This is a genomic window from Carnobacterium inhibens subsp. inhibens DSM 13024 (assembly GCF_000746825.1).
GTDB classification, from domain to species: domain Bacteria; phylum Bacillota; class Bacilli; order Lactobacillales; family Carnobacteriaceae; genus Carnobacterium_B; species Carnobacterium_B inhibens.
Genome location: NZ_JQIV01000006.1, coordinates 1844168 through 1901838, shown reverse-complemented (window position 1 = coordinate 1901838; position 57671 = coordinate 1844168). Strand labels below are relative to the sequence as shown.

At 36.4% G+C, this 57671-nt stretch carries 46 protein-coding genes and 3 rRNA genes; 3 read left to right on the top strand and 46 right to left on the bottom strand.

What is annotated here, in order from left to right; all coding sequences use genetic code 11:
* Positions 1-123: 123 nt before the first annotated feature.
* The 18 genes from licT to pth all read right to left on the bottom strand — a co-directional run bounded on the left by licT (position 124) and on the right by pth (position 24725).
* A complete protein-coding gene (gene licT, locus BR65_RS10265) occupies positions 124-966 on the bottom strand; it encodes a BglG family transcription antiterminator LicT (RefSeq protein WP_034538783.1) in 843 nt (280 codons plus the stop codon).
* A gap of 255 nt (positions 967-1221) precedes the next feature.
* Positions 1222-1337: ribosomal RNA gene (gene rrf / locus BR65_RS10260) — 5S ribosomal RNA — on the bottom strand.
* Positions 1338-1428: 91 nt separating this feature from the next.
* Positions 1429-4349, bottom strand: a 23S ribosomal RNA gene (locus tag BR65_RS10255).
* A 216-nt stretch (positions 4350-4565) separates the two neighbouring features.
* Positions 4566-6127 (bottom strand): 16S ribosomal RNA (locus BR65_RS10250).
* Together the 16S, 23S and 5S rRNA genes form the textbook arrangement of a ribosomal RNA operon.
* Before the next feature lie 592 nt (positions 6128-6719).
* Positions 6720-7901, bottom strand: coding sequence for an AI-2E family transporter (locus BR65_RS10245; RefSeq protein WP_023176657.1), 1182 nt, complete (start codon positions 7899-7901; stop codon positions 6720-6722).
* A 124-nt stretch (positions 7902-8025) separates the two neighbouring features.
* A complete protein-coding gene (lysS, locus tag BR65_RS10240; RefSeq protein ID WP_023176656.1) occupies positions 8026-9525 on the bottom strand; it encodes a lysine--tRNA ligase in 1500 nt (499 codons plus the stop codon).
* A 406-nt stretch (positions 9526-9931) separates the two neighbouring features.
* Positions 9932-10861 carry a cysteine synthase A gene (cysK, locus tag BR65_RS10235; RefSeq protein WP_023176655.1) on the bottom strand — a complete coding sequence of 310 codons (930 nt, stop codon included), beginning with the start codon at positions 10859-10861 and terminating at the stop codon, positions 9932-9934.
* A 168-nt stretch (positions 10862-11029) separates the two neighbouring features.
* A complete protein-coding gene (hslO, locus tag BR65_RS10230) occupies positions 11030-11911 on the bottom strand; it encodes an Hsp33 family molecular chaperone HslO (protein WP_023176654.1) in 882 nt (293 codons plus the stop codon).
* Positions 11912-12006: 95 nt separating this feature from the next.
* Positions 12007-14169, bottom strand: coding sequence for an ATP-dependent zinc metalloprotease FtsH (ftsH, locus tag BR65_RS10225; RefSeq protein WP_023176653.1), 2163 nt, complete (start codon positions 14167-14169; stop codon positions 12007-12009).
* Positions 14170-14273: 104 nt separating this feature from the next.
* Positions 14274-14819, bottom strand: a complete 546-nt coding sequence (gene hpt / locus BR65_RS10220) for a hypoxanthine phosphoribosyltransferase (protein WP_187948871.1) — start codon at positions 14817-14819, stop codon at positions 14274-14276.
* Between the two features lie 29 nt (positions 14820-14848).
* On the bottom strand, positions 14849-16255 hold the full coding sequence (gene tilS / locus BR65_RS10215; RefSeq protein ID WP_023176651.1) for a tRNA lysidine(34) synthetase TilS: 1407 nt from the start codon (positions 16253-16255) through the stop codon (positions 14849-14851).
* Between the two features lie 115 nt (positions 16256-16370).
* Positions 16371-16865 (bottom strand): S1 domain-containing RNA-binding protein, encoded by a 495-nt coding sequence (locus BR65_RS10210; protein WP_023176650.1) that lies wholly within the window; start codon positions 16863-16865, stop codon positions 16371-16373.
* A gap of 122 nt (positions 16866-16987) precedes the next feature.
* Positions 16988-17404: an FtsB family cell division protein gene (locus BR65_RS10205; protein ID WP_023176648.1), complete on the bottom strand. Its 417-nt coding sequence runs from the start codon at positions 17402-17404 to the stop codon at positions 16988-16990.
* A 117-nt stretch (positions 17405-17521) separates the two neighbouring features.
* Positions 17522-17791: an RNA-binding S4 domain-containing protein gene (locus BR65_RS10200; protein ID WP_034538066.1), complete on the bottom strand. Its 270-nt coding sequence runs from the start codon at positions 17789-17791 to the stop codon at positions 17522-17524.
* The gene (locus tag BR65_RS10195; protein WP_034538065.1) at positions 17788-18843 is read right to left on the bottom strand and encodes a MazG nucleotide pyrophosphohydrolase domain-containing protein; all 1056 of its coding nucleotides are present in this window, start codon (positions 18841-18843) and stop codon (positions 17788-17790) included. Before BR65_RS10195 ends, BR65_RS10200 begins: the two co-directional genes overlap by 4 nt.
* A 10-nt stretch (positions 18844-18853) precedes the next feature.
* Positions 18854-20443 (bottom strand): putative polysaccharide biosynthesis protein, encoded by a 1590-nt coding sequence (locus tag BR65_RS10190; RefSeq protein WP_023176642.1) that lies wholly within the window; start codon positions 20441-20443, stop codon positions 18854-18856.
* A 37-nt stretch (positions 20444-20480) separates the two neighbouring features.
* A complete protein-coding gene (gene mfd / locus BR65_RS10185; RefSeq protein WP_034538064.1) occupies positions 20481-24032 on the bottom strand; it encodes a transcription-repair coupling factor in 3552 nt (1183 codons plus the stop codon).
* 117 nt (positions 24033-24149) lie between these two features.
* Entirely contained in the window at positions 24150-24725 is a 576-nt protein-coding gene (gene pth / locus BR65_RS10180) for an aminoacyl-tRNA hydrolase (RefSeq protein WP_023176639.1), read from the bottom strand.
* A gap of 643 nt (positions 24726-25368) precedes the next feature.
* Between pth and BR65_RS10175 the strand changes: the two genes are divergently transcribed.
* Positions 25369-26343, top strand: coding sequence for an L-lactate dehydrogenase (locus BR65_RS10175; protein ID WP_023176637.1), 975 nt, complete (start codon positions 25369-25371; stop codon positions 26341-26343).
* 59 nt (positions 26344-26402) lie between these two features.
* Here BR65_RS10175 and BR65_RS10170 read toward each other — a convergent pair whose 3' ends face one another.
* The 16 genes from BR65_RS10170 to BR65_RS10095 form a co-directional block, all read right to left on the bottom strand.
* Complete coding sequence (locus BR65_RS10170) at positions 26403-27740, bottom strand: M20 family metallopeptidase (RefSeq protein ID WP_023176636.1); 1338 nt, start codon at positions 27738-27740, stop codon at positions 26403-26405.
* A gap of 189 nt (positions 27741-27929) precedes the next feature.
* Positions 27930-28361: a NusG domain II-containing protein gene (locus BR65_RS10165; protein WP_023176634.1), complete on the bottom strand. Its 432-nt coding sequence runs from the start codon at positions 28359-28361 to the stop codon at positions 27930-27932.
* A 186-nt stretch (positions 28362-28547) separates the two neighbouring features.
* A complete protein-coding gene (locus BR65_RS10160; RefSeq protein ID WP_023176632.1) occupies positions 28548-29537 on the bottom strand; it encodes a ribose-phosphate diphosphokinase in 990 nt (329 codons plus the stop codon).
* 105 nt (positions 29538-29642) lie between these two features.
* A complete protein-coding gene (gene glmU, locus BR65_RS10155; RefSeq protein ID WP_023176631.1) occupies positions 29643-31010 on the bottom strand; it encodes a bifunctional UDP-N-acetylglucosamine diphosphorylase/glucosamine-1-phosphate N-acetyltransferase GlmU in 1368 nt (455 codons plus the stop codon).
* A 403-nt stretch (positions 31011-31413) separates the two neighbouring features.
* Entirely contained in the window at positions 31414-32232 is an 819-nt protein-coding gene (purR, locus tag BR65_RS10150; RefSeq protein ID WP_023176629.1) for a pur operon repressor, read from the bottom strand.
* A 263-nt stretch (positions 32233-32495) separates the two neighbouring features.
* On the bottom strand, positions 32496-33326 hold the full coding sequence (locus BR65_RS10145; RefSeq protein WP_034538062.1) for a metal ABC transporter permease: 831 nt from the start codon (positions 33324-33326) through the stop codon (positions 32496-32498).
* A complete protein-coding gene (locus BR65_RS10140) occupies positions 33272-33979 on the bottom strand; it encodes a metal ABC transporter ATP-binding protein (RefSeq protein ID WP_023176626.1) in 708 nt (235 codons plus the stop codon). Before BR65_RS10140 ends, BR65_RS10145 begins: the two co-directional genes overlap by 55 nt.
* Before the next feature lie 59 nt (positions 33980-34038).
* Positions 34039-34980: a metal ABC transporter substrate-binding protein gene (locus BR65_RS10135; RefSeq protein ID WP_023176624.1), complete on the bottom strand. Its 942-nt coding sequence runs from the start codon at positions 34978-34980 to the stop codon at positions 34039-34041.
* Between the two features lie 390 nt (positions 34981-35370).
* Positions 35371-36222, bottom strand: coding sequence for a 4-(cytidine 5'-diphospho)-2-C-methyl-D-erythritol kinase (ispE, locus tag BR65_RS10130; RefSeq protein ID WP_023176622.1), 852 nt, complete (start codon positions 36220-36222; stop codon positions 35371-35373).
* A 357-nt stretch (positions 36223-36579) separates the two neighbouring features.
* Positions 36580-36975 carry a VOC family protein gene (locus BR65_RS10125; protein ID WP_034538781.1) on the bottom strand — a complete coding sequence of 132 codons (396 nt, stop codon included), beginning with the start codon at positions 36973-36975 and terminating at the stop codon, positions 36580-36582.
* Between the two features lie 104 nt (positions 36976-37079).
* The gene (locus tag BR65_RS10120; protein WP_023176619.1) at positions 37080-37337 is read right to left on the bottom strand and encodes a Veg family protein; all 258 of its coding nucleotides are present in this window, start codon (positions 37335-37337) and stop codon (positions 37080-37082) included.
* A gap of 157 nt (positions 37338-37494) precedes the next feature.
* Complete coding sequence (gene rsmA, locus BR65_RS10115; RefSeq protein ID WP_023176617.1) at positions 37495-38388, bottom strand: 16S rRNA (adenine(1518)-N(6)/adenine(1519)-N(6))-dimethyltransferase RsmA; 894 nt, start codon at positions 38386-38388, stop codon at positions 37495-37497.
* Positions 38375-38944 (bottom strand): ribonuclease M5, encoded by a 570-nt coding sequence (rnmV, locus tag BR65_RS10110; protein WP_023176616.1) that lies wholly within the window; start codon positions 38942-38944, stop codon positions 38375-38377. Before rnmV ends, rsmA begins: the two co-directional genes overlap by 14 nt.
* Positions 38944-39711 (bottom strand): TatD family hydrolase, encoded by a 768-nt coding sequence (locus BR65_RS10105; RefSeq protein WP_023176614.1) that lies wholly within the window; start codon positions 39709-39711, stop codon positions 38944-38946. Before BR65_RS10105 ends, rnmV begins: the two co-directional genes overlap by 1 nt.
* A gap of 80 nt (positions 39712-39791) precedes the next feature.
* Complete coding sequence (gene metG / locus BR65_RS10100) at positions 39792-41819, bottom strand: methionine--tRNA ligase (RefSeq protein WP_034538060.1); 2028 nt, start codon at positions 41817-41819, stop codon at positions 39792-39794.
* Between the two features lie 231 nt (positions 41820-42050).
* Positions 42051-42890, bottom strand: a complete 840-nt coding sequence (locus BR65_RS10095) for a Cof-type HAD-IIB family hydrolase (RefSeq protein WP_023176611.1) — start codon at positions 42888-42890, stop codon at positions 42051-42053.
* A 214-nt stretch (positions 42891-43104) separates the two neighbouring features.
* Here BR65_RS10095 and BR65_RS10090 point away from each other — a divergent pair, with 214 nt between their 5' ends.
* Positions 43105-43959: a DUF72 domain-containing protein gene (locus BR65_RS10090; RefSeq protein ID WP_023176609.1), complete on the top strand. Its 855-nt coding sequence runs from the start codon at positions 43105-43107 to the stop codon at positions 43957-43959.
* A gap of 92 nt (positions 43960-44051) precedes the next feature.
* Here the strand turns inward: BR65_RS10090 and BR65_RS10085 are convergent, their stop codons facing one another.
* From BR65_RS10085 to BR65_RS10050, 8 genes are all read right to left on the bottom strand, one after another.
* Entirely contained in the window at positions 44052-44711 is a 660-nt protein-coding gene (locus tag BR65_RS10085) for an amino acid ABC transporter permease (RefSeq protein ID WP_211251490.1), read from the bottom strand.
* Complete coding sequence (locus BR65_RS10080; protein WP_023176606.1) at positions 44708-45418, bottom strand: amino acid ABC transporter permease; 711 nt, start codon at positions 45416-45418, stop codon at positions 44708-44710. The genes BR65_RS10085 and BR65_RS10080 overlap by 4 nt, the downstream gene beginning before the upstream one ends.
* Positions 45418-46242 carry a transporter substrate-binding domain-containing protein gene (locus BR65_RS10075; RefSeq protein WP_023176604.1) on the bottom strand — a complete coding sequence of 275 codons (825 nt, stop codon included), beginning with the start codon at positions 46240-46242 and terminating at the stop codon, positions 45418-45420. Before BR65_RS10075 ends, BR65_RS10080 begins: the two co-directional genes overlap by 1 nt.
* A gap of 30 nt (positions 46243-46272) precedes the next feature.
* Entirely contained in the window at positions 46273-46995 is a 723-nt protein-coding gene (locus BR65_RS10070) for an amino acid ABC transporter ATP-binding protein (RefSeq protein WP_023176602.1), read from the bottom strand.
* A gap of 308 nt (positions 46996-47303) precedes the next feature.
* Complete coding sequence (locus tag BR65_RS10065; RefSeq protein ID WP_034538057.1) at positions 47304-48299, bottom strand: MsnO8 family LLM class oxidoreductase; 996 nt, start codon at positions 48297-48299, stop codon at positions 47304-47306.
* 238 nt (positions 48300-48537) lie between these two features.
* Positions 48538-49065 carry a GNAT family N-acetyltransferase gene (locus BR65_RS10060; RefSeq protein WP_034538054.1) on the bottom strand — a complete coding sequence of 176 codons (528 nt, stop codon included), beginning with the start codon at positions 49063-49065 and terminating at the stop codon, positions 48538-48540.
* A 63-nt stretch (positions 49066-49128) separates the two neighbouring features.
* Positions 49129-49698 carry a DUF2441 domain-containing protein gene (locus BR65_RS10055; protein ID WP_034538052.1) on the bottom strand — a complete coding sequence of 190 codons (570 nt, stop codon included), beginning with the start codon at positions 49696-49698 and terminating at the stop codon, positions 49129-49131.
* 773 nt (positions 49699-50471) lie between these two features.
* Positions 50472-52655: a heavy metal translocating P-type ATPase gene (locus tag BR65_RS10050; protein ID WP_034538050.1), complete on the bottom strand. Its 2184-nt coding sequence runs from the start codon at positions 52653-52655 to the stop codon at positions 50472-50474.
* 212 nt (positions 52656-52867) lie between these two features.
* Between BR65_RS10050 and BR65_RS10045 the strand changes: the two genes are divergently transcribed.
* The gene (locus tag BR65_RS10045; RefSeq protein ID WP_023176595.1) at positions 52868-53179 is read left to right on the top strand and encodes an ArsR/SmtB family transcription factor; all 312 of its coding nucleotides are present in this window, start codon (positions 52868-52870) and stop codon (positions 53177-53179) included.
* A 104-nt stretch (positions 53180-53283) separates the two neighbouring features.
* Here the strand turns inward: BR65_RS10045 and BR65_RS10040 are convergent, their stop codons facing one another.
* From BR65_RS10040 to BR65_RS10025, 4 genes are all read right to left on the bottom strand, one after another.
* Positions 53284-53886 (bottom strand): NUDIX hydrolase N-terminal domain-containing protein, encoded by a 603-nt coding sequence (locus tag BR65_RS10040; RefSeq protein WP_034538049.1) that lies wholly within the window; start codon positions 53884-53886, stop codon positions 53284-53286.
* 18 nt (positions 53887-53904) lie between these two features.
* The gene (locus tag BR65_RS10035) at positions 53905-54909 is read right to left on the bottom strand and encodes a CdaR family transcriptional regulator (protein WP_023176592.1); all 1005 of its coding nucleotides are present in this window, start codon (positions 54907-54909) and stop codon (positions 53905-53907) included.
* Between the two features lie 144 nt (positions 54910-55053).
* The gene (locus BR65_RS10030; RefSeq protein ID WP_034538048.1) at positions 55054-56202 is read right to left on the bottom strand and encodes a glycerate kinase family protein; all 1149 of its coding nucleotides are present in this window, start codon (positions 56200-56202) and stop codon (positions 55054-55056) included.
* 25 nt (positions 56203-56227) lie between these two features.
* Positions 56228-57520: a GntP family permease gene (locus BR65_RS10025; RefSeq protein ID WP_034538047.1), complete on the bottom strand. Its 1293-nt coding sequence runs from the start codon at positions 57518-57520 to the stop codon at positions 56228-56230.
* Positions 57521-57671: the final 151 nt, after the last annotated feature.

Genomic DNA, 57671 nt, shown 5'->3' with positions numbered 1-57671 from the left:
TTAGTTTTTTAAAAAAGAAAAACCTAAATCAATAGCAAGATGCATCTTTACAGAATACATTTCAGCTATCAATTTAGGTTTTGCCTGCTTACGCAGTAACAATCCATCATTGAAGTGTTTATTTTATTTTATTTTTTCACTCGTTACTCGTTGGATATGAATAGCTAAGTAAACTTGTTCATCTTTCGACAGTGACGTGTGATGTTTACTTTCGAGGTAATTATTAATTCTGTTTGTACACTCAAAAGCTTTAGGATATTTTATTTTTACTTGTTCAAACAAAAAATCATCATTAGAATTTTTGTTATCATGTTCCAACATTCTACGAGCAAAATATTGCAGGTGAGTAACAAAACGGGAATAGTTAAATGAATCTTCATCAAAAGTGATTCCAAATTGTAACCGTACAATTGTTAAAATATCTTGCACAACTTCAGTCATCTTCACTGTAATTCCTATTTCTTGTCCTTCTTGTTTAGCATTCACAATATGCAAAGCAATGGATGCAGCTTCGTCTTCATTCATGATCACACCAAGTTTAGTTTTAATATGTTCTAATGCTTTTAATCCGATTTCATATTCTGCTTTATAAAATTTCTTTATTTCCCAAGTTAACGGATTTTTTATATCTATTCCTTCACTAGTACGCTTTATAGCATAATCTAAATGATCAGTTAATGTTAAATAAATATTATTGCTTAATTTGGTTTTTAAAATAGTTTGAGCGTATTTGATCGTATCGGTGGCTATTTCTATAATTTCTGGGTTGATTTCTTTAAACAAAGTAGAAAAAGTTTCAATACCTTCATTTCCTTCTGGTACAAAAGTTTTTTCTATTTTTTCGACTTCAATTGTATCTCCAACTTTTCGTTGAAAGGCAATCCCTCTTCCCATTACTACCATTTCTTCATTAGTATCAGTTAAGGTAATCACAACATTATTATTCAATACTTTTTCTATTCTCATTTTATCGCTTTGCTCACCAACTTTCGTCTTATAGAAAAATAAAAAACCTAAACTCATTCCAAATGCTCTATCTCAAATGGAATAGAACGATTTCGAATCAATTTAGGTTTTGCCTGCTGATGCAGTAACAATCCTTTATTAAAACTAATATAACACGGCTTTTTTGTTTTTGCAAGCGTTTTTTTAGTCACCTATTTTATTTTTTTGCAAATGCTAAACAAAAAGACACCATCCGAAGATGATGTCTTTTTGTTTGCGTGGCAGCGTCCTACTCTCACAAAGGGAAACCCTTCACTACCATCGGCGCTAAGAAGCTTAACTGCTGTGTTCGGCATGGGAACAGGTGTGACCTTCTTGCCATCGCCACCACACAAATTTCAATCTAGAGAACGTTGTTCTCTCAAAACTGGATAAGTTAAAAGTTTGTTCTTCGTTTAGAAACCGTCGTACACCGTTTATTCTTTGGTTAAGTCCTCGACCGATTAGTATTGGTCCGCTCCATCTATCGCTAGACTTCCACTTCCAACCTATCAACCTGATCATCTCTCAGGGGTCTTACTCACTTACGTGATGGGAAATCTCATCTTGAGGGGGGCTTCACGCTTAGATGCTTTCAGCGTTTATCCCGTCCACACATAGCTACCCAGCAATGCCCTTGGCAGAACAACTGGTACACCAGAGGTGTGTCCATCCCGGTCCTCTCGTACTAAGGACAGCTCCTCTCAAATTTCCTACGCCCGCGACGGATAGGGACCGAACTGTCTCACGACGTTCTGAACCCAGCTCGCGTACCGCTTTAATGGGCGAACAGCCCAACCCTTGGGACCGACTACAGCCCCAGGATGCGATGAGCCGACATCGAGGTGCCAAACCTCCCCGTCGATGTGGACTCTTGGGGGAGATAAGCCTGTTATCCCCAGGGTAGCTTTTATCCGTTGAGCGATGGCCCTTCCATGCGGAACCACCGGATCACTAAGCCCGACTTTCGTCCCTGCTCGACTTGTAGGTCTCGCAGTCAAGCTCCCTTATGCCTTTACACTCTGCGAATGATTTCCAACCATTCTGAGGGAACCTTTGGGCGCCTCCGTTACACTTTAGGAGGCGACCGCCCCAGTCAAACTGCCCGTCAGACACTGTCTCCCAGCCCGATAAGGGCTGTGGGTTAGAGTGGTCATACAGCAAGGGTAGTATCCCACCAACGCCTCCACCAAGACTGGCGTCCTGGCTTCAATGGCTCCTACCTATCCTGTACAAGCTGTACAAACACTCAATATCAAACTGCAGTAAAGCTCCATGGGGTCTTTCCGTCCTGTCGCGGGTAACCTGCATCTTCACAGGTACTATAATTTCACCGAGTCTCTCGTTGAGACAGTGCCCAGATCGTTACGCCTTTCGTGCGGGTCGGAACTTACCCGACAAGGAATTTCGCTACCTTAGGACCGTTATAGTTACGGCCGCCGTTTACTGGGGCTTCAATTCTGAGCTTCGCCCGAGAGCTAACCCATCCTCTTAACCTTCCAGCACCGGGCAGGCGTCAGCCCCTATACGTCATCTTACGATTTTGCAGAGACCTGTGTTTTTGATAAACAGTCGCCTGGGCCTATTCACTGCGGCTGACCAATTGGTCAGCACCCCTTCTCCCGAAGTTACGGGGTCATTTTGCCGAGTTCCTTAACGAGAGTTCTCTCGCACACCTTAGGATTCTCTCCTCGACTACCTGTGTCGGTTTGCGGTACGGGCAGTTTGTTTCTAACTAGAAGCTTTTCTTGACAGTGTGACATCGGGAACTTCGGTACTTAATTTCCCTCCCCATCACAACTTGTTCTTAAAGAAGCAAGCATTTGACTCACTTCAAAACTTGTTGCTTGGACGCGCATATCCAACAGCGCGTATTCCTTAGCCTACTGTGTCCCTCCATTGTTCAAACAAAACAAACTGGTACAGGAATCTCAACCTGTTGTCCATCGTCTACGCCATTCGGCCTCGACTTAGGTCCCGACTAACCCTGGGAGGACGAGCCTTCCCCAGGAAACCTTAGTCATTCGGTGGACGGGATTCTCACCCGTCTTTCGCTACTCATACCGGCATTCTCACTTCTAAGCGCTCCACTAGTCCTCACGATCTAGCTTCAACGCCCTTAGAACGCTCTCCTACCATAGAACCAATGGTTCTATCCACAGCTTCGGTGTTATGTTTAGCCCCGGTAAATTTTCGGCGCAGGGTCACTCGACTAGTGAGCTATTACGCACTCTTTAAATGATGGCTGCTTCTGAGCCAACATCCTAGTTGTCTAAGCAACTCCACATCCTTTTCCACTTAACATAAACTTTGGGACCTTAGCTGGTGGTCTGGGCTGTTTCCCTTTCGACTACGGATCTTATCACTCGCAGTCTGACTCCCGGATATAAATCAATGGCATTCGGAGTTTATCTGAATTCGGTAACCCGAGAAGGGCCCCTAGTCCAAACAGTTGCTCTACCTCCATGATTCTAATTCCGAGGCTAGCCCTAAAGCTATTTCGGAGAGAACCAGCTATCTCCAAGTTCGATTGGAATTTCTCCGCTACCCACACCTCATCCCCGCATTTTTCAACATACGTGGGTTCGGTCCTCCAGTGCGTATTACCGCACCTTCAACCTGGACATGGGTAGATCACTTGGTTTCGGGTCTACGACCACATACTCATTCGCCCTATTCAGACTCGCTTTCGCTACGGCTCCGTCTCATCAACTTAACCTCGCATGGGATCGTAACTCGCCGGTTCATTCTACAAAAGGCACGCTATCACCCATTAACGGGCTTTAACTATTTGTAGGCACACGGTTTCAGGGGCTATTTCACTCCTCTTCCGAGGTTCTTTTCACCTTTCCCTCACGGTACTGGTTCACTATCGGTCACTAGGGAGTATTTAGCCTTGGGAGATGGTCCTCCCGGATTCCGACGGAATTTCTCGTGTTCCGCCGTACTCAGGATACTGATCAGAGTGGATGTGGTTTCGGATACAGGGCTTTTACCTTCTTCGGCAGACCTTTCCAGGTCGCTTCTCCTACCAAATCCATTTATGACTCTATGTGTTCAGTCCTACAACCCCAGAAAGCAAGCTTTCTGGTTTGGGCTATTCCCGTTTCGCTCGCCGCTACTCAGGGAATCGATTTTTCTTTCTCTTCCTGCAGGTACTTAGATGTTTCAGTTCTCTGCGTCTACCTCTACTAACCTATGTATTCAGTTAGCAGTAACATCCTATCAAAGATGCTGGGTTCCCCCATTCGGAAATCTTTGGATCAAAGCTTACTTACAGCTCCCCAAAGCATATCGGCGTTAGTCCCGTCCTTCATCGGCTCCTAGTGCCAAGGCATTCACCGTGCGCCCTTATTAACTTAACCTATGGTTAATCGTTAATGTTCAATACTCATCTTACGATGAGAACCTTAAAAAACTCATTTTTAAAACTTTTCGGTGTGTTTCTGGTTTCTTACTTGAATTACAATTTTTAACTTTATCCAGTTTTCAAAGAACAACATCTATCTATTGAGAAGATTAGACCTCTCAAAACTAAACAAAGTAAGTACGAATGTGTGGGTTTCCGTTAAATTCCTTAGAAAGGAGGTGATCCAGCCGCACCTTCCGATACGGCTACCTTGTTACGACTTCACCCCAATTATCTGTCCCACCTTAGGCGGCTGGCTCCCAAAAGGGTTACCTCACCGACTTCGGGTGTTACAAACTCTCGTGGTGTGACGGGCGGTGTGTACAAGACCCGGGAACGTATTCACCGCGGCGTGCTGATCCGCGATTACTAGCGATTCCGGCTTCATGCAGGCGAGTTGCAGCCTGCAATCCGAACTGAGAATGGCTTTAAGAGATTAGCTTGGCCTCGCGACCTTGCGACTCGTTGTACCATCCATTGTAGCACGTGTGTAGCCCAGGTCATAAGGGGCATGATGATTTGACGTCATCCCCACCTTCCTCCGGTTTATCACCGGCAGTCTCACTAGAGTGCCCAACTGAATGCTGGCAACTAATAATAGGGGTTGCGCTCGTTGCGGGACTTAACCCAACATCTCACGACACGAGCTGACGACAACCATGCACCACCTGTCACTTTGTCCCCGAAGGGAAAGCTCTATCTCTAGAGTGGTCAAAGGATGTCAAGACCTGGTAAGGTTCTTCGCGTTGCTTCGAATTAAACCACATGCTCCACCGCTTGTGCGGGTCCCCGTCAATTCCTTTGAGTTTCAACCTTGCGGTCGTACTCCCCAGGCGGAGTGCTTAATGCGTTAGCTGCAGCACTGAAGGGCGGAAACCCTCCAACACTTAGCACTCATCGTTTACGGCGTGGACTACCAGGGTATCTAATCCTGTTTGCTCCCCACGCTTTCGAGCCTCAGCGTCAGTTACAGACCAGAGAGTCGCCTTCGCCACTGGTGTTCCTCCACATATCTACGCATTTCACCGCTACACGTGGAATTCCACTCTCCTCTTCTGCACTCAAGTTCTCCAGTTTCCAATGACCCTCCCCGGTTGAGCCGGGGGCTTTCACATCAGACTTAAAGAACCGCCTGCGCTCGCTTTACGCCCAATAAATCCGGACAACGCTTGCCACCTACGTATTACCGCGGCTGCTGGCACGTAGTTAGCCGTGGCTTTCTGGTTAGATACCGTCAGGGGATGAGCAGTTACTCTCATCCTTGTTCTTCTCTAACAACAGAGTTTTACGATCCGAAAACCTTCTTCACTCACGCGGCATTGCTCCGTCAGACTTTCGTCCATTGCGGAAGATTCCCTACTGCTGCCTCCCGTAGGAGTCTGGGCCGTGTCTCAGTCCCAGTGTGGCCGATCACCCTCTCAGGTCGGCTACGTATCATCGCCTTGGTGAGCCATTACCTCACCAACTAGCTAATACGCCGCGGGTCCATCCATAAGCGGTAGCCGAAGCCACCTTTTTTCCATCTGTCAGGAGACAATTGGAAATATGCGGTATTAGCATCCGTTTCCGGATGTTATCCCCCTCTTATGGGCAGGTTACCCACGTGTTACTCACCCGTCCGCCACTCTTTTGTCTCGGTGGGTGCAAGCACCCGGTGAAACAAAAGCGTTCGACTTGCATGTATTAGGCATGCCGCCAGCGTTCGTCCTGAGCCAGGATCAAACTCTCATATAAAATGATGCTTGAAGCTCATTATTGATTGCTAGCGAATAATTATTCACTATATTTGTTACTGTTGACTCAGCACTGCTGAGTCACCCTCACATTTGGTTCGTCTTACTTTGTTTAGTTTTCAAAGGTCTAAAGTTGAATGTTTCGTTTGTGACAACTTACTAATAATATCATGTTCGATATCACTTGTCAACAACTTTTTAAATTTTCTTTTTCGCTGTGTCGGTTTATTTCAACCTGTCTCAGCGACATGTATTAATATAACAGGGATTTAACATATCGTCAATGATTTTTGGATAAAAATATAATTTATTTTTTATAAGCGAACTATTAAATTCCATTCTTATAGAGAAAACGTTCTCGTTTAACTAAAAACGAATAACTTAAATCTTATTTCATCAATCGTTCAATATGAATGATTTTTCAATTTACTACATATTTATACTTTTTATTACAAATTATCTCTTTTTACTATTTACAAAGCCTTTGTTTATAGAAAAAAAGCATCCAACCTAAATAAATAATCTAGATTAGATGTTCTTTTAGTTAACCTTATTAAGTTTTCGCGTAAGTTAGAGTTTTTACTTTACCGAATTTATTTTTTATCTTGATATTTTTCTAATGTAAATTCTGTATCTTCATAGTAGCCCGATTCATCACCATAGTATTTATTATATCGTTGTTTAAATTTCCTAAAGACAAATGTTGCTAGTACTCTTGAAATAGCATAAATAGGTACTCCTAAAACTAAACCAACAAAACCAAGCAGATCTCCTAAAACAAGCAAGACAATAATAATAGTTAATGGGTGAACGTTTAAATTTTTGCCCATTATATTTGGTTCAACTAAATTACCATCTACAAATTGAACAACTACCCAGACAATGATCAATTTGAGAACCATAACCCACGAGGTAGTCAAGGCTATTATTATCGCAGGTATCATTGCAAGAGCTGCTCCAACATACGGAATAATACTTGTAAATGTTGCAACTATAGCTAATACACCTGCATAATCTAAACCAATTATAGAAAAGCCTATAAACATCATGATTCCTAAAGAAAGTGAGATCATTAATTGACCCTTGATATAAGATCCTACTTGCTCGTTGATCGTCGCAAAGATATTTTTTGTATCTTTTCTAAATTTTGGCGGAATAATTTTCATTACATAACTGAAAAATTTTTCATCATCTTTCAACAAGAAAAATGCAATGATCGGAAATGTCACTATAACTACCACCACATTTGAAACCGTAGAAAAAATATTTGTTAATCCATTTACTGCTGTATCAAAATAGTCTACAGCGATACTCGGTATATTGCTCACCCAGCTGTTTAACCATTCTACTAAGTCACTTGCAGAATTTTCAAGTGGTGTACCATCTACCCAACTAATGACAGTCGTCCCAATCGTATCAACATAGGTAGGAAAGTTATTCACCAAACTAGTCACTTGTTCTTGTATCGGCGGAAAGGCTAATGCTACTGCACCTATTAAAATGCCAATAATGGCCACAAACAAAATAATGACACTCCAAATCCGTTTTATCTTATGTCTTTCCATCCAATCAACAATTGGATTTAAAAGATAATAAAAAACGAAAGCCAGTATAACAGGTGCTATTAATGTTGAAAAGATAACATTTAATGGCTCAAAAATAAATGCAATAGAATGATAAATGTAAATAACGATTCCTATCATTATGAGAATCAGTAATGTAAAAAGAGTATTATTGCCCCCTAAATAGTTCATGAACCTAGTTTTCTCTTTCATTGTGTCCCTCCTTATTTAAATTTTCGGACATTCATTATTCCGCCCAATCCTTATCTTTTTATTTTAAACTACTTCATATATAAAGTAAAAAAATCAACCCCCTTGAAAGGGATTGATTTTTTTATTATTGATTACGCATTGTCGGGAATAATAGTACATCACGAATAGATTGTGCATCTGTTAAGAGCATAACTAATCGATCAATTCCGATTCCTAATCCACCTGTTGGAGGCATACCATATTCTAATGATTCAAGGAAATCTTCATCAATCATATGAGCTTCATCGTTTCCTAAGGCACGTTCTTTCATTTGCGCTTCAAAACGTTCGCGTTGATCAATTGGATCATTTAATTCACTAAAGGCATTACCATATTCATTACCAACTATAAATGCTTCAAAACGATCTGTAAAGCGAGGATCTTCTACATTTTTCTTAGCTAACGGCGAAATTTCTAAAGGATGTCCATAAATAAAAGTTGGTTGAATCAGTTTATCTTCTACAAATTTTTCAAAGAATTCATTGACAACATGTCCAAATTGGCTGTGTTCTGTTACAGGTACATCATGTTCTTTCGCTAATGCACGCGCTTCTTCATCTGTCATATGTTTCCAAAAGTCTACCCCAGAGTATTCTTTTATCGCATCAACCATGTGTTGTCGTTTCCAAGGAGTTTCTAAATCGATTGCTTGTTCATTATAAGTGATTTTTCCTGTTCCTAAGACGCGTTGAGCTACTGTACGAATCAATCCCTCAACTAAATCCATCACATCTTCAAAATCAGTATAAGCAGTATAAGCTTCTAACATTGTAAATTCAGGATTATGAGTTGTATCTACTCCTTCATTACGGAAAACTCGTCCAATTTCATAGACTTTTTCCATCCCTCCAACGATTAGTCGTTTCAAATGCAACTCAAGAGCTATACGCAAATACAATTCCATGTCTAAAGCGTTGTGGTGTGTAATAAATGGACGTGCAGCAGCCCCACCAGCTAAATTATGCAATGTCGGAGTTTCCACTTCTAAGTAATCTTGTTCGTTTAAATAGTTACGAACTTCGCGAATAATTTGACTACGTTTAGTAAAACGATCAAAACTTTCTCGGTTACTGATTAAATCTAAATAACGTTGACGGTAACGTTGTTCAACATTTGTCAATCCATGGTATTTATCTGGTAATGGACGCAATGCTTTTGACAACTGGGTAATTGAAGTTGGTTTAATCGTTACTTCACCTGTGTCAGTTTTCATGATCGTTCCAGTTACACCAATAAAGTCTCCTAAATCAGCACTTTTAAAGGTAGCATAGTCTTCTTCACCAACAGTATCTTTACGTACGTAAATTTGGATTTGTCCTTCACGGTCTTGTAAGTGAGCAAACCCAACTTTTCCTTTGCCGCGTTTAGTCATGATACGACCAGCAACAGTTGCTGTTTCTTCTTTTTCAGCTATTTCTTCTTTAGTAAACTCATCATAAGCTTTGTGTAATTCATTTGATAGATGGGTTCTTTCAAAACGCCCACCAAATGGATCTACATTACGCTCACGCAAGGTATCAAGCTTTTCACGGCGGACAATCAACTGATCATTTAATTCTTCGTGATTTAATTCTTCGTGGCTCATTATTACCGCTCCATTTCTTTTGTAAATTCGTTCGTACTCAAATCATCACTCTTAATAATGCCAACATAACAAAAAAAAAGCAAGGAAATTACAAATGTTCTCATGCATTTCCTAACTTTTTTGTTTAACTTGTTTATCTTATTAACTTAGATTTCATACATGAATTTTATAATTAATATATTACCATATTTTTAAATCGAGTTAAAGGTACACCTAAAAAGAGGCCGGGACAAAAGTCCTAGCCTCCTCTTTTTATACGAATATTCATTCTAAAACGTGCTCCGAAAAACAGACCCGACGTCCACTTCGCGAATAATGCTCGATGGTCTATGACCATACTGCGCTTATTCGTTCCAGTGATTCGGGTCTAAACGCTTTTTGTCTCACTCTCTTTTTGCATTGTTTATTATTCTACATATGGGAAAACAGCTGTTGACAAGTAACGTTCCCCATTATCTGGGGCTACGGTAATAACTTTTTTACCTTGACCTAATTTTATCGCCACATCAATTGCTCCTTTAATTGCAGCACCTGAAGAGATACCAACTAACAACCCTTCTTCTGCAGCTAAACGACGTGTCATATCAAATGCATCATCACTAGATACTTGTAAGACTTCATCATAAAGTACTGTGTCTAAAACTTTAGGTACAAAACCTGTACCGATTCCTTGGATTTTATGTGGTCCTTTAGCTCCGCCACTTAAAATAGGCGATTCAGTTGGTTCTAAAGCATAAATTTTAATAGCAGGATCCGCTTGTTTCAAGACTTGTCCAACACCTGTCAAGGTTCCCCCAGTACCGACTGCTGAAACAAATGCATCTGGTGAAACTCCGCCAAAAGCTTCTAAAATCTCTGGTCCAGTAGTAGCAGCATGTACAGCAGGGTTAGCCACATTTTCAAATTGCATAGGCATAAAGTACCCTTTTGATTCTGCTAACTCTGTTGCTTTGTTGATTGAAGCTGAAATACCTTCTGCTCCCGGTGTCAAAATCAATTCCGCTCCATAAGCTTTTAATAATTTTCTACGTTCTAAACTCATTGTATCAGGCATAACAAAAATAGCTTTGTAGCCTTTAGCAGCTGCGATCATTGCTAAACCAACCCCAGTATTTCCGCTTGTTGGTTCTATAATAGTATCGCCTGGTTTTAATTTTCCTTCTTGCTCAGCTACTTCGATCATATTTAAAGCAATACGATCCTTTACACTTCCGCCTACATTAAATGATTCAAGTTTTACATAAACTTCTGCTGCATCTGCAGGAACCACTTTTGTTAAACGTATAATAGGCGTTTCTCCAATTAAATCCGTTACTGAATGAACTACTTTTACCATATTATGTTACCTCCTAAATTTAAGTTCTTTGTCTTTTTTAGTTTAAGGTTTATCGCTTACAATATCAAGCACAATGATTCTCATAATAGGTTTACTCATAAAACATCGACCTAAAAAAATAAAAGCTTTGAACAATTGATTTTTCAACCAACTACTCAAAGCCTTTCTTTAAACTTTTGAACTTTCTTTTAGCGCTTCTAATTCTTCTACAGTATAGTTATAGTTATTGCCACAAAAATGACAACTCGCCTCTGCACCTTGATCTTCAGTGATCATATCATCGATTTCTTTTTCTCCTAAAGCAATAATTGCTCTAGAAAAACGATCTTTTGAGCAATCACAGTTAAAAGCTACTGGTGATTTTTCTAAAATTTTAGCATTTCCTTTACCTACTAAACGTTCTAGTATTTCTTCTGGCTTTTCACCATTTTCCATTAATTGAGATACCATCGGAATAGATGCAATACTTTGTTCTAGCTTAGTAATGGTTTCGTCTGTTGCACCGGGCATAACTTGAATCATGAATCCGCCAGCTGTTTTGATAGTATCATCAGTATCTACAAGAACACTTAATCCAAATGCTGAAGGAGTTTGCTCAGAAGTAGCCATATAATAAGTGAAATCTTCTCCCAATTCTCCACTAACCAATGGTACTTGTCCTGAAAAAGTATCTTTCATCCCAAGATCTTTTGTTACAGTCAAGCTGCCTTGTGTTCCCACTGCTCCGCGAACATCAATTTTCCCAAGATCATTCGGTGGCAAACTCACTTTTGGATTGGCAATATATCCTTTTACTTCACCTTTTCCGTTACTGTCTACAATGATGTGTCCAACCGGACCATCGCCTTCAATTTTAACGGTGATTTTTTCATTACCTTTTAAAGTAGCTCCTAACAATAAGGCTCCAATCATCGTGCGCCCTAAAGCTGCTGAGGATGCACTCCATGTATCATGTCTTTGTTGTGCTTCTCTCACTGTTTCTGTTGCATCAATTGTATACACTCGTACTTGTCCATTAAAACAAATACTTTTTAATAAATAATCTGACATTTATTTCGCTCCTTTAATAATTCTTTGATTTAAATTGAGTACAAAAGAGGGACGCAACAGTGTCGCATCCCTCTTTTAATTTTGTGTTTGTTAGATTACGAACGTTTTGAAGAATCATCAGATTTGTCTTCATCATTATGATTAAGATCTTCATCTGTACCTAATTCTTTTTTCACTTCTTCAACGATATCTTTATCATCGTCTTGAACAGAATGTTTAGCTTTCGCTTCTTCTTCTTGCTCTTTTTTTAGACGCGCTGCTTCTTTAGCCTCACGAGCTTTTTTCACTTCTTCAAAAGAAGATCCTTCTGATTCATGTGGAAATTCTTCAGTAGCTGCATCAGGAGCTACAGGCATTTCACCTGTTTCAAATAAGCTCTTGATAGTACGTTCGTCTAATGTTTCGATCTCAAGAAGTTTTTCAGCAATCAATTTATGCTCTGCTTTGTACTCTTCTAAGATTCTACGAGCTTCAGTATGAGCTTCAGTAATGATACGACGAACTTCTTGGTCGATTTCATAAGCAATTTGTTCGGAGTAAGCTTTTGTTTGACCATAATCGCGACCTACAAATACTTGATGGTTTCCTTCGTATTGAACGGGACCTAATTTGTCACTCATACCATATTCAGTAACCATACTACGAGCTAATTGAGTCGCTTGTTGAAAGTCGTTGCTTGCTCCAGATGATTGAGAGTTAAATACCATCTCTTCAGCTACACGTCCACCTAACAAACCAACAATTTGTTCAAACATTTCTTTTTTAGTCATTAAGAAACGATCTTCTTTAGGAAGCATGATTGCGTATCCGCCAGCTTTCCCACGAGGGACGATCGTAACTTTGTGAACGATACGTGCATCATTTAGAACCATTCCAACAATTGTGTGTCCAGATTCATGGTAAGCAACCATTGCACGTTCTGTTTTACTAATAACACGGTCTTTTTTAGCTGGACCAGCAATAACGCGGTCTTGAGCTTCATCAAGATCTAATGCATCAATTTCTTTTTTATTGCGACGAGCTGCTACTAAGGCAGCTTCATTTAATACATTTTCTAAATCTGCTCCGGAGAAACCTGGAGTTTGTCTTGCTACAACTGCTAAGTCAACATCAGGTGCTAAAGGTTTGTTTTTCGCATGAACTTTTAAGATGGCTTCACGACCCTTAACATCAGGACGTCCTACTAAAATTTGACGGTCAAAACGACCTGGACGTAACAATGCTGGATCTAAGACATCGGAACGGTTTGTAGCAGCAATGACGATAACTCCTTCATTTCCGGCAAAACCATCCATTTCTACTAATAATTGATTTAATGTTTGCTCACGTTCATCGTGTCCGCCACCCATTCCGGCTCCACGTTGACGACCAACAGCATCAATTTCATCAATAAAGATAATCGCTGGAGCAGCTTTTTTAGCGTTTTCGAACAAGTCACGAACACGGCTTGCACCGACCCCAACAAACATTTCAACAAATTCTGAACCAGAGATCGAGAAGAAAGGTACTCCTGCTTCACCGGCAACTGCTTTTGCAAGCAATGTTTTACCCGTTCCTGGAGGTCCCTCTAACAAGACACCTGCTGGAATACGTGCTCCAAGTGCTGCAAAACGTCTTGGATCTTTCAAGAACTCAACCACTTCAACTAATTCTTCTTTCTCTTCATCAGCTCCTGCTACATCAGAGAAACGAACTTTGCTAGCTTTGCTGTCTGCTTCTTTAGCTTTTGATTTGCCAAAATTCATGACACCTCGTCCGCCTTGGCCACCACCACCTTGACCACTTTGTCCCATCATCATGTAGATAAAGAAGACAAAAATAACTAACGGCAATACTGAAATCAACAGCGTAACCCATATACCAGTTGTTTCTTCCTGCTGAGGTGTGTATTTAACATTTTTTTCGTTTGCTAATGTTGTAATTTCTTGTACAGAGGAATCATTTTGCAAGACTGCTGTAGTAAATGTTGTACTACTTGTATCTGTTGTGCCAAAAATATCGATACTTTGGCTAGAACTTTCCTCTTCAGCTTTTTCTTGTTCTTCACGGTATTCACCCGTGATTTGGTAAACTCCAGCATTTGGCTGAATTGTAAATGATTTGATTTTATTATCTTCTAATTGCGCTACGAATTCACTAGCTGAAAGGTTTGTATTCTCTTGCCCTGAGTTTCCACCTGTTGCCCAAGTTACAATTCCTATAATGACTAAGAAAACGATCGCATAGAAGAACCCGTTTTTAAAGAGTCCTTTTTTCATTGTGCCCTCCTTCTACAAACAAACTTTTTAAGTTCTATTCTGTATTTTATTATAAATGATGCTTGATTTTATATATTGTACCACATTTGACCAACATTGACCATTTATTTCTCTTCGTAAATTTCAGGTTTTAAAACTCCGATGTAAGGCAAGTTACGATATCTTTCAGCATAATCCAAACCATACCCAACAACAAATTCATTAGGAACTAAAAAGCCAACATAATCAGCTTTAATATCCACAACACGTCCTTCAGGTTTATCCAATAACGTGACAATTTTAACTGAACGAGCTTTACGGTATTTGAACATATCAATCAAGTAATTCAATGTACGTCCACTGTCAATAATATCTTCTACTAACAATAAATCGCGGCCCTCTACATTTGTGTTTAGATCTTTAACAATTTTAACTTCTCCTGAAGAAACTGTTCCGTTTCCATAACTTGAAACGTCCATAAAGTCCATTTCTAGATAAATATCCATTTCTTTTACTAAATCAGATAAAAACGGCATTGCTCCTTTTAAGATTCCAACCACTAAAGGATTTTTGTCTTGATAATCTTCTGTTAACTGTTTGCCTAATTCTACTGTTTTTTCAGCTAATTCTTGTTTTGAAAAAAGCACACGTTCAATATCATTTTTCATTATTTAAGTTCTCCTTTTCATTACCTATACTCTTAATTATTTTCATAAATGAGTATGTAATGTATTTTATCAGTTTCTGGCACAATAGACAATCTTGATTCCTTATATTCTACTAACCAAATGATTTCTCCCCTGCTATCCGCTACTATAATAGCTTCTTCACGTTTATCATACGGGATTTTTTGATCAATAAACAAATCTTTAATTTTTTTGCTCCCAGTTTCTAGTCCTTTTAACGTCATTCGATCTCCCGCTTTTCGATTTCTGACTTGCAGCGGAAGACTGATACTAGAAGGGTTTAACCATATAACTTGGGCATCTTTATTTTTAATAGTCAATGCTTGATCAGCTTCGAATAATCCTATTCGAGCTCCTGTAGGCAATTGTATCCATTTCCCTAAATTCAAGGAAAGTTCTTGCTCTATTTTTTTTGTATTAACTTCCAATTTGGCTGTTCTTTTAAAAAAATAAAGTTTTTGATAAGATTTCTGACCTACCCAATTTCCAGGCAAATCTACCTGACTATTTGGCTTGATACTTTCTATTAAATGGATCATTTGTATTTGGTGCTTTCTTCCAACAGGATGAACTTCTGTCTCGAATACTTGATTAAATAAAAGTTGCATAACTTGACGCCTCATAGCCGGTTCAAAGGTTAAAAACAACGGAATATCCAATTCCCATTTGTTAATACCTTTTTGAATGCAGACATTTGCTGTATTTCTTTTGATCTCTTTTTCAGCTAACTGAATCAAATCTAATAAATCAGATGAGAAATCAGAAAAATGGGTCAGCACTTGAGCGTTTTCTTTCTTTAGCAATGGAACGATTTGGTGCCTGTATCGATTTCTCGTGTAATCTAAACTTTTATTTGTTTCATCTTCAAAAAAGGATAATGCTTGTTCTTGACTATAATAGTAGATACTTTCCTTATCATAATCTAATAACGGACGAATCAATTGTTTCCCGTGAAATACTCGTTGCTTTTTTATTCCTGCAATACTTTCTAATTGACCTCCGCGAACCAATCTCATCAAAATAGTTTCTGCTTGGTCATCCCTATGATGTCCCGTAAGCAGATGAGTCGCTTGTTGTTCTTCTAGCATTTCATGAAAAAAAGTATACCTGAATTCTCTGGCAGCTGCTTCTACTCCTTCAGCAGGATGAGTATCTATATCCCACTTTCTTGAAAAAAAAGGGATATTTTTTTTGATACAATACTCAAAAATAAAGTGTTCTTCTTCTATAGAAGCCTCTCTCAATTCGTGATTTACATGGACAACTCCAAACCAAGGTCGAAGGGAGCTTGGCAACCGTTGAATCAAGTCTAACAGCACCATAGAATCTACCCCACCAGATACAGCCAGCAGCAAACGATCTGTCGTATTCCAATAGAGATTGTTTTGGCATTTCTCTAAAAACTCAGCATACATATCCATTTTAACTGCTCCTTTACATTAATTCTGGTTATTCTACCCTTGCCTGTTGAGGTCTTCACTATTATTTGTTACAACATAAAAAAGGATAAGTTTCCTTATCCTTTCACCTTATTTTTTAGTTACGACGTCCGCCGCGTCCGCCACGTTTGCCTTCTGTATTGCGCTTAAGAGAAGTTAATCGATCGTCACTATCTTTTAAGAATGAGCTCATCAAAGAATCGAAGTCTTCTTTCTTCGGTCCTGCGTTTCTTGCTCCACGATCAGTTTTTTGGTAACCACTGCTGCTACGACCACTACTATTAGTGCTATTGCTATCGCGACGACCTTGATAACTGCTGGTTCTTTCGCGAACAGGTGCAGCTGGTTCAGCTGGTTTATCTACCGCACGTCTAATTGAAAGACCAATCTTACCGTCATCTCCAATGGACATTACTTTAACAGTAACTTGTTCTCCTACTTTTAACACGTCTTTGATATCTTTAATAAAGCTATCTGAAACTTCACTAATATGAACTAAACCTGTTTTTCTATCACCTAAATCGATGAACGCACCAAAATTCGTAATTCCTGAAACTGTACCTGTAACTTTTTCTCCAACTTCAATTGACATATAAAATTGCTTCCTCCTTAAAACTTGTACGGTTATTATACCATGATATCTTGTGACATAAAACGATTATTTAATTTTATAAACTTAAATTTAAAGCAATGATTTAACTTATACCTATTAATCTACTCTTTTTCAGAGTCATTCGGTTTTTCAATACCATTTGCTGCATTATCTTCTGGCAGACTAAAAATAATTTCATTATCTTCAGATAAATAATACTGACTCCGTGCTACTTTAGCAATGTATTCTTCATTTTCTAATTTTCTGATTTGATTATTTAAATCTTCTTGTTCTTTTTCAACTAACTTTAATTCAGTTTGAGCTTCTTCTTTTTCTACTTCCATTTGAGAAATGGTTTGAGTATTTGTCCATATATTGATGGCAAATCCTGATACGAAGAAAACGCTGACAGCAAGTATGACTGTGATTCTTCTACGCATGTAGCGTTTATGCTTACGCTCTCGAAGAACTTGAAGTGTTTTATTATGGGTATACTCGTTAGTTAATTTAGCAATATTCGTTGTGTTTTCTTTCTTCATAATAAACGCTCACCTTCTATTCCCACATTATAAAATGATTATAGCAAGAAAGCAGTTACTTTGTCTATATATCAGCTAAAATCAACTAAACTATTTATACTTTTCTGTGTTCTATATTTAATTAGTTGGTTCTTCTTTATAGGTCTCACTTACTATACTAAACATATCTTTTGATTCTTCTTTTTTAGTTGTCTCAACGATTTTATCAATTTTAACTACTAACGTTTTATTTCCAAAAGCTATAGTTAACTCATCGCCTTCCTTAACATCAGAAGAAGATTTAGCTGGTATGCCATTGATTTGAATACGGCCTTTATCTGCTACTTCTTTTGCAATCGTACGGCGTTTGATGATTCGGGATACTTTTAAAAATTTGTCTAGTCTCATTTGTTGTTCCTCTTTTCTTCAGCTTTTATTTTTTGCCAAATTGCGTCGACTTCCTCTGGTGTTTCTGCTTTAATGCCATCAAAAACATGCGGGTGACGGCGACGAAGCTTCTTATTTAAGGTCTCAATCACTTCTTCAAATGAAAAGTATCCTGACTGCTCGCCAAAGTTTGTGTGGTAGAGTACTTGCATCAAGACATCGCCTAACTCTTCCACCATATTATCAATATCATCATTTTCAACTGCTGCTTTAAATTCTAGTGCTTCTTCTTCCATATAAGCAACTAAAGACTCATGGTTTTGTTCTTTTATCCAAGCATCGCCATTTTCTCCTGTAATAGCATCCATATAATGCTGGACAGTCTGAAATGATTTTGTCCGCTCATCTATAGGTAACGGAGGAACATATAACGAGGTCAAATTATGGACATCTTCCATTCGATCCATTTCATATAATGGCAACCATTCAATTTTTTCTGTTTTACTTCCAGCTTCATGTACCAAAGCTACAAGATGTTCATCGGGATATTTTTCCATTAAGGTTAATTTAACTTCGCTGGCAATGTATTCATTAAATACCTGCATAACAATAATGTGCTGACTGGCTTCTAATTCATCTTGATTCAGATCTAATGCGTCTACTAATTGGAAACCCTCTACTGGATCGATTTTTACCGCTTGAAAAAGATCATCAAGAAAACTTTTTCCGCCTTTGATTTCGATTAAGATACCTTCTTCATTTTCCAACAGCAATTGAACTGATTTTTCAGCTACCATCGGATGTCCTGGAACAGCGTAGATAATATCTTCTTGTCGGGCAGTCTCTAATAGATTTTCCACAATAATTTTATAAACATCTTCAAATTGCTCATTTTCTTCATAAATTGCATCAAAAGATTGAAAAATGATTCCTTCTTTTTCCAAATCAACTACTGCTGGATGTAATTTAGTTCGTAGATACAATGGTTTTTCTTTTTTCAGTAATTGATAGACTCCAAATGGAAGCTGTTCAATATCTCCTGGACCAAGCCCAACTACCTTAATTTTCCCCATTTCATTTTGCCTACTTTCTTAATAATTTTTTACCAAAAGGAAGAGACAGCCATTCACGAAGCGTCAACAAATTACATTTGATTATCATTCGTAAAAAAGCACCAACCCCTATGACTGCACCTACTAATGTATACCCAAAAGCAGCTAAACGACTTTCTTCAATCAGAGCATTTTGTCCAATTAATTGCATGATCACCCATACTATAATAGCCATTACACCACAACTTAGCACTAATTTCCAACCGAAGTTATTCTTTAATAAACTTTCTTTTAATTCTTTTGGTGAATTAAACCACATGACTAATAGAATAACGAATAAACTCACTATAGTAGCTCCACTTGAACCAAGTGTTCCATACTTCTCAACAAACCATTCATTCAGTACTATCTTTATCCCTAGCCCAATCATTAAACTCACTAAAGCATTTTGGTGCTTGTTTTGACTTTGAAAAATAGCATTATATGCTCCAATTAAAGAAGTTAACAGAATAGAGACACTATAAAGACTTAACACCATATTTCCGTCGGTGTCACCAAATAACGTGAGATTTAAATACGGCATCAACATGATGATTCCAGTAGTGGCAGGCATAGCAAATGTTGCAGTAATACGCATCAAAGATTGTGCTGTGCGAAAAAAGGCTGCTTTATTATTTTGTGCAAAAGATTTACTCAACAAAGGAATCAAACTAGCTGAGAAAGCTGTGGCTACTACCATACCTAGTTGAACTAATGGTTGTCCACGGTCGTAGATCCCTTTGATATTTTTTGCTTCAAACGTGCTCAATCCCTTTTCTAGCAATCCGTTATACAAAGTGAAAGAATCAATCAATTGCATAAGAATCAATAAAGCACTCAGCAAACACATTGTGACACCTTCTGTAAAAAAACGTTTTGCGATCGTTTTATAACTCAACGTTTCATTTAAAGAAGGTAGAGGTTTTGAATTTTGCCTTAAGTTTGTTTTTTGTTGTTTGTAAAGAGCTATACCTAAGATGAAACAGGCTACTAAACCAGCTGCCCATGAACTGCTCATTGCAGCTGTTCCCATTTGGTATTCATCCCATTGATTCCGTGTATACAAGTAAGCCACTATCAAGATTACAGCCACCCGCGCAAATTGTTCCCCCACTTGAGAAACAGCTGTCGGCAACATTCGAAAGGTGCCTTGAAAGTACCCTCGACTGGTGGCTAAAAATGGAATAAGTAAGAATAACCATGAAACAGTTTGGATAATAGGCTCTAATTTAACATCACCCATCCAAGTGGCAATTAGAGAGGCTGAAAAATAAATACTTAAAAAGAATACTCCTGAAAAAATACTCAACAACACAAATGATTTTTTTAAAAGATTTTTTCTTTCATGCGTTGTAGACGTTTCAGCAACTAACTTTGATAAGAAAATAGGAAAGCCGCTCAATGCTACCGTCATGGCAATTCCATAAATAGGGTAGATCTGTTGGTATACATAAAAACCTGAATTTCCGACCATATTCTGAAAAGGTACTCGATAAACAGCACTTAAAATTTTAGCAATAAACGCTGCGACTGAAAGAATAACGGCCCCATTCATCATTTTTTTCATTTGTTGATTTTCCATTTCTTTTGCCCTCGCTTATCTTACCTGATTCAATTCTTTAATTTTCAGATAACTTGGATGAGTCCGCTTCTTTAGTGCGATAGTCTACAATGATTTGTGCAAACTTTTGAATATATCCCAACCATTGGTAGGTTGGTTCTTTTTTCAGTTGTAGCGTAACCATCAAACGGTCTTTCTTGACAGCTACATTTGCTCTTAAAGGCACTTCACTTAACGATCTAAACACTTCTTCTGCAGGCAACGACTGAGTACCTACAATAGAAAATGTTAACTCGACTTCATCGTCTGTTCGTTTGATTGTTTCTATCAGTGCACGTTCACCGTACATTTTGATTAATCCAATCGTTAACAAGTCTGCTACTTCATCTGCGTACTCCCCAAAACGATCAATTAAATCATCCTGTAGTTCTACATATTGTTCGTGTGATCTCAATTCTCGGATACGTTTGTAAATTTCAATTTTTTGACGTTCATCTTCTATATACGTACCTGGTAGATAAGCGTTGATTCCTAAATCAATTTCAACTTGCGTTTTTTCTTCTTTCGCGTCTATCCCTCGTTTACGAGCTACTGCTTCACTTAACATCTCTGAATACAAATCAAATCCAACTGAATCAATAAACCCATGTTGCTGTGCTCCCAATAGGTTTCCAGCACCACGAATCGATAAGTCACGCATGGCGATTTTAAATCCTGAGCCTAGTTCAGTAAAATCTTTAATCGCTTGTAATCTTTTTTCGCTGACTTCATTTAGCACTTTATTTGGCTGATACAAGAAGTAGGCATATGCAACACGATTACTTCTACCTACGCGACCGCGCAATTGGTACAATTGTGATAATCCCATATGATCTGCATTCTCTACAAACAACGTATTTACATTGGGCATATCGACACCAGTCTCAATGATCGTAGTGGTGACTAACATGTCGTATTCCCCTTCAATAAATTGCAGCAACGTGTTCTCAAGTTGTCCTTCTGTCATTTGCCCATGGGCATAGCCGATTCTCGCGTCTGGAATCAACTGTTGTAGTTCATCTACTTTTTTCTCAATCGTAGCTACTCGATTATATAAATAAAAGACTTGTCCGCCACGTGCCATTTCTCGTTCAACAGCTTCACGTATTGCTCCTAGATTTTGTTCCATTACATATGTCTGAACCGGATAACGATTTGCAGGTGGAGTTTCGATAACAGATAAGTCTCTTACACCTAGCATAGACATATGAAGCGTTCGTGGAATAGGTGTTGCAGTTAAGGTTAGGACATCCACTTGTGCTTTTAACTGTTTTAATTTCTCTTTATGCTTCACACCAAATCGTTGTTCTTCATCTACTATCAGTAAACCGATATCTTGAAATTCAATATCTTTTGATAAAATACGGTGTGTTCCAATAACAATATCAACTTGTCCTTTTTTTAGACCTGCTATCGTTTCATTCTGCTGTTTTTTTGTTCGGAAACGACTCAATAAACCAATCTCAATCGGAAAATCAGCAAAGCGTTGCAGCATCGTTTCATAGTGCTGTTGCGCTAAAATAGTTGTTGGCACTAAAAAGGCTGCTTGTTTTCCTTCTTGAACAGCTTTAAAAATTGCCCGCATTGCTACTTCTGTTTTACCATATCCAACATCACCAACGAGTAAACGATCCATTGGTTTTTTCTGTTCCATATCATGTTTGATCTCAGCAGTACTACGCAATTGATCATCTGTTTCTGTATACGGAAAAGCATTCTCAAATTCCTCTTGATAGGCATCATCTGGAGAAAATGCATACCCTACTTCTTGTTCTCGGGCAGCGTATAGCTCAATGAGTTCATCCGCGATGTCTTCAATTTTAGTCGCCACTTTTTTCTTTGTTTTAGCCCATTCTGTTCCGCCTAATTTATTAACTCTTGGCGTTTTCGCTTCGGAAGAAACATATTTTTGCAGTAAATTAAGTTGAGTTACAGGAATAAATAATTTCGCATCATCTTTATAAATGATCGACATATAATCTTGATGAATGCCATCAATTTCAAGAGTTTCCATTCCCGTATATTTCCCAATCCCGTGATTAACATGGACAACGTAATCCCCAGGATTCAGTTCGCTGTAACTTTTCAACCGTTCTGCATTGGATAGTGTTTGGCGTCTAGCAGTTTTCTTAGTGACTTTATTGAATAGCTCTCGTTCGGTAATGACTACCAGTTTATCTGTCGGCATCTCAAAACCTGACTGAACATACCCTTCAACGATTTGCACTTTTTCAAGTTCAAGCCTAGCAGGCTTGACTATTTTACTCGTAATTTCAAAATCTTTGAACGTTTGATGTACTTTTTTAGCTCGATCAGTATTTGGTACCATGATGATAATCGTATTTTTTTGTTTTATCCAACGATCCATCTCTGTTTTAAGTAATGGCATTTGACCAAAAAACTGCTGCATATTCCGATATTGAAAAGCATGAATGTGATTAAACCGAGTATTTCCCATTCCTTTTTGAAAAACTGCAAAGTATAAGATACTCGTGTTTAATGCTTTTAATTGATCACGAAAATTATTTGAAAAGACTTGATTTTGCAAAATGCGTCGCTCACTCAGTTTACTAATTACCCATTCCGCTTCTTCTTCACTTAACCGACGATCAGTATCCATTATCCTAGGATACTCATCCATCACAACCATTCCTTTTTTACTCATATAATCCAATACACTATTTTTTTCAGGATAAATAAAATCTGTAAACATCGTTAATTCATCAATTGGTTCACCTTTTTGGAAAGCATCTGAAATAGGTGTCATTTGCTTGATAAACGTTTGTTTTTCGGAAGCATCTTGTATTAATCCTAGATTTCTTTCGACAGCTTTACTAAATTTAGGTGCTGCAGCCGTTAATTGTTCTTTGGTATAAACGGTATCTGTTGCGGGAAGAATAGTTGCTTTTTCAATTGTTTGAATGGAACGTTGTGTAGCAGCATCAAAATAACGCAACGAATCAATTTCAGTATCAAACAAGTCAATCCGAATTGGAAATTCTTCGGTTAAAGAATAAATATCGACAATTCCACCGCGAATACTAAATTCACCAGGACTATTCACTAATTGTTGGCGAGTATAGCCCATATCTACTAATCGCTGAGATAAATGAGTTAAATCCAGTTCCCCTCCTTGTTTGATTGTAAATTGTGCGGCCTGCCATATTTCTTTTGGCGGCAATAATTTACGCACACCCGCAAGAGGTACAATCACAACACCAAATTTTTCAGATAACAAAAAATCTAATGTTGCTACTCGTTCAGCTCTTGCCTCAGGTGAAGCTACAGACATTTCTGCATAGATCATTTCATCAACCGGAAAAAGATGTAGTCGGTCTTCAGGTACCCAATCTGCAAAATCTTCCATCAACTGATTGGCATGAAATAAATTATGCGTCACAATAATAAATGGCTTTTTCTTTTCTGCTACTAACGTACTCAGGACTAACGTTCTTGCTGAACCAGATAATCCTGTTATCAATTGTGATTGATGTTGCTCTTGTTGCTCTAGTTGATCTAGCAAAGCTTTAACATCAGGCGCATCAGCTAGTATTTTTTTTATATCTCCCACTGTAAGAGCTCCTTCCAATCTATTTTTTTATTTACAAACAGATCATTAAACTGAACAAAAGAAGCTCAGAATTTTCTGGGCTTCACTACTTTTTTTAGTTTCACATTTTCTGTTTTTTTATGCGTTCTTTTTTTTATTAAATTGATTCATAACTTCTAAAAACGGATGTCCTTCTATCCAATACTCTAACGCTGCTACACTATCTTTGATTGTAATCAACAGTTCTTCGTGCTGACTTTTAGGAAAACCACTTAACACATGCTGTATAACTGTTTGTTTCCCCACTGGACGATCGATTCCAATTCGAATACGGTTGAAGTCTGCTGTATCTATGTGTTGAATAATACTCTTAATCCCATTGTGTCCGCCTGCACTACCTTTTTGACGCAAGCGTAATTTTCCAACAGGCAAATCTAAATCATCATAAATAATAACTAAGTCCTTTACTTCCACATTAAAATAATCCATTAACTGACGAACAGCTCTTCCCGAATCATTCATAAATGTTTGCGGTTTTACTAAAAGAACTTTTTCAGTTCCAACAAACGCTTCTGCATACAGTGATTCAAATTTCGTTTTACTAAACTCCATTTTGTGCTGAATCGCAAATTCATCCACTGCAATAAAACCAATATTGTGTTTTGTGTTTTTATATTTTGCGCCAGGGTTTCCCAAGCCAACTATCATTTTCATTATTTAGTACACTCCAGTTGATTATTTCACATTTCTTTTTTTATCCATTCTTTTTATCCATTCAATGGATACTAAGCATTTTTTACGCAAAAAAGCGCCGCACGAAAAAAATTCGTCCAGTAACAATTTCATATAGTATACCACAGTTCTATGGGTTTTCTCTAATCTTTATGTCTAAATCTTTTCAAAAGACTTACAGACTTTCCCATCAAAATTTTCATTCTCTCATTCTATTACGTACTGATCGTTCGGCCATTATTATTGCCCTATCTCTCTTACTACCATTGGTTTTTTTAAAAAAAATTCAATGAATTTAATCTTTTTATTTTCAAATTATCATCTATTCATCACTTTTCGCTTTGAAATACTACACTTTAGTTATATGATGTAAGCGAAAGTATACAAAAGACTTTCGTTTTTCTACTATTTGTTTCGGCCGAACGCTTTAATTAATAAACCTAGACATTTGAACCTGATTTATGTAAACAAATAGATTTTTTTCACATAATTTTTTCGAAAAAAAAAGCCTATTAATCAGTTTCTGTTAGTTTTGTTTATTTTTTAAATTTCGATTTACAAAAAGTTTGTTAAGTGTTACACTATCTTTAGTAAGAATAATATTTATAAAGGAGTTTGTTGCATCATGACTAAACAAGAAGTAAAAGACCACCAAAAAGTAATTTTAATTGGAGATGGAGCAGTTGGTTCTAGTTATGCCTTTGCCCTAGTAACTCAAAATATTGCTCAAGAATTAGGAATCATCGATATCGATACAAACAAAACAGAAGGAGATGCTATTGATTTATCAGATGCTTTAGTATTTACTTCTCCTAAAAAAATCTACTCAGCAAGTTATAGCGACTGCCATGATGCAGATATCGTTGTAATTACAGCTGGTGCAGCTCAAAAGCCAGGTGAAACTCGATTAGACTTAGTACAAAAAAACCTAAGAATTTTCAAAAGCTTAGTTGGTCAAGTAATGGATAGTGGCTTTGATGGTATCTTCTTAGTAGCAACAAATCCTGTAGATATATTGACTTATGCAACTTGGAAATTTTCTGGACTTCCTAAGAGCCGCGTAATTGGATCAGGTACTTCACTGGATACCGCTCGTTTCCGTCAAGCTATCGCTGAATTAACAGGCGTTGATACACGTAACGTTCATAGTTATATTTTAGGCGAACACGGAGATACAGAGTTCCCAGTATGGTCTCATGCAAACATTGCTGGACTAAGCATCAATGAGTGGATCAAAGATAATCCAGAGACTGACGAAAAAGCTCTTGTTGATGTATTCTTTAGCGTAAGAGATTCTGCTTACAATATTATTCAGAAAAAGGGTGCTACGTTCTACGGTATTGCTGTGTCACTTGCTCGGATTACAAAAGCTATCTTCAATGATGAAAATGCTGTGTTGCCTCTTTCAGTTCACTTAAACGGTGAATATGGACAAAATGATGTATTCATTGGTGCTCCAGCAATCATTAACAGACAGGGAATCCAACGCGTTATCGAGATTCCACTAAATGATTCTGAAATGGACAAAATGAATTTATCTGCATCTACATTAAAAAAAATTACTGCCGATGCATTTGAAGCTTTGGAAAAAGAAAACTAATCTTTATTAATAAAAGGAACGGAGTTGAGAATTTTTCTCGACTCCGTTCCTTTTTATTTTTATTTACAACATAATTGAGCAATTGTTTCTGCATAAATGTCCATCGCTAAATACAACTCTTCTAACTTCATACCTTCATTCTCTTGATGAGCTAGGCTTTTTGTATACGGGAAGTGAGCACCAAAAGCTACCATATTGGTCATTTTCCGAGCATAAGTTGCTCCGCCACTAGTAGTTGGTTCAGATAAGTCGCCTGTTTTATCACGATAGATAGCCATTAACGTTTGAACGAGCGGACTTTCTTTCGGAATATACAATGATGGAACAGCATCATATTCCTCATAAACCAATTTGTATTCATTGGCTGTTTTCTCCACTAGTGAAGCTATGCCTTCTATTGTGTACTTGACAGGAATTCGCAAGTCTAAAACAATCTCAGAACTTGCTTCATCTATGTGAACACTCCCTACATTAAACGTTAATTCTCCAGTTAATGCGTCTTTAACTTCTCCACAGATACTAAAGCCATTTGTTTCATTTGCAACTTTTTCTGCTAGAAAATTTATTACCGGATGAGTGTAATGAGCGGCTAAACCTTGAGCTAGTTTATTTATAGCATTAATTCCCAGTTCGGCTGTACTTGCATGAACCGCTTTTCCATTTACAGTAATCATTTGATTAGCTAGTACATAATCTATTCCTAATTCTTTTAGCGTTTCGGCAATTTCGTTTGCATCTTGACCGGTATAACTCGCTTTTCCCGGAACAACATTTGATGCTTCACCGCAATGTAAAGCAAGATTGTTACTTCCAGGCCCTATTAACTTAGCCTGTAGCAACCCTTTTTCTGCGTAAGTTAAAGGAAAGACACCATCAGGAACAAAGCCCATTGTCGGTGCTTCTTCGTTCAAGTTGTACTGATCCATACAACGCCAAAGGGTCTCTTCATCTGTACCAAAAATAAATCGGATTCGTTTATTAAAGGTTAATTCTGCATCAACCACTGCTTTAAATGCATATAAGGCAGCAATTGTAGGACCTTTATCGTCTTGACTTCCACGACCATAGATAACGCCATCCTTCACTACACCTTCAAAAGGATTAGTTTTCCATAAAGTTAAATTTCCTTCTGGTACCACATCCAAATGACAAAGGATTCCTACCAATTCTTCTCCTTGACCATAATCAGCGTAACCGTAAAAACCCGCTGGATCATGATAGGTGGTCATTCCCAATTCTTCGCAAATCACTAATGCTTCTGTCAAACAATCTTCAATCGCTTTTCCAAAAGGTGGGTTTGTCATACCATCTGAAGTATTCACAGATGGTATAGCAATCAATTTCTGCAAAGCCAAAAGACTTTCTGTTTTATGTACTTCTTTAATCATAGAATCCATACCCAAACTCCTTTTCACTTTTAAGTTTTTAAACTATTAGATAATGCGTATAGTATACTTCTATACGCATTAAATTGCAAATTAATACAGTTAAACTTAATTATATACAGTTAATATACATAAAAACTTTTTAAATGCATAAAAAATAGTTCACAACGACTATTATCTAGTCGTTGTGAACCATTTTCGTTAAAGTGGAATAATCACATCATCATCTGTTTCTTTTGAAGAATCCGTGGCTTTCACTTCAATAATTAATTTATGCGGCAAACAAATAGCTGTTTCACCAGGTTTACTGATCCAACCCGTCTTCACCGCTATTTGATCTGGACTGTTGTCTTCTTTATTGCGAATTTTTGTCCCATCAACTTCAATAATATTATATTGCCCTTCTGATGGGTAGAAAGTAAACGTCTCATGGGATGTATCTTCTGATAGTTCTATTTCTTTAACCGGTTCTCCATCAATGATAACGACAGCATAAATAGAACTATCTTCATCTATATTTTTAGTAGAATAACCAAAAATAATAAGTGGTATAAAAGATCCTAATAATAATAAAATAACAATAATACCATCAAAAGGACGAACCAATTCTAATTGATTTTTAAATTTTTTCATTGTCTTTTGACTCCATTTCTCCCATTTTTCTACTAGGAAGCTAATGCGTTAAGTATAACAATCTTTGATTTAGACAGCAAGATGATTACTCGTGTCGTTCATCTATTGCAACAAAAAAATGCGATAAGAAAGTTTTCCTTTTTCTTATCACATTTTTTAATTCGCTTGATCGTATAATAAATTAAATTATTTTATTACGTCCGTATATTTTCTTTCAAATAATGGACTAACTGATTTATTTTCATGGATACGCGTAATTGCGTTACCCATTAAATTGCTGACACTTACTTCAACAATTTTATCAATTTTTTTATCTTCCGGAAGGAAAATTGAATCTGTAACAATCAATTGTTTGATTACTGAGTTTTGAATTCTATCGATAGCTGGACCTGATAGAACAGGGTGTGTACAGCAAGCATAAACTTCAGTAGCACCCGCTTCAGAAAGAGCTTGGGCAGCTAAAGTAATAGTTCCTGCAGTATCGATCATATCGTCGATCAAGATACATTTTTTGCCTTCTACGTTGCCAATAATGTTCATAACTTCTGCTACATTTGCTTTAGGACGACGTTTGTCAATAATAGCAATTGGAGCTTTTAGGAACTCCGCTAATTTGCGCGCACGTGTTACGCCACCGTGATCTGGTGAAACAACAACTACATCTTCTTCTTCAGTAACAATTTCTTGAGTTAAGAAATAATTTGCTAAAAGAGGGGCACCTACCAAGTGGTCAACAGGCATATTGAAAAAGCCTTGGATTTGAGCAGCATGTAGGTCTAATGTCAGCATACGATCTGCTCCAGCAGCTGTAATCATATTAGCAACAAGTTTTGCAGTAATGGGTTCTCTAGAACGAGCTTTGCGGTCTTGTCTTGCATAACCATAGTAAGGCATAACAATATTAACTGTTGCTGCACTTGCACGTTTTAAAGCATCGATCATAATCAATAGTTCCATTAAGTTGTCATTTACGGGGCTAGATGTTGATTGGATGATATAAACATGTGCTCCACGAATGCTTTCTTCAATATTGATTCTAATTTCTCCGTCGCTGAATTGATCCACAGATAGTTTTCCTAATTCTACTCCTACCGATTTAGCGATTTTTTCTGCTAATGGTTTATTTGAGTTTAACGCAAAAATCTTTAACTTTGGATCAAAATACTGTTCTGACATAGTGACCTCCACTTTCTTTAATTACAAATTATTTACTTCATATCATATTAATAGTAGTCACTTTTTTACTGAAAATCAAGTATTTCACCAATTTATATTCGATTTTTAATGTGGCAACCGATCAAAATAGTTCGCTTTATTCTCTTGACGAGCTCTTGCAATGGCAAGAGACTCAGTAGGAACATCTTTAGTAATTGTTGATCCAGCAGCAATGTAAACATTCTCTTCTATTTTAAGTGGAGCAACTAAATTGGCGTTACAACCTACAAATACATTGTCCCCAATAGTTGTACGATGTTTATTTTTCCCATCATAATTAACTAAAACAGTCCCGCATCCTACATTAATATTTTTCCCTAAATCAGCATCTCCAATGTATGTTAAATGCCCTACTTTAGTATTTTCATCAATGGTCGCATTTTTGATTTCGACAAAGTTTCCAATATGGACAGAATTTCCCACACTACTGTTTGGACGCAAATGACTATAGGGTCCAATATTGCTGTTGTCAGCCATTTCAGAATCTTCAATAGACGAACTTGTGACGCGAACTTGATTGCCAATTTTACTGTTCGAAATTTCAGAGTTTGCACCAATAAAGCAATCTTCTCCAATGATAGTAGTCCCTTTAAGACTAACGCCTGCTTCAACAAGAGTATCCGAACCAATAATTACTTCACTATCAATGTAAGTTGTAGCAGGATCAATAAAGGTAACCCCATTTTGCATATGTGTTGTATTAATACGGTCTCTCATCAATTTTGTAGCTTGAGCTAAAGCTACACGGTCGTTCACACCAAGAGCTTCTTCTTCATTGTCCATTTTATAAGCAGAAACAACATGCTCTTGTTTTTTTAATATTTCAATTACATCAGGTAAATAGTATTCACCTTGTGCGTTATTATTTCCAACTTGTTTAAGAGCTTCGAATAATAACTGATTGTCAAAACAATACGTTCCAGTGTTGATTTCTTGTACTTGTATTTCTTCTGGACTAGCATCTTTTTGTTCAACTATTTTTTCAACATTTCCTAATTCATTACGAATCACTCGCCCATAACCAGTAGGATTTTCAGCATGAGCTGTTAAAATTGTTGCTTTTGCTCCTTGTTCTTGGTGGTTATCAAATAAATGTGCCAATGTTTCAGCTGTTAAAAGCGGAGTATCTCCACAAATAACCAACGTTGTGCCTTCTTTATCTTTTAAAAGTTCTTCAGCTTGGATCACAGCATGTCCTGTTCCTAACTGCTCCGATTGAATCGCATATTCAGAACGAGAACCAAGATAATCTTTTACTTTTTCAGCACCTACTCCAACGATTGTCACGATTTTATCTGCACCTACAGCTTCAACTTGGCTGACTACATGGCCAACCATTGGTTTACCTGCAACTGGATGCAATACTTTATACAATTTTGATTTCATTCTTGAACCTTGTCCTGCTGCTAATATCACTGCATAACGTTGTGGCATTTTATAAACTCCTATCTTTTTCGTCTCTTTTATTTTATTTGGCTTTAAGTAGATTTCACTAATTTTTCCTCTTAAGTACATAGGTTTCCCATTTTATGATAGCTTATACATAGCGAGTTTTCAACCCATAATACTAGTTAATGTTGGATAAAGTGTTTAACTTTTAATTTTATTTAACTAGATAGATTAAAAGATGGAGCTGGAAAATTTCCAACCCCATCTTTTAATTCCTCTATTATTCAAAAATTGTCCCTACCTCTATATCGTAAACTAAACTACTTTTACAATACAAGCTATTATTCTTGTTTACTCAAATTGGTATAATCTGATCCTTTCGGAATTAACCGTATTGGAGATAGGATAATGCTATTAAGTCTAGGGCCTCATTTTTTTGTTTTCATTTTTACTTTGTAAAGTAATTACCTGGTTGTACATGAATCGTTTTTTCACGAATATTCACTTCATCTACACATAGCAATGACGTATAATCATCAACCATTCGATTGCCGCTAAATGTTGATTCTGCAAATACAGTAATTCCTACTAGCTCTGCCTCAAATTCTTCAATCAAGCTCTTCATACCGTTAACGGTACCGCCGCCTTTCATGAAGTCATCTACGATTAACACACGAGATCCTCGTTTTAAGCTGCGTTTAGATAATTCCATTTTTTCAACCCGGTCCGAAGATCCAGAAACATAATTGACGCTTACAGTCGAACCTTCTGTTATTTTAGAATCTCTTCGTACAATAACAAATGGAACATTTAAGTAAGTCGATACTGCTTGAGCAATTGGCACACCTTTTGTGGCTACTGTCATAACAGCATCAATCGGTTGTTCCAAATATTTTGTTGCAATAATTTTTCCTACTTGACGCAATACACTAGGTTGCCCTAATAGATCTGATAAGTATACATATCCACCTGGCAATAACCGATCTGATTCAGATAAACGTTCACACATCTCTTTCGCAAATTCTTCAGCTTCATCTTTCGCGATTTCAGGTATGTAACGAACCCCTCCTGCAGCTCCCGGAACGGTTTCTAATGTTCCAGTCCCACGTTCTCTAAACGTTTTTTTTACAATACTTAAATCTTCACTTATAGAGGATTTAGCAGAATCATAACGATTAGCAAAATAGGTAAGCGGAACTAGAGTATGCGGTCTTTCCAACATATAACGTGTGATATCAATCAAGCGTTCACTTCTTTTTATTTTCATTATTTTCACCTCTCCTATGGTTTTCTTTTCTCATTTTTTCAGGGCAGCCAATCTGTCAAACATCATTATACGCGTTTTACATATAAAAAGGTAGCTTTTTACCAAATATTATAAAATCGTTCGTTTTTATTAATGATTTCTCATAAAAAAAAACACGAACCTTCGTATTCGCTTTTTAAGATTACTGCATAAGTAAAGGAGCCGGTGATTATCCATCACGGCTCCTTTGCTTATCATCTAACTCACTATTTTTTCCAGCTTTTTTAAACTCGACTTTTTCGATATTTTTTTCGTTGAATAATTTTTGTTAATACTGTCGTAAGAATAAAAATCGCAATAAATGCCAAGGTGATTGTTGCACCTGGAGGAGTACCCCATTGATATGAAACGGTCAATCCTGTAAACATACCTATAATTCCTACAATAATTCCAACAAAAATGACCCAATAAAAGCTTTTACTTATTCGCATAGCAATCGCTGCTGGCAAAATCATAATAGCCGATACAAGCAAAGCTCCAGCAATTGGCATAATAACTGCAATAGTCACTCCAGTAATCACATTAAAGAGTATAGACATTAATTGTGCCGGCAAACCAGCTGTAAAAGCAGTATCTTCATCAAATGTCAGCACATACATTGGTCTACGAAAAACTAAAAACAATCCTACAATAATCACAAACAAAGCTGCTAATAAGTAAATTTGTTGTTGACTGATCGTAACAATTGAACCAAATAAGTATTGTTGAATCGTAGACGTAGAACCACCACTACTTAAACTCATAAGAACCAGTGCTATTGACATTCCAGCAGACATTAAAATAGCAATTGAAATCTCAGAATAAGATTTATACAGCGTTCGCAAATATTCAATGATCACAGCAGCAATCACTACTACAATCAACGTCATGAAGGTTGGGTTCACATTTAAAAACAACCCTAATGCAATTCCCGCTAAAGAAATATGTGACAATGTGTCTGCCATCAATGATTGCCTTCTAAGAACTAAAAATAACCCGAGAATAGGCGCAATAATGGCAATTAAGAATGCAGCTTGGAATGCTCGCTGCATGAATCCATAGAAAAACATCTCCATGGGGAATCCTCCTTTCGAATGAGCTGAATATGTCTATCTGCATAGTTTTTAATGTCATCATGATCATGCGTTACCATCAAGATACCTTTGCCATGAAATTCACTATTGTGTTTGAGTAATTCATAAAAATCGGTTCTGGACTCTAGATCCATACCAGTAGTAGGTTCATCTAAAACAAATAAATCTGGGTCTGTAGCAAAAATACGAGCTAGTGAAATCCGTTGTTTCTGTCCACCAGAAAGCTCACCGATTTTTTTATGACGCAAATCCCACATACCTACTGATTTTAACGCACGTTCAACATGTTCATGGTCTTCAGCATCTAATCGTTTAAACCATTTCCCTCTTTGGAAACGACCAGATCGAACCAACTCCAATACTGTGCTAGGGAAACCAGTATTAAAAGACGCCACTTGTTGCGGGATATACCCGATAGATAATGGTTCATTTCTTCTGTTTACAGCTGATAGATTGACCATTCCTTTAGTTGGTTTAAGTAAACCTAGAACATTGCGTAACAAAGTTGATTTTGCAGCCCCATTCTCGCCAGTCATCATAACAAATTCTCCAGGATCGACTGTAAAGGAAATATTTTCTAACACAGGTTCTTCATCATAATAAAAAGATAAATCTTTCACTTCAATGTAATGCATTGATGCCCCTTCTTTCTTTCACCTATGGAATAAGTCATACGACTAAACTCATAATTGGATTAATAAATACTTTTTTTTAGAGCAGCTAGATTATCTTTCATAGATTGGATATAATCTAGTCCTTTTTCTTGGTTTTCTTCTGTGATCCCTTCTATCGGGTTCAAAATTTCCAACTCTACGCCGGACTCATTAGCAAGCGTTTCGGCAATTTTATTAGAAGAGGTTTCGGCATAATAGATGTACTTAATGTCATTTTCTTTTATATAATCTTGTAATTCAGCAAGTTTAGCTGGACTAGGTTCTTCTTCAGTTGAAATCCCAGCAATTGAGACTTGTTCTAATTCATATCTGTCTGCTAAATAAGCAAACGCCGCATGTTGCGTCACAAAAACTCGTTTCGCAGTATCTTTAAAGGCTTGTTCAAACTCTTGATTTAACGCCTCTAATTTTCCATTGTACTCTGTTGCATTCGTTTGATACGCTTCTTCGTTTTCTGAATCTGCAGCAATCAAACCATCTTTAATATTATTGACTTCTTCTTGAGCAAGAACTGGATCTAACCAGATATGTGGATCCACATCATGTTGATGGTCGTCTGACTCATGTTCGTCATGTTCTCCTTCAGATTCCAATAAAGAAATGCCTTCACTGGCATTGACGATAACTGTATTTTCAGTATTTATACTTTCTAAGACACTTGTGACCCATATTTCCATTTCCTCACTGTTATAAACAAATACATCTGCATCCGAAATAGCTGCAACTTCTTTTGCACTTGGTTCATAACCATGCGTATCCGTTCCTGCTTCTAATAATAATGTCACATCTGCTTTATCTCCAGCAACATTTTTAGTGAAATCATACATAGGATAGAAAGTTGTTACCACTTGTAATTTATCTGAGTCTGATTGACTACTCTTTTGATCGCTACATCCTATTGTTATCAATACTAGTATTGTCAACAATGAAACCAAACTTAATCTCTTAGTTCTGTTCGTCAAGTGAATATCCTCCTTACAATTAATGTTACTGGTTAATTTATAATTTATTTTAATTCTCTCTATTCTTTAAACAGTAATGATTACGATTTAAAATTCCTTATGTAGCTTATCACTATCTACTTTGTGCGTCAAGAGAAAAATAGAACATAAAAGGTAGTAGTGGAACAAAATACATTTAGATCCGAATCGTCTCTTATATACCCTATCCTTAAAGCAACTACGGTAACTGGAGCGAACCAACGCAGGAAGTAATGTCTCACACCATTAAGCATGGTTCATGAAGATAATATTCATCGATTTTGATTTTTGGAGAACGTTCTAAAATAATCATTTAGAAATAGCAAAGAGGCTGGACTTTTGTCTCAGCCTCTACTTTTATAAATTTTCAATCTACTTTAACGTTCGTACCAAGTAAACTTCATTACAAAATCCTTTTAATCCATTATATACGCGCTGTGCCTTAGAATATTTCTTACATAAAGCATAAATAGTTGGTCCACTTCCACTCATCAAAGCAGCATCTGCACCAAATTGGAGCATCTTTCTTTTAATTCGTTTGATATCCGGTTGTTTTACAGCAGAAATAGGCTCCAAAGCATTACCAGTATTCTCTACCATTTGACTATAATCATTTTCTTGAATAGCTGTCAGCATATTTTCTGTTTCTGGATGAGTAATTTGCTCAAATGAAAGATTCTCGAAAACGGTCCAAGTAGAAATACCTTTTTTAGGCTTAACAAGTACTACCCAGCATTGGGGAATCGCATCAATTTGTTGAATTTTCTCTCCTCTACCTGTTGCATAGGCCGTTCCGCCATAAATACAGTAAGGAACATCTGAACCTATTTTTTCTCCAATTAAGGCTAATTCATCATTACTTAAATTTAACTGCCATAATCGATTGAGCCCTCTCAAAGTAGCAGCCGCATCACTGCTACCGCCAGCTAAACCAGCAGCAATAGGAATATTCTTTTCAATCGTAATATCCACGCCTTTTTCAATATGATACGTATCTTTAAAAAGTTTTGCAGCTTTATAGGCATGATTTCGTTGATCTAATGGTAAAAAACCATTATTTGAATGAATAACGATCTGATTTTCTTCAATTGTTTTTAACACTATGCGATCTGCCAAATCAACTGAAGTCATTACCATCTCCATTTCATGGTAACCATCATCTCTTTTATGCAAAACATCTAAACACAAATTAATTTTAGCGGGAGCCTTTTCTATTACCTCCATTTCTCTTCACTCCTTTCCTCTTTATTTTTTGATTGTCTGTAAAACATACTAGCTTAAAAAAAAAGATTTGAAAAGCAAGAAAGGTATAATTTAACTTAAATATTATAAATTAACAAGAAATTAATGACTTCTGACTAGCACTATTAAAGTTAAATGGCGTATTTTTTTCTAAAAAAAGAGGCTGGGACAAAATCCCAGCCTCTTATTTGTATACGAATATTTATTCTAAAACGTGCTCCAAAAAGGCAGACCCGACGTCCACTTCGCGAACAATGCTCGATGGTCGATGACCATACTGCGCTTATTCGTTCCAGTGATTCGGGTCTAAACGCTTTTTGTCTCACTCTCTTTTTCTCTTTATGTAAAAGGAGCTACTAATTCAACTTTGATTCTGTCGGGATCTTCAAAAAAAACGGCATAATGCTGCTCTCCGCCGGCAAACGGATGACGTTTTTTATAAAGAATTTCAATACCTTTTTCTTGTAGTTTTTTTGTTAAGCTGTCTACTTGCTCTTTAGAACTTGCTTGAAACGCTAAGTGATTCAACCCTGTATGTCCTCTATGGTAACCTTCAGAAAGAAATTTCTCTTTCGTTTGGACAAACACAATATAAGTTTCATCTCTTTTCCAGCTTCTTCCTTCATCCCAAGTTTGAAAAGCTTGATACCCTAAGTCCTCTAAAAACCAGCCCCAAAATGCTACTGATTTTTTTAAATTTGAAACATTTAATTCTATGTGATGAATAGTTCCCATTCCCAAGAACACCCCTCCAAAAAAACTTATGATTCTACTTATTCATTTATTTGTACAAAAAAACGAGCTTATATTAGCTCGTCAAAATGATTTCTATTTTAGTTTTATGCGAATTGCCAATTTTCTTCTTCAATAAATTCAATTTCTACAGATTGAGTTAAAACATCTGTGTAACTATATGAGACACGTTCAAATGCATTTTCATCTTGGTCTAGCTCAACCACAAACACGGAATGATATGTGTCTGCTAAAATACCTTTGCGTTCGGTTTTTTTCTTACGACCAGCTTGCGCGGTCAACATAATCTTTTTACCTAAATGATCATCTAAGCTTTCTTTAATGTCTGCTAATGTACTTGGCATCAGATTCACCTCACTCGTCTGATGCCATTATAACATACTTCACAAAATTTTACAAGTATACCACAAGAAAACCTTTCGCACAAATAATAATTCTCTCATATATCAGATTTTACAAATCCTTGAAACAACTGAATTTTTGAGTGAAATCATTTTAAAATTAATCTTTTTCTAATACAATTTCATCAATAGCATCCGACAAACGAGCAAATTCTTCCAAGCTTAATGTTTCCCCACGACGTTTTGGATCAATATTCGCTGTTTCTAATGCTTGTGTTAATTTTTCTCTGATTTCATCTTCTTTACCATATCTAATCAACAAATTGTTCCAAAGCGTTTTACGTCTTTGCACAAAAGCCGAACGAACTAATGTAAAAAAGGACTTTTCATTCTTGACCGTTACACTTGGTGTCGCTCTTCTTGTTAATTTGATAATAGCAGAATCAACATTTGGCTGCGGTATAAAGACTGTCTTAGGGACAATAAAAGCAACTTCTGCTTCCATGTAATATTGAATAGCAATAGATAATGATCCGTATGCTTTGCTTCCAGGAGCAGCTGTTATCCGTTCAGCTACTTCCTTTTGCATCATAATCGTTAACCCATCGATTCGAACAGGGGTTTCTAAGAAATGCATAATAATAGGCGTTGTAATATAGTAAGGCAAATTAGCTACAACAACTAAAGGTTCATCTAAATCGATCAATTCTGGTAACGTTTGTTGTAAATTGACTTTCAATACATCACTATGAACAATAGAAATATTATCATAAGGACTTAGAGTGTCTTTTAACACCGGCAATAAACGGTCGTCTATTTCAAAAGCAATGACTTCCTTACTTACTCTTGCAAGGTGTTCGGTTAAAGCTCCTATCCCGGGACCAACTTCAATGACATTCGTATTTTTATCGATATCAGAAGCCGCTACTATATTGCTTAAAATATTAGGATCCACAATAAAGTTCTGACCTAAACTTTTCTTTACTGAAAAACCATATTTTTCCATTATTTCTTTTGTTCTTGACGGCGTTGCTATATCTTTATGATTTGTCATGTTTTTCTTCCTCCAAAATTTGCTGCATCACTTTTATAACTTCTTCCGGAGAGATTTGAAACATTTGCAATCTCTTTTGAAGTTGTTTTCCGTTAGTGTAACCAATATTGAGTCTTTCTCCCAATTTTGTTCGTCTCTTTCGTGCATTTGGTCCCATGATCAATCCGGCATCCATTAACAATTCTTGTGAAACTAATGATTCTTTAGCTATGGTCTCTGTATAGCATTTCGCCAATGCAGCTCGTATTGCTTCTGGTGAAGCATGCTCAATACCTAAACTACCTTTTCCTTTTGATCTGGCTTCATCTTTTGTTAAAAATGCATGTTTCACTCCTGGAACAGCTTGAGCAATGATCTTGCGGATTTTTTCACCCGGGAAATCAGGATCCGTAAACACAATAACACCTCTTGTTTCATGAGCTTTTTTTATCAATAAGAGGGTTTCTTCATCGATAGCCGATCCATTCGTTTCAATCGTATCTGCTTCTACGGATTCTACTATACGCCTCGTATCGTCTCGTCCTTCAACAACAATAATTTCTTTTATTTTCTCCATTAGACTAACCTAAATAAGCGATTAGCATTTTGCATCGTTTGTTTAGCTACTTCTTCGTAACTCATGCCTCTTTGTTTCGCCACTTCTTCTGCTACAAATTTAACGTATGCTGGTTCGTTTCGCTTTCCTCTATAAGGCATTGGCGCTAAATAAGGAGCATCTGTTTCAATCAATAGTTTATCAAAAGGAGCGGCTTTAGCTACTTCTCTTACTTCAGGAGCATTTTTAAAGGTAATGACGCCACTTACAGAGATGTGCATGCCTAAATCTAAGAACCGTTCCATCCATAATATATCTCCACTAAAACTGTGCATAATTCCGCCAACATCTTCAACATGTTCTTTTTTCATCAGTTCATAAGTATCCTCGATAGAGTCTCTCATGTGAATACTGATGGGCAGCTTTAATTCTTTTGCGATTTGGATCTGTCTATGAAATACATCTTTTTGGACATCTTTTGGAGAAGTGTCCCAATGGTAATCTAGTCCCATCTCTCCCATAGCCACTACTTTTGGCAACTGCAATTGGTGATACAGCTTTTCTTCAATCTCTTCCGTATATAAGTAACTTTCTGTCGGGTGCCAACCAATAATGCTATAAATTTCTTCATATTGTTTATTTAAAGCTAACGATTTTTCAATCGTTTCAGTATCAAAACCAACAACAGCCATTCTAGTAACGTCGTTTTCGATTGCACGTTGTACTGTTTCTGGAACTTCATTATCAAATTCCTCTGCATTCACATGCGTATGCGTATCAAATAACATCCTAACATCCTTTCTTTTCTTCTTTAACAGAAACACCCTGCTAAATGGGTTTCCAGCAGGGTATATCGTTTTATAAGGTTTTAAGCAATTTCAGAACCGTTTGGTGCTTCAAGCGGCGCTTCAATAATTTGAAGTTTTCCATCCTTTTCAGCAGACAGAATCATTCCTTGGCTGACTTCTCCACGCATTTTACGCGGTTTCAAGTTAGCGACGATCATAACTTTTTTACCAATTAAAGCTTCTGGATCAGGATACCATTCTGCAATACCTGAAAGAATTTGGCGATGACCTTCGTCGCCTGCATCTAAACGGAATTTCAAAAGTTTATCTGCTCCTTCTACTTTTTGGCAATCGATCACTTCAGCCACTTTTAATTCTACTTTATCAAAATCTTCATATTTAATTTGTTTTTCTTTTGTTGAAACTAAAGTTGTTTCTGATGGATCCCATTCCGTTTCTTCTGCTTCAGCTTCTTGTGTCGGCTCATCAGAAGTACCAGCCATTTGTTCTTTGATATAAGCTACTTCTACATCTATATCCAATCGAGGGAAAATAGGTGTGCCTTTTTTAATGACTGTAGTATTGGCAGGGAATAATCCAAATTGAACCGTTGACCAACTTCCAGCAAATTCTCCTTCGACACCTAATTGAGTAAATATTTCTTTAGGTGCATGAGTCAAGAATGGTTGCAATAGAATAGCTGAAATACGAAGAGTTTCTGCTAAATGAACCATAACACTAGACAATTCTGCTGTTTTATCTGCTTCTTTTGCTAATTTCCATGGCGCTGTTTCATCAATGTATTTGTTTGCACGCGAAATCAATACCCAAACATGGCTTAACGCGCTACTAAATTGCATATTTTCCATTTCGTTTTGATAATCAGCACAAACTTTTTCTGCTGTTTCTTTTAGAACAGCATCAAATTCCGTAACATTTCCTGTATAGTCTGGAACTTTTCCATCAAAATACTTATTGATCATCGCAATCGTACGGTTCAACAAGTTTCCTAAGTCATTTGCTAAATCGTAATTTACACGAGAAACAAAGTCTTCTGGAGTGAAAACACCGTCGCTTCCAAAAGTCACTTCACGCATCAAATAATAGCGTAAAGCATCTAAACCGTATTGTTCTACTAGCATTTCTGGGTAAACCACGTTCCCTTTTGATTTAGACATTTTGCCATCTTTCATTAACAACCATCCGTGGCCAAATATTTTTTTAGGCAATGGTAAATCTAATGCCATTAACATGATTGGCCAATAAATAGTATGGAAACGAACGATTTCTTTCCCAACCATATGCACATCTGCAGGCCAGAACTTATCAAATAAAGACGTGTCATCTGTACCGTAACCAAGTGCAGTAATGTAGTTTGCAAGTGCATCGATCCATACATAAATAACGTGTTTAGGATTGCTTGGTACTTTAACGCCCCAAGTAAATGTCGTACGAGAAACTGCTAGATCTTCTAAACCTGGCTTAATAAAGTTATTGATCATTTCATTTTTACGCGATTCAGGCTGAATAAAGTCTGGGTGTTCATTGTAGTAAGCTAATAATCGATCCGCATATTTACTCATTCTGAAGAAGTAAGATTCTTCTTTGATCAATTCTACTGGATGCCCGCTGTCAGGTGACTTTCCACCAATGATCTTTCCTTGAGCATCTCTTTCGATATCTACTAACTGTGTTTCTGTATAGAATGTTTCATCCGGCACAGAATACCAGCCTTCATATTCGTCTAAATAAATATCTCCTTGCGCTAAAAAGCGTTCGAAAATATCTGCTACAATTTTTTCATGTACAGGATCTGTTGTTCGAATAAATTTATCGTTGCTAATTTCTAACAGTTTCCATAGACTTTGCATACCTTCAGCCATTTGATCCACATACTCTTGAGGGGTAATAGCTAATTCTTGTGCTTTATTTTCGATTTTTTGACCATGTTCATCACTACCTGTTAAGTAAAAAACATCAAAGTCTTGCATTCTTTTGTAACGTGCCATAACGTCACATGCAATCGTAGAATAGGCATTTCCAATATGCAGTTTTCCACTTGGATAATAAATGGGTGTTGTAATATAAAATGTTTTTTTCTCAGCCACTTTAGGTGCCTCCTTAGTAGGTTTAACTACTTCATTCTAACCATCTAGTAAACATTCTCTTAGAAAAGAAGGTACGTTTAGACAACAAATGAGTAGGTTGCTTTTTTATTTAAATTAATTCTTCTCAAAAGCTTTCTGAAATAGTATACCACAGAAAGCTACTGAAAATAGGATAATCCTATTGTTTTCTTTCATCTTAAACAAAGTTTCTCTCTCTTCTTCAAGTGCTTTTTAAGGCAGTAAATCCAATTTCTGCAACCCTTTTAAAATACCATTATTTTCTGGAGAGGCTGTGATATCATCAGCAATTTCTTTTAACTCCCTGCGTCCGCTTTCCATGGCGATTCCCATATCCACTGCTTGCAACATTTCAATATCGTTCAACCCGTCTCCAAATGCCACCGTTTCATTTATTCCAATACCCATGTGGTCAATTAATTTTTGGATACCTACTGCTTTAGACATTCCTTTTGAAATAACATCTACTGAGTAAGGATTCCATCTCGTAAAGTGACAATCCGGAAAAGCTTCTTGGTAATAATCATCATATTCTTCTGTGGTATGAATGATGCATTGATAAATAATACGATTTTCATAATAATGTGGCAAAATAGGCTTCATTTTTTTAGACGATCCTACATATCGTGTAATCAATTGCATGACTTTTTTAGGTGGAGCTATCGGAACACGTTGGATCATTTTTTTCAATAAACCTTTCTGACCAAAAGTAACCATTGAAGTTCCCAATATTTCATCACTCCCGCAAAAAGCTATCCGTTGTTTATTTACTTCTGCAGCAACCGCTAATCGCTTGACCGAATCCTCTGATAAAGGATTCTGAAAAATTGTTTTCCCTTCATGTACCACGTACTGACCATTTAATGTAATATGTGTTTGAATATCTAAGTCTTTCAAAATTTCATCGATTCTAAATGGTGCTCTTCCCGTTGCAATGACAGGCATAATGCCATTCTTTTTTAAATCTTGAATAGCTTGTTTAGCTGAAGCAGGAATTTTTTTCCGATCGGTCAATAATGTTCCGTCAATATCAAAAAAAACTAATTTATACATTTTAAAGGCTCCTCTAACGATTTTTATTTAAGCGTATTCATATTTATTCTAATAGCATTATTAAATCAGAATGTTTCGCGTGAAACAATTTATATAGTTACTATTTCATCGTGAATTTATCGATTGTCTATTAAGATGTTTCTACTTTCTTTCATCATAACGGTTGCTGTACAATAAGGCTAGTTATTCTAAACTAAAGAAAGAAGGATTTCTGATGATCTCTATCGGTTTAACGGGATGGTCTGATCACGATTTGCTGACTATCCGCCCATCAAAACGGCTGGAAGATTATAGTTCTCATTTTCCTTTTGTAGAATTAGACACTAGCTTCTACGCTATTCCACCGGATAAGAATATTTTATCTTGGATTGAAAAAACACCTCCTACTTTTCAATTTATTCCAAAAGCATTTCAAGCTATGTCACAACATAAGGACTGGTTGAAGTTTTTCCCAACTGAACAACAGATGTTTGAGCATTACATCGCTGTTTTCGAGCCTATGATCTCAAGCGATCGCATTAAAGCTTTTCTATTTCAATTTCCGCCTTTTTTTGATTGCACAAAAGAGCATGTTCAGTATTTAAGAAAAGTGCGACATTTTATGAAAGATTTGCCTGTGGCTATTGAATTTCGTCATGCAAGTTGGTACAGCGACACTAACAAAGAAAACACATTAACGTTTCTAGCTGAAGAAAATTTTATTCATACTGTTGTTGATCAACCAAAAACTCCCGGAAATAGTGTGCCATTAATTAGTATAGGTACAAATACAGCATTAACCCTATTTCGATTACATGGCCGGAATTATGAAGGTTGGTTAGATTCAAGTGGGCCGGATTGGCGAAAAAAAAGAACCCTTTATGATTACAGCTCCTCCGAACTAGACGAATTTGTATCCATTATTCGTCAATTAGAAAAAGACTCTAAAGAAGTGGCTGTTATCTTTAACAACAACTCTGGAGGGCACGCTGCAGCAAATGCCAAGCAATTGCAAAAGAAATTGCATCTCGACTTTGATCACCTTGCTCCGCAACAAACAGAACTGAATCTATTTGAGGATGATCTGTAGCCTCTTTTCTTTTATGAACGTAGAACAAAAATAGAACATACTCTTAGCAATAAAGAGCATGTCCTATTTTTTTCGACTGAAGAATTGTGCATCTACACGTTTTCCGAATTTCTGTTATGCCAATTTCTGACTAAAACAGAAAGCAAAAAACAGATAATGAAATAAACCAATGCTAGGAAGCCATAAATCAAAAAGACTTCAGAAGTTTTTGTTACTTTTCCTAAAATGACTTGTCCACTTCGGGTAAATTCCATTATGCCTAATCCAGCAAGAAAAGAAGTATCCTTAATGGTTGTAATCACTTGCGATAGCAAAGAAGGAATAATTTTTTTGAATGTTTGAGGCAGAATAATATACATTAACGATTGAAAAAAAGAAAACCCTTGAGAATGAGCTGCTTCAAATTGGCCTTTTGGTATAACGTTTAATCCTCCACGTACAATTTCTGCTACTACCGCAGCTGTATATAAAAATAAAGCTAATGAACCTTTTACTAAAATCGTACTTCCCGGAATCAGAAATGCACATCCCAGCATCCATAAAAGCAACGGCGTATTGCGAAAAAGTTCAATATAAAAACTAGCTAATTTTCCAAAAAATTTGTTTTCATAATTTCTGACTAATCCTAATAATGTTCCAAATAGGATGGACAGGATCACTACACATAAAGAGATTAGTAAACTAGTCTTTAATCCATCTAATAAAAATAATACATTAGCGGGTGTAAACACATTTTTCATGGATTCGATCATTCCATCACCTCCGGAATATCCACCACAACGGAATCATTTTTCTTTAATTTCTCTTCATATTTCCTTGAGAACGTAGCCAATGGGAAACAAAGTAAAAAGTATAGTAACCCTGCAAATACATAAGGTGGTCCGTAATTCAAAGAATAAGAAGCATAAGAATCAGCTGCATACATTAAGTCTGCCCCAGCAATAATCGCTAAAACGGAAGTGTTTTTTATTAGATTAACCGCTTGGTTCGTTAATGGAGGTAATATACTTTTCACCATCTGCGGCAATATAATGTAGCGCATCGTTTGTGTGTATCCAAATCCTTGAGAATACGCGGCTTCTTGTTGGCCTTTAGGAACAGATAAAATACCTGCACGTACTACTTCTCCGATATAAGCCCCATGATACAAACCGACACCTACTACTCCTATAGTAAATTCACTCAAGACCAAACCAGCCATAGCTAATCCGTTATACATAAAGAATATTTGGATGACAAGAGGGATATTTTGAAAAATTTCGACATATACTCGTGCAATCGCACGCAAGACACCATTATGAGCAGTTGATAGAATCCCAATAATCACCCCTATGATTAGAGACAATGCCAATGCTAATATAGCCACTTGGAGCGTTCGTAAAAATCCAGAACTAAAATTATCGAAGTTTTGAAAAAGGTCCTCCCATCTCCAAAGTGCGAATGGATTTGTACTTTTCATTATTCACTCAATCCCCACTCTGAAACTAATCCGTCAAGAGTTCCGTCTTCACCCCATGTAGTAATCAACTCATTTACATACTCTGCTAATTCCGTATTTGTCTTCTTAGTTGCAATACCATAATCTTGAGTGGCAAAACGATCGGATAAAATCTCAGTTGAATCGTCTAAATAACCAGCCAAAATAGATCTGTCTACACTAAATGCGTCTACACGGCCTGAATCCAAGGCTGCTTTGATTTCTGGATAAGTTGCGTATTCTGAAAAGTCTACTGTTATATCATATTGTTCAGCTTCTGCTGTAATGGCTTCAGCTGTGGTAGAACTTTGCGATACACCAATAGTTGCTCCATCCATGTCTTTTAATCCTTCATAATTTTTATCTTTTTTAACCAATAAACCTACTGCATCTTCATAATAAGCATCTGTGAAGTTATAAGTCTCTTTACGTTCTTCTGTTACTGTAAAAGTAGCAATAATCATATCTACTTCTCCATTGTCCAACAATGGACCACGTGTTTTAGCCGTAACAGGTGTCAATTCAATAGCATCTGGATCACCTAAAATCTCTTCAGCTAATTTTTTAGCAATATCGATTTCGAATCCTTCTATCTCCCCTGTATCTGTATTCTTCAAACCAAAATTCGGAACATCTTCTTTAACTCCTACTTTTAAAACGCCTGCTTCTTTAATGGCTTCAATCGTTACTTGATCTGATTTTTTTGCCGTTTCCGCCTCTGTTGTTGAACCATCATCTGACGAACAAGCCCCTAAAAATAATACACTAGATAAAATTACTGTTGCTAATAAGTTTCTCTTTTTCATTCCTTTTCCTCCTAAGTAATTATCATTTTTTTATCTTAAAATTTTGCTTAAAAATTCTTTCGTTCGTTCATGTGTAGGGTTCTCAAAGAAGTGTTCTGGCGGTCCTACTTCAAGAATGGTCCCATCATCCATAAAAATAACACGATCAGCTACTTGTTTAGCAAAACCCATTTCGTGCGTCACAACAACCATCGTAATATTCATGCTGGATAACTTGATCATTACGTCCAAGACTTCTTGGACCGTCTCAGGATCTAAAGCAGAAGTCGGTTCATCGAATAAAATAATTTTCTTCTCTGAACAAAGTGATCTAGCGATGGCTACTCTTTGTTGTTGTCCGCCTGATAATGATGAAGGGTATGCCGTTGCTTTTTCTCTTAATCCTACAATATCTAAATATCGATAAGCCATTTCTTCTGCTTCTTCTTTAGTCTTGTTCTGCAATTTCATTGGACCTATTGTTAGGTTTCCTAACACAGTCATATGTGGGTATAGGTTGAATTGTTGAAAAACCATTGCAGAGGAATTTCGTACCGTTTCTAGTTTATTTTTTGAAGTTAGCTGATTTCCATCTATATAAACTTCTCCTGTTGTAGGTTCTTCCAGAAAATTCATGCATCTGACTGTGGTACTTTTCCCAGAACCAGAAGGTCCTATAATAACGACTTTTTCTCCCTCCGCCACCTCTAGATTCACATCTTTTAGTACATGGTGGTCTCCAAAATATTTATTTACATTCTGTAATTTAATCAACTTTGCCTCATCCCCTTTTGCAAGAACTTTTCCAGTACTTAGATATTTTGTACTGTTTAAGCAAGTTATTTCTGCTTAAAGCCAAATTATAAATACACTTTTATTAGAAATCAATTAAAATATAGCGTTGTTATGTTAGGTTTTATAACACCAGTTTAGCAATAGTTTAATAAATATGTTTTGAAACCTTTTATTATAGCTGTTTAAAAATGACAAAACTATCATTTTTTTATCATTAAATTGCCAAAAAAGACATTATTTCCTAGGAAATAATGTCTTTTTTTAAATTATATTCTGTTTTTTATCTTTTATTGTAATAATTCTTTTGCTAATAAACGGTATACATTTAATCGTTTTTCTTGTGAATGAGGAATACTACAGATCATCGCTTCATCAAAACCATACCTCTCTTGATCTTCTAATAATTTTGCAGCGATTTCTTTGGGTGTGCCTACTAAATGTAATTCGCGTCCTTGTTTTATCGTTAATTGATCAATTTCGGTTAAAGGATAATGTTGTGCTTCTTCAGGTGTCAGCAATTGACCCATTTGTCCTTTTCTCATCAATAGACGTGCAATATCTTGTGGCTTAGCTTCATATTCTGCTTCTTCTCTAGTTTCAGCTGTCGTCACAAGATACGCTACATTGATGTTCGGTTTTTCCATAAAAGCAGAAGGTTGAAAATTGACTCTGTATTCATCTAAGATATCTTTTGTCATTCCACCCATAAAGAATTGAGCAAAAGAATAACCCACTCCCATTTGAGCGGCTTTTCGTGCGCTACTTCCACTAGAACCCAGTAACCAAGATTCAGGCAATTGAATGTGTGAAGGAGTAGCAATTGTTCGATTATATAATCGATCTTCAGGTACTTCATCATTGATTAATTTTAATGCCGTATCAAATTTTTCATACATATTGTCCAACATAGGCTGACGACCTTCTGATAAAGCATAGATTGAATTATTGTCGCCACCTGGAGCACGACCTACTCCAAAATCGATTCTTCCTGGTGAGAAAGCACTTAACGTTTTAAAAACTTCCGCTAATTTCAAGGGTGAATAATGCATCATCATAACGCCGCCTGTGCCGATTCGAATATTTTTTGTTTTTGCTGCTAAATGCGCTGCTGTAATCTCAGGCGCTGAACTTGCATAACCATTCGTGCCATGGTGTTCCGCCATCCACATACGTGTATACCCTAATTCATCTGCTAAAATAGCCAATTCTTCAGCTTTTAATAAAGCTTCTGCAGCTGTATTTCCGCTGGTTATCGGTGCTTGATCTAAGACACTTAATCTCACTATTTTTCCATCTCCTTATATATATAAACAGTTTTAGTATTAATTCTTGATACTACTAACTAGGTAACAAATAAATTTCCATTCGTTACTTTTTCATCATTATTTCCATTATAAAGAAACGACTATTAGTTTTCTATGTTTAAGTCTTAATGTAGTGATTACCTATTCGTTTAGCAAAACAAATAACTAATTTCACTATAAATCCTTTTTTCTTAACGAAATAGTTTTAAAATACTTTTTAATCTAAGTAAAAATAAATATTGGACTTACCTTCTTGTTTTGTGTGTTTGTAATCATTTGTATTCAAACCACCAATGACAAAATTTTGTTTTAAATAAAACTTACATGCTGCTAGATTATTATCTTGTCCAATCGTATAAATTCCAGCGTATCCTAAACTTCGAACTAATTTCAAACCGCTAGAAATTAATTCTTCCGCAATTCCTTTTCTACGAAATTCTTTATTCACTTTTAAATCGTATAGATACATATATTTACCTGGATCATTTTGAAAAATGGCTAAACCGATACAGTTTCCATTCTCATAAGCTCCTAGCACAAATCCATTTCTAGTAATCATTTCAAAACTATACTCTTCTTCTGGAAAAGTCATATAATAGGCTTCTGCAAACATCTCCGTTTCATAAGACCATTCCTCATTGTTTCGGTTAATGATCATACGACCAAAAACTTTGAAGGGTTCATTAGGTAACTGTAGATCTATTGCATATTCTTCAGTAATTTTACGATATTCAATACTCTTCATTAGGTGTATTCCTTTCAAAAGACATATTTTTGAGTTTTTTTACATATTAAGATGAAGTCATCTTTATTGAAAATCTTCAATAATTTCTGTCACAAAAATTTCTCCACCAATTAATACTTCAGTGAGATAATTTTCAGCAGGAGAACTCCAGTACTCTTTTGCTTGATCGATTTTTTCTAAAAAAGAACAATTTTCTAAAGACGGCAGGGAATCAGCGTTTCCTTTAAAAATCGGTCCAGAAGTTTTTAATTTGACAATTTGAAGAATCTCTCTGTTATAGGATTCAAACAACTCTTTCCATTCAAATATACCCTGCAGACTATCAGACCCATATAAACATTCGAACCTTGAAGGAAGCGTCGGAAAATATTCTAACCTAATCATTTCAGTAATGACTTCTCTAATGGCTCTTGAAGTATGAGATTGGGAGTTTTTTAAAAATGATAATTCAACATCATCAATCGATGAATCTAAACGATGGATTATCTGATCAACGGTCTCATTTGTTTTATTTTTAAAATTATTATCTAAAAAAAAGGAATACAGTCGATTTTTATGAGTTTTATCAAAAACAATTTTTTGACCAACATGCATCGGTTTTCTTGTTACTAAATGATAGTATTGCAAGTTCATAAACCTCCTTCTTTTAAGACCTGTTTTAGTATATATTTAAGTATTCAATAAAAATAATTTTTAGTGAAAGGCCTGTATATTTACTACAATGGAGCAAATAAATAATAACAATAAACAGCTATCAACAATATATTTGGAAACACACTTTAGTTTATCATTTTCAAATATTTTAATTGTTAATAGTATAACCTAAAGACCGACCAAAATAGTATATACTTTCATTTAATAATACAGTTATTAGGGCATGTTTCTTATCGTAACTGTTAAGATAGATCGTTACTATTTCGAAAATAGACCAATTTGACACTAAGAAGGAAAAATCATTTGACTAAATACGAGCCTTAGTTCATCTAAAACAGATGCCTTTCCATTTCGAGTTAGTGCAATGAGCTCTAATTTGACTAACTCAGAACCGCTTTCTATTTGAGTTGACGCAATACGGCTTAATTCGACTAACTCAAATCCTTTTTCCGTTTGAGTTGACGCAATAAGACTTAATTCGATTTACTCAAATCTATTTTCCGTTTGAGTAGCGGTAATAAAACTTTGTACGACTAACTTAGATTACATAATTTATGACTTAATAATATAGTTAATAATTAATTTTAAAAAGAACGCAGCCGTTTATATTTAGCAACCAGCGGTTTACATATGCTATTTTAAAAGGTTTGATTTTGAAATAACCCTATTTATTTTCTGTACAAATAAAAATAAGGCCACCCTATAGAAAACTTGAAGATTTCTATAGGGCGACCTTTTCATTCAACACTAAATTATTTTTTTAGTACTCGCATTGAGTTTATAACGGCAATAACCGTTACGCCAACATCTGCAAAAACAGCTTCCCACATGGTTGCAAAGCCAAATGCTCCTAGTATTAAGAAAAAACCTTTTACTGCAAGGGCTAAAATTATATTTTGCCATACAATTCTTCGAGTATCTTTTGCGACTTGCATGACTGTTCCAATTTTAGATGGTTTATCGTCCATTATAACGACATCAGCTGCTTCAATTGCTGCGTCTGAACCTAATCCTCCCATTGCGATCCCTATATCTGAACGGGCAAGTACAGGGGTATCATTGATTCCGTCACCAACAAAAGCTACTTTTTCTTTTGGACCTTTGCGTGCCATAATCTCTTCCATTTTATCTACTTTATCTTGTGGTAAAAGCTCTGCATAGAACTCGTCAATTCCTAATTCTTTAGCAACGGCTTCCCCTACTGATTTTGAGTCTCCCGTTAGCATAATAACGTGCTGTACGCCTTTTTCTTTCATTAATGCTATTCCTGCAGCAGCATCTTCCTTGATTGCGTCTGCAATCAAAATATGACCAGCATACTCTTTATCGACAGCTATATAAATAATGGTTCCAATTTTAGTTGATTCAGTGAATGAAATGTTGTATTTTTGCATTAATTTTGCATTTCCTGCCAATACTTCTTTCCCATCTACTATTGCTTGGATACCATGGCCTGAAATATCCTTATATTCCGTGATTCGGTTCTCATCAATTTGTTCTTCATATTTTTCTTTAATTGAATCAGCAATTGGATGTGAAGAATGAGTTTCAGCATATGCAGCTAATTCTAATAATTGGTGTTTATTCCATCCGTTTACAGGCTGAATATCCGTAATTTCAAATTTACCCTTTGTTAACGTTCCAGTCTTATCCATAATGACGTATTTAATATCATTCAATCCTTCTAAGAAGTTGCTTCCTTTCACTAAAATTCCTTTTTTTGAAGCTGCTCCAATCCCACCAAAGAAGCCCACAGGAATTGATACAACCAATGCACACGGACAAGAAATAACAAGGAAAATACTTGCTCGATAGATCCATTCATTAAATGTAGCCTCTGGAAAAACTAGTGGAGGAATAATCGCTAGCACTAAAGCCAGAATAACAACAACGGGTGTATAGTAACGCGCAAACTTCGTAATAAAGTTTTCAGTTGGAGCTTTTCGACCGCTTGCATTTTCTACTAAATCAAGGATTTTTGTAACTGTTGATTCAGAAAAAAGCTTCTCAACTTTCACTTCAATTAGACCATTTTTATTGATAAATCCACTCAATACACTGTCCTTTACTGCCACACTCCTAGGAACAGACTCACCCGTTAATGCAGAAGTATCCATTGATGACGTTCCAGTAATGATTTCCCCATCTAAAGGAACCTTTTCTCCTGGCCGTATGACAATCGTATCGCCAACTCTAATCGTGTCTGGCGATACGCTGCGCGTGCTGCCATCTGCTAGCTTTAGATTTGCATAGTCCGGTCTTATATCCATCAAATCAGCAATCGAGCGTCGTGATCTACTAACGGCGATATCTTGGAAAATTTCTCCTACTTGATAAAAGAGCATAACGGCTACCGCTTCTGGATATTCCTGAATATAAAAAGCACTTATCGTAGCGATAGTCATCAAAAAATTCTCATCAAACAGTTGTCCATTGAACATGTTTTTGATGGCTCTCCAGACCACATCGTATCCGGCTACAAGATAAGCTGCCACAAATAATCCTAAGGACACTATTTCATTCATAGGTACAAAATTCGCAGCCAGTAATAAAAGCAAAGAAAGGACCAACCGACTAATAGTAGTTTTCACATTGCCTTCTTCATGACTATGATCGTGTGAATGATGTGAGTCTTCTAGATGGCTTGTTCCTTTATTTTTATCTGATGCACGACCATCTTTTCCAATTGGAAGCTTAGTTGATTTAGAGAGCAACGTTACATCAGGTTCTAGTTTATTTATTTTTGATTTGATGACTGGCAGAATGTTCAACTCTTTTTGTTCGTCAACATCAAAACTAAGGGTCTTTGTCATATAATTAGCATTGCTGTTTGTGACGCCTTCAATTTTTGATACGCCATTTTCAATCTTATTAGCACAATTTGCACAATCTATACCCTCAAGTATCCATTCATGGCGTTTCTTTTCTTCAGACATAAAAATTCCTCCTGTACTTATTTCTAAATCGTAATAACTCTGTTTTACATATGATATTTTATTCATATGTTTCAAAAAAAGTATACCACGCATAAGAATAAAGTCAACAAGATTAGGCCGGTTTAAAACTACCTTTACACTACTTGCTTTTAGAAAAAAGCGTGCTATCCTTAACACATGAGACTTACTTCATGTATCCAAGGAGGTTAATCATGGCAAATAAAGAACCATCTATTTTAGATCCAGAAACACTTACATCCGTTAGTAAAATATTCAAAATTTTACAAAATGAAGCTAGACTTTCCATAATCTATTTATTAAAAGACCAAGAATTAAGTGTAGGAGAAATCACTAATTTAATAAATATGGAACAATCCGCTGTTTCTCATAAATTAAATGCACTAAAGAAAGCTCATTTAGTTAAAACTAGAAGAGACGGAAAAACCATTTTTTATAGTTTAGATGACGACCATGTTTTTAATCTATTAGAACAAGTTATCACACATAGTAAAGAATCCAACTAACTTTACAGCATTTTAGTTGGTTTATTACCCAAAGAGAAAGACCGCCCTAAACTATAAAGGCAGTCTTTCTCTTTAATCATTTAAATAACAATACAATAAAACAATCAGTCACAATAAACATTTGTACTATTCGATAATTCCATTAATTGTTCTTTAGTTGTTCTATTTAACGATAATTTAGGTAGATTATCTAAGTCAAAAAAATCTACGTCAGAAGTTTCGATGTTTTCTTTAAATATTCCGCCCGTAACTGTACAATAAAATACCAGTTTATAATACTGAAACATCTGAGGGATATCCTTTCGTAAGTTTGTATCAACTACAGCAATCAACACACAATCTTCCACAATTAAGCCCGTTTCCTCCATTACTTCTTTTATAATATTTTCTTTGGGTGTTAATCCGACTTCTGCATAACCCCCAGGCAATGCCCACTCTTTTGTCGTCAAATCTTCTACAAGCAATATTTTATTCTCTTTCTTGATAAACGCTCTAACATCAATTTTAGGAGTAGGGTATCCTTCACTAGAATCTATAATATTTTCCAACTTTTCAATTGGTTCATTTCCCAAATGGCTTATTAAATTCAATGACAGCTTTTGTAATTCTTCATAACGTTCTTTATCAAATGGATCTTTCCCATAAAATATTCCTGCCTCAGCTATTGAAAGCAATCTCCTATATTGTTCTAAGTAATTTAAAGTCAAATAAATCTAGTCCTTTCTTTAATCTTCCTCATTCATGAAATGATAAGCAAAATGATAAAACAGCTCCCATAATTCATACCAAATACGAGGATTTCTTCCCGTTATCTCTTCTATCTTTTGAATTCTATAATTCAATGTATTTCTGTGAATATGAAGTTCCAATGAAGTATCGTTGATGCTCTTATTATTTCGTGCAAAACAAACTAATGTTTCTGCATATTCTGGCGCTGCTTCTTTTATTTTTTTCAAAAGATCCTGATTTGGCGGAATAGAAAATGAAAATAAATTAGCTAAATAATAAGTATCCGTTCGTTCGATTCCTTTTTTCTTCCATTTAAAAAAGGAAAGCATCAAATGTGTTTGTTTGATATTTTGAAGAATAAGTCCAATATTTTTTTCATGTGTACTGATAATAATCAGCTCATCATTCCTTGTAGTTATTGGTTCCAGCGTTTCTAAAAAAATTATATATCCTTCATGCCATGCAAATACTTCTTTCTTATAGGCAACTGACCGTAAAACGTCTTTTCCTTCAGCAAAAACTCCATAATACAGCTTTCCTAGTTCTAATTTATAGTTTTCCCTTGCTTCTTTTTTTAATGATTCTGTATATACGCCATCCGAATCTATTAACTGCTTCAAAAAAGCTTTCTTCGCAACTCTATCTTCCTCTTTTTGCTTATAAATATTTAGTTCTTCAATAAGCAAAAGGGAAACAGTCTTGACAATTTTTGTAAACGGGCGAACTTCGTCAGGTTCACCTGTGATGCCCACCACTCCAATTATTTTATCTTCATAAATGATTGGCTCATTGGTTCCTTTTTTCTCTAGATGCGTATCATGGTAAACTTCAATGATCTTTTTTTCTTTGATCGCTCGTTCAGCTGCTCTATGCGAAGTTCCTATCCGATTACTGTCGCCACTTGCAATAATGATCCCTAAATCATTCATAATATTAATGTTATAAGGGATATCTCCCATCAGCTTGCTGACGATTAAACTAGCTTGTTTTTTAGTTAACAACTGCCCCTCTGCCACCTTTTCTATGCAAAAACCAGTTTAGAAATGACAACTTCTAAACTGGTTCTTGACCGACATATACGTTAAAGTATCTTACTTTAGACTTAAAATATCAAGTTTTCTGTTTATTTTATTCCTAAATCAGGACTATATACCATTGGCCAAATATAATATTCGAGCAATGTTTTCACAAGTTCGTTCTAGATTTGATTCTCCGTTTTTCAAAGCTTCCTCAATTGGTTCTGCTTTTGCCATAATACCAAAAATTGCCGTCATTCCTTCATCATAAAGCACTTCTACATCTTTTCCGACATACCCAGCACAAGCAAAGACTGGTTTTTGGTAGTGTTTTGCAACTTTTGCAACTCCATATGGTGCTTTGCCAAATTTAGTTTGGAAATCCATTCCTCCTTCACCTGTAAAAACAAAATCTGCACCAGCAATATGTGCTTCTAATTCATTGATTTCGATAACAATATCAATGCCAGGTTTTAATATTGCATTGGTAAAAGCAAGTAAACCAGCACCTAAACCACCTGCTGCTCCAGATCCAGGTAAGTGTTCAATTGTTTTTTGAACATCTCTTTGAATAATCTGTGCGTAGTGTTTCAAATTAGCATCTAACTGTTCTACCATTTCAGGAGTAGCTCCCTTTTGAGGACCAAAAACATTAGAAGCCCCATGTTCACCTGTCAAAGGATTCGTAACATCACTAGCAATTTCTATTTCAATATCTTTTATGCGGGGGTCTAGTTCAGAAGTATCAATTGAAGCTAAAAGATTTAAAGATCCTCCTCCTTGAGGAACGGGTTGTCCATTTTGATCTAGAAATTTCACACCTAACGCTTCAGCCATTCCAGCTCCGCCGTCGTTTGTTACACTGCCGCCAATTCCAATAATAATTTTTTCTACACCTTCATCAAGAGCTGCTTTGATTAATTCACCCGTACCATATGTAGACGTGATGAGTGGATTTCGTCGCTCTTTTGCTAACAGTTCGATCCCATTTGCTTTCGCCATTTCAATAACAGCCGTTTTGCAGTCACCTAAAATGCCATAATATGCTGTTACTTTTTCTTGGAAAATCGGTCCAGATACTTCAACTTCGATCCTTCTTCCTTGTGTTGCATCTACTAACGAATCCACTGTTCCTTCGCCACCATCAGCCATAGGAACAAGTTTGATCTCCGCATCTGTAAAAACTTTCTTGATTCCTCTAGCCATTGCTTCACAGGCTTCTTTTGCGCTCATGCTTTCTTTAAAAGAATCAGGTGCCACCACAAATGTTTTCTTCATTTTTTATTTTCCTCTTTTCTTTTGATTAATTAAGGATAAATCCATACAACACTGTTGCGACTACAGCCATTACCCCACCTATACACATTTCATATGGAATAACTTTCATTCTTTCTTTAATTGTCATATGCATACTATTTGCCGTAATATGGAAATAATTTCCTTGAGGAACACTATCAATAACGGTTGCTCCTGTATGAACCATTACAGATGCTGCTAAAGAAGAAGTTCCGGTATTTAAAATTGCCTCTCCGAATGAGCCAGTAGCAAGAATGACGGCCGTAGAAGTTGATCCTACTGCTAATCCCATCAAAATACCTGAGATTGGTGCTAAGAATGTACCTGAAATTCCTATCATTTCAATTACTTTTACTACTTGAACAGACAGATCAGATGCAGATATCAGTCCTGCAATCGCTCCAGCACCTATCAGAATTAGAACCGTATCTGTTACGCGTTTAATTCCTGAAGAAGCATATTCACTGATTTTATTCGCATGTCCCATTGCAATCGTTCCTACAATTGAAGCAAAAGGTAATATATACAATGCGTCTATTTTTAAATTTGCAATAGCATCTATTTTTAGGACTGTTCCGATTGGATTGATCAACAATAAGAAAATTGATAATCCTGGAGCGACTAATGCTTTTCTCAAAGGCATTAATTCTTTTGTTTCTTGCTTCAGAATATCTCTATCTCTTACCATTTCACCTTTATTTTTGATTGCATTTGCAATAATAACAGCAGTTACAAGTCCAAATACAGCGGGGATAAAACCAGCTAACATGACACTGCTTAAGTTTAAATCGAAACCATTTGCTGCAGCAATCGTATTTGGGTTTGGAGAAATAATATTTCCAGCTTTTCCCCCGCCCGATAAAGCCGTTAATAAGGCAATCTTACTGATACCTGTTTGTTTCCCTACAGACAATGCAATAGGGGCAACAATCAATACAGCTACTGGAATGAATACACCCACTGCAGTAATGATCATAGTTGAAAGAGCCAAAGATAAAATAGCTTTTTGATCCCCTAGTTTAGTAACGATCGCATTTGCAATCGACTCCGCTGCACCGGATTCCATCATTACTCCTGCCAACATACCTGCTGCAAGAACTCGAATAGCTGTTCCAATAATGCTTTGTGTCCCATTAATTAAAATATCTATCGTTGTAACCAATGAAGCTCCACCAATCAATGAACCAATAATTGCTCCAAAGAATAAAGAATATACAGGATTAAATTTTTTCAAAATAAGTATAATTGCAACGAGTAACCCAATAATCGCTGCAAACCAAGGAATCGTACTATCTACCATATCTAAAACATCTCCTAACATTTGTCTGTGTGCGCTTACATTATATTTTTCATTTCATCAAAAATCTATTGTCATACTAACAAAAGTAATTGTGCAAATGCACAAAACCAACCTCGTCAAGCCTTTGATTTACGATGTGTGAAAAACTCAG

What these genes read in the sequence shown, in the direction of transcription:
- licT (WP_034538783.1), bottom strand. Translation starts at nt 966, where the DNA reads ATGAGAATAGAAAAAGTATTGAATAATAATGTTGTGATTACCTTAACT.
- BR65_RS10245 (WP_023176657.1), bottom strand. Translation starts at nt 7,901, where the DNA reads ATGAAAGAGAAAACTAGGTTCATGAACTATTTAGGGGGCAATAATACT.
- lysS (WP_023176656.1), bottom strand. Translation starts at nt 9,525, where the DNA reads ATGAGCCACGAAGAATTAAATCACGAAGAATTAAATGATCAGTTGATT.
- cysK (WP_023176655.1), bottom strand. Translation starts at nt 10,861, where the DNA reads ATGGTAAAAGTAGTTCATTCAGTAACGGATTTAATTGGAGAAACGCCT.
- hslO (WP_023176654.1), bottom strand. Translation starts at nt 11,911, where the DNA reads ATGTCAGATTATTTATTAAAAAGTATTTGTTTTAATGGACAAGTACGA.
- ftsH (WP_023176653.1), bottom strand. Translation starts at nt 14,169, where the DNA reads ATGAAAAAAGGACTCTTTAAAAACGGGTTCTTCTATGCGATCGTTTTC.
- tilS (WP_023176651.1), bottom strand. Translation starts at nt 16,255, where the DNA reads ATGGATATGTATGCTGAGTTTTTAGAGAAATGCCAAAACAATCTCTAT.
- BR65_RS10210 (WP_023176650.1), bottom strand. Translation starts at nt 16,865, where the DNA reads ATGTCAATTGAAGTTGGAGAAAAAGTTACAGGTACAGTTTCAGGAATT.
- BR65_RS10205 (WP_023176648.1), bottom strand. Translation starts at nt 17,404, where the DNA reads ATGAAGAAAGAAAACACAACGAATATTGCTAAATTAACTAACGAGTAT.
- BR65_RS10200 (WP_034538066.1), bottom strand. Translation starts at nt 17,791, where the DNA reads ATGAGACTAGACAAATTTTTAAAAGTATCCCGAATCATCAAACGCCGT.
- BR65_RS10195 (WP_034538065.1), bottom strand. Translation starts at nt 18,843, where the DNA reads ATGGGGAAAATTAAGGTAGTTGGGCTTGGTCCAGGAGATATTGAACAG.
- BR65_RS10190 (WP_023176642.1), bottom strand. Translation starts at nt 20,443, where the DNA reads ATGGAAAATCAACAAATGAAAAAAATGATGAATGGGGCCGTTATTCTT.
- pth (WP_023176639.1), bottom strand. Translation starts at nt 24,725, where the DNA reads ATGAAAATGATAGTTGGCTTGGGAAACCCTGGCGCAAAATATAAAAAC.
- BR65_RS10175 (WP_023176637.1), top strand. Translation starts at nt 25,369, where the DNA reads ATGACTAAACAAGAAGTAAAAGACCACCAAAAAGTAATTTTAATTGGA.
- BR65_RS10170 (WP_023176636.1), bottom strand. Translation starts at nt 27,740, where the DNA reads ATGGATTCTATGATTAAAGAAGTACATAAAACAGAAAGTCTTTTGGCT.
- BR65_RS10165 (WP_023176634.1), bottom strand. Translation starts at nt 28,361, where the DNA reads ATGAAAAAATTTAAAAATCAATTAGAATTGGTTCGTCCTTTTGATGGT.
- BR65_RS10160 (WP_023176632.1), bottom strand. Translation starts at nt 29,537, where the DNA reads ATGTCAGAACAGTATTTTGATCCAAAGTTAAAGATTTTTGCGTTAAAC.
- glmU (WP_023176631.1), bottom strand. Translation starts at nt 31,010, where the DNA reads ATGCCACAACGTTATGCAGTGATATTAGCAGCAGGACAAGGTTCAAGA.
- purR (WP_023176629.1), bottom strand. Translation starts at nt 32,232, where the DNA reads ATGAAAATAAAAAGAAGTGAACGCTTGATTGATATCACACGTTATATG.
- BR65_RS10145 (WP_034538062.1), bottom strand. Translation starts at nt 33,326, where the DNA reads ATGGAGATGTTTTTCTATGGATTCATGCAGCGAGCATTCCAAGCTGCA.
- BR65_RS10140 (WP_023176626.1), bottom strand. Translation starts at nt 33,979, where the DNA reads ATGCATTACATTGAAGTGAAAGATTTATCTTTTTATTATGATGAAGAA.
- ispE (WP_023176622.1), bottom strand. Translation starts at nt 36,222, where the DNA reads ATGGAGGTAATAGAAAAGGCTCCCGCTAAAATTAATTTGTGTTTAGAT.
- BR65_RS10125 (WP_034538781.1), bottom strand. Translation starts at nt 36,975, where the DNA reads ATGGGAACTATTCATCACATAGAATTAAATGTTTCAAATTTAAAAAAA.
- BR65_RS10120 (WP_023176619.1), bottom strand. Translation starts at nt 37,337, where the DNA reads ATGCCAAGTACATTAGCAGACATTAAAGAAAGCTTAGATGATCATTTA.
- rsmA (WP_023176617.1), bottom strand. Translation starts at nt 38,388, where the DNA reads ATGACAAATCATAAAGATATAGCAACGCCGTCAAGAACAAAAGAAATA.
- rnmV (WP_023176616.1), bottom strand. Translation starts at nt 38,944, where the DNA reads ATGGAGAAAATAAAAGAAATTATTGTTGTTGAAGGACGAGACGATACG.
- BR65_RS10105 (WP_023176614.1), bottom strand. Translation starts at nt 39,711, where the DNA reads ATGTTATTTGATACGCATACGCATGTGAATGCAGAGGAATTTGATAAT.
- BR65_RS10095 (WP_023176611.1), bottom strand. Translation starts at nt 42,890, where the DNA reads ATGTATAAATTAGTTTTTTTTGATATTGACGGAACATTATTGACCGAT.
- BR65_RS10090 (WP_023176609.1), top strand. Translation starts at nt 43,105, where the DNA reads ATGATCTCTATCGGTTTAACGGGATGGTCTGATCACGATTTGCTGACT.
- BR65_RS10085 (WP_211251490.1), bottom strand. Translation starts at nt 44,711, where the DNA reads ATGATCGAATCCATGAAAAATGTGTTTACACCCGCTAATGTATTATTT.
- BR65_RS10080 (WP_023176606.1), bottom strand. Translation starts at nt 45,418, where the DNA reads ATGAAAAGTACAAATCCATTCGCACTTTGGAGATGGGAGGACCTTTTT.
- BR65_RS10075 (WP_023176604.1), bottom strand. Translation starts at nt 46,242, where the DNA reads ATGAAAAAGAGAAACTTATTAGCAACAGTAATTTTATCTAGTGTATTA.
- BR65_RS10060 (WP_034538054.1), bottom strand. Translation starts at nt 49,065, where the DNA reads ATGAAGAGTATTGAATATCGTAAAATTACTGAAGAATATGCAATAGAT.
- BR65_RS10055 (WP_034538052.1), bottom strand. Translation starts at nt 49,698, where the DNA reads ATGAACTTGCAATACTATCATTTAGTAACAAGAAAACCGATGCATGTT.
- BR65_RS10050 (WP_034538050.1), bottom strand. Translation starts at nt 52,655, where the DNA reads ATGTCTGAAGAAAAGAAACGCCATGAATGGATACTTGAGGGTATAGAT.
- BR65_RS10045 (WP_023176595.1), top strand. Translation starts at nt 52,868, where the DNA reads ATGGCAAATAAAGAACCATCTATTTTAGATCCAGAAACACTTACATCC.
- BR65_RS10030 (WP_034538048.1), bottom strand. Translation starts at nt 56,202, where the DNA reads ATGAAGAAAACATTTGTGGTGGCACCTGATTCTTTTAAAGAAAGCATG.
- BR65_RS10025 (WP_034538047.1), bottom strand. Translation starts at nt 57,520, where the DNA reads ATGGTAGATAGTACGATTCCTTGGTTTGCAGCGATTATTGGGTTACTC.